This window comes from Mycobacterium sp. (genome assembly GCF_004298145.1).
Classification (GTDB): Bacteria; Actinomycetota; Actinomycetes; order Mycobacteriales; family Mycobacteriaceae; genus Mycobacterium.
The window spans coordinates 57,672-113,303 of record NZ_SCRH01000005.1 but is presented as its reverse complement, the minus strand read 5'-3'; the positions used below and the strand labels follow the sequence as shown (position 1 = coordinate 113,303).

59 protein-coding genes and 1 pseudogene (2 of these 60 running past the window's edge) are annotated in these 55,632 nt (G+C 69.0%); 38 read left to right on the top strand and 22 right to left on the bottom strand.

The genetic code is table 11. From position 1 onward, the window contains the following. The 3 genes from EPN51_RS01575 to EPN51_RS01565 all read right to left on the bottom strand — a co-directional run. Positions 1-558, bottom strand: the 5' portion of a protein-coding gene (locus tag EPN51_RS01575) for a DUF2993 domain-containing protein (RefSeq protein WP_293035269.1). It extends 501 nt beyond the left edge of the window; only the first 558 of its 1,059 coding nucleotides appear in the window; it begins with the start codon at positions 556-558; its stop codon lies off the left edge, out of view. Beyond that, on the bottom strand, positions 555-1,391 hold the full coding sequence (locus tag EPN51_RS01570) for a carbon-nitrogen hydrolase family protein (RefSeq protein ID WP_293035267.1): 837 nt from the start codon (positions 1,389-1,391) through the stop codon (positions 555-557). Before EPN51_RS01570 ends, EPN51_RS01575 begins: the two co-directional genes overlap by 4 nt. Before the next feature lie 154 nt (positions 1,392-1,545). Continuing rightward, complete coding sequence (locus tag EPN51_RS01565) at positions 1,546-2,070, bottom strand: DUF2505 domain-containing protein (protein WP_293035265.1); 525 nt, start codon at positions 2,068-2,070, stop codon at positions 1,546-1,548. 26 nt (positions 2,071-2,096) lie between these two features. Here EPN51_RS01565 and EPN51_RS01560 point away from each other — a divergent pair, with 26 nt between their 5' ends. Both EPN51_RS01560 and EPN51_RS01555 read left to right on the top strand, forming a co-directional pair. After that, positions 2,097-3,215: a UDP-N-acetylmuramate dehydrogenase gene (locus EPN51_RS01560; protein ID WP_293035263.1), complete on the top strand. Its 1,119-nt coding sequence runs from the start codon at positions 2,097-2,099 to the stop codon at positions 3,213-3,215. A gap of 32 nt (positions 3,216-3,247) precedes the next feature. Further along, positions 3,248-4,621: an Ig-like domain-containing protein gene (locus EPN51_RS01555; protein WP_293035437.1), complete on the top strand. Its 1,374-nt coding sequence runs from the start codon at positions 3,248-3,250 to the stop codon at positions 4,619-4,621. Here EPN51_RS01555 and EPN51_RS01550 read toward each other — a convergent pair. Beyond that, positions 4,605-5,354, bottom strand: coding sequence for an SDR family oxidoreductase (locus EPN51_RS01550; RefSeq protein WP_293035261.1), 750 nt, complete (start codon positions 5,352-5,354; stop codon positions 4,605-4,607). The two genes, EPN51_RS01555 and EPN51_RS01550, sit on opposite strands and share 17 nt — an antisense overlap. A gap of 262 nt (positions 5,355-5,616) precedes the next feature. On the opposite strand from EPN51_RS01550, the gene EPN51_RS01545 reads away from it, so the two are divergent. From EPN51_RS01545 to regX, 6 genes are all read left to right on the top strand, one after another. Beyond that, complete coding sequence (locus EPN51_RS01545) at positions 5,617-6,867, top strand: ROK family protein (protein WP_293035435.1); 1,251 nt, start codon at positions 5,617-5,619, stop codon at positions 6,865-6,867. A gap of 59 nt (positions 6,868-6,926) precedes the next feature. Then, a complete protein-coding gene (gene mshA, locus EPN51_RS01540; RefSeq protein ID WP_293035259.1) occupies positions 6,927-8,201 on the top strand; it encodes a D-inositol-3-phosphate glycosyltransferase in 1,275 nt (424 codons plus the stop codon). After that, positions 8,198-8,761, top strand: coding sequence for a YbjN domain-containing protein (locus EPN51_RS01535; protein ID WP_293035257.1), 564 nt, complete (start codon positions 8,198-8,200; stop codon positions 8,759-8,761). Before mshA ends, EPN51_RS01535 begins: the two co-directional genes overlap by 4 nt. 51 nt (positions 8,762-8,812) lie before the next feature. Continuing rightward, on the top strand, positions 8,813-9,562 hold the full coding sequence (locus EPN51_RS01530) for a phosphoglyceromutase (protein WP_293035255.1): 750 nt from the start codon (positions 8,813-8,815) through the stop codon (positions 9,560-9,562). 156 nt (positions 9,563-9,718) lie between these two features. Continuing rightward, complete coding sequence (locus EPN51_RS01525; RefSeq protein ID WP_293035253.1) at positions 9,719-10,948, top strand: ATP-binding protein; 1,230 nt, start codon at positions 9,719-9,721, stop codon at positions 10,946-10,948. A 49-nt stretch (positions 10,949-10,997) separates the two neighbouring features. Further along, on the top strand, positions 10,998-11,681 hold the full coding sequence (gene regX / locus EPN51_RS01520; RefSeq protein WP_293035251.1) for a two-component sensory transduction protein RegX: 684 nt from the start codon (positions 10,998-11,000) through the stop codon (positions 11,679-11,681). On the opposite strand, the gene EPN51_RS01515 is transcribed toward regX, so the two are convergent. Genes EPN51_RS01515 through EPN51_RS01505 form a run of 3 tightly spaced genes read right to left on the bottom strand, consistent with a single transcriptional unit; the run spans position 11,678 to position 14,840 of the window. Further along, the gene (locus EPN51_RS01515; RefSeq protein WP_293035249.1) at positions 11,678-13,561 is read right to left on the bottom strand and encodes a GMC family oxidoreductase; all 1,884 of its coding nucleotides are present in this window, start codon (positions 13,559-13,561) and stop codon (positions 11,678-11,680) included. The two genes, regX and EPN51_RS01515, sit on opposite strands and share 4 nt — an antisense overlap. Beyond that, a complete protein-coding gene (locus EPN51_RS01510; protein ID WP_293035247.1) occupies positions 13,558-13,887 on the bottom strand; it encodes a hypothetical protein in 330 nt (109 codons plus the stop codon). The genes EPN51_RS01515 and EPN51_RS01510 overlap by 4 nt, the downstream gene beginning before the upstream one ends. Next, on the bottom strand, positions 13,884-14,840 hold the full coding sequence (locus EPN51_RS01505; protein WP_293035245.1) for a hypothetical protein: 957 nt from the start codon (positions 14,838-14,840) through the stop codon (positions 13,884-13,886). Before EPN51_RS01505 ends, EPN51_RS01510 begins: the two co-directional genes overlap by 4 nt. A 42-nt stretch (positions 14,841-14,882) precedes the next feature. Between EPN51_RS01505 and EPN51_RS01500 the strand changes: the two genes are divergently transcribed. Next, positions 14,883-15,605 carry a FadR/GntR family transcriptional regulator gene (locus tag EPN51_RS01500; RefSeq protein ID WP_293035243.1) on the top strand — a complete coding sequence of 241 codons (723 nt, stop codon included), beginning with the start codon at positions 14,883-14,885 and terminating at the stop codon, positions 15,603-15,605. Positions 15,606-15,609: 4 nt separating this feature from the next. Here EPN51_RS01500 and EPN51_RS01495 read toward each other — a convergent pair whose 3' ends face one another. Beyond that, positions 15,610-16,413: a hypothetical protein gene (locus tag EPN51_RS01495; protein WP_293035241.1), complete on the bottom strand. Its 804-nt coding sequence runs from the start codon at positions 16,411-16,413 to the stop codon at positions 15,610-15,612. 119 nt (positions 16,414-16,532) lie between these two features. Here EPN51_RS01495 and EPN51_RS01490 point away from each other — a divergent pair, with 119 nt between their 5' ends. The 9 genes from EPN51_RS01490 (at position 16,533) to EPN51_RS01450 (ending at position 24,065) form a co-directional block, all read left to right on the top strand. Then, a complete protein-coding gene (locus EPN51_RS01490) occupies positions 16,533-17,549 on the top strand; it encodes a Ppx/GppA phosphatase family protein (protein ID WP_293035239.1) in 1,017 nt (338 codons plus the stop codon). Beyond that, a complete protein-coding gene (locus tag EPN51_RS01485) occupies positions 17,546-18,499 on the top strand; it encodes a hypothetical protein (RefSeq protein WP_293035237.1) in 954 nt (317 codons plus the stop codon). The genes EPN51_RS01490 and EPN51_RS01485 overlap by 4 nt, the downstream gene beginning before the upstream one ends. A gap of 15 nt (positions 18,500-18,514) precedes the next feature. After that, positions 18,515-19,357 (top strand): sugar phosphate isomerase/epimerase, encoded by an 843-nt coding sequence (locus EPN51_RS01480; RefSeq protein WP_293035235.1) that lies wholly within the window; start codon positions 18,515-18,517, stop codon positions 19,355-19,357. Positions 19,358-19,382: 25 nt separating this feature from the next. Then, positions 19,383-20,225: a thioesterase family protein gene (locus EPN51_RS01475; RefSeq protein WP_293035233.1), complete on the top strand. Its 843-nt coding sequence runs from the start codon at positions 19,383-19,385 to the stop codon at positions 20,223-20,225. 27 nt (positions 20,226-20,252) lie between these two features. Next, complete coding sequence (gene proC, locus EPN51_RS01470) at positions 20,253-21,128, top strand: pyrroline-5-carboxylate reductase (RefSeq protein ID WP_293035231.1); 876 nt, start codon at positions 20,253-20,255, stop codon at positions 21,126-21,128. A gap of 138 nt (positions 21,129-21,266) precedes the next feature. Further along, positions 21,267-21,524 (top strand): cell division/environmental response transcriptional regulator, encoded by a 258-nt coding sequence (locus EPN51_RS01465; RefSeq protein ID WP_293035229.1) that lies wholly within the window; start codon positions 21,267-21,269, stop codon positions 21,522-21,524. A 134-nt stretch (positions 21,525-21,658) separates the two neighbouring features. Beyond that, a complete protein-coding gene (locus EPN51_RS01460) occupies positions 21,659-21,760 on the top strand; it encodes an AURKAIP1/COX24 domain-containing protein (RefSeq protein ID WP_003402602.1) in 102 nt (33 codons plus the stop codon). A 107-nt stretch (positions 21,761-21,867) separates the two neighbouring features. Further along, a complete protein-coding gene (locus tag EPN51_RS01455; RefSeq protein WP_293035227.1) occupies positions 21,868-22,995 on the top strand; it encodes an SDR family oxidoreductase in 1,128 nt (375 codons plus the stop codon). Further along, entirely contained in the window at positions 22,977-24,065 is a 1,089-nt protein-coding gene (locus tag EPN51_RS01450) for a lysophospholipid acyltransferase family protein (RefSeq protein ID WP_293035225.1), read from the top strand. Before EPN51_RS01455 ends, EPN51_RS01450 begins: the two co-directional genes overlap by 19 nt. 129 nt (positions 24,066-24,194) lie before the next feature. Here the strand turns inward: EPN51_RS01450 and EPN51_RS01445 are convergent, their stop codons facing one another. From EPN51_RS01445 to EPN51_RS01425, 5 genes are all read right to left on the bottom strand, one after another. Further along, the gene (locus EPN51_RS01445; RefSeq protein ID WP_293035223.1) at positions 24,195-25,106 is read right to left on the bottom strand and encodes a cyclopropane mycolic acid synthase family methyltransferase; all 912 of its coding nucleotides are present in this window, start codon (positions 25,104-25,106) and stop codon (positions 24,195-24,197) included. 3 nt (positions 25,107-25,109) lie between these two features. Further along, positions 25,110-25,628: a MaoC family dehydratase N-terminal domain-containing protein gene (locus EPN51_RS01440; protein ID WP_293035221.1), complete on the bottom strand. Its 519-nt coding sequence runs from the start codon at positions 25,626-25,628 to the stop codon at positions 25,110-25,112. A gap of 45 nt (positions 25,629-25,673) precedes the next feature. Continuing rightward, the gene (locus EPN51_RS01435; RefSeq protein ID WP_293035219.1) at positions 25,674-26,582 is read right to left on the bottom strand and encodes an HAD-IB family hydrolase; all 909 of its coding nucleotides are present in this window, start codon (positions 26,580-26,582) and stop codon (positions 25,674-25,676) included. A 181-nt stretch (positions 26,583-26,763) separates the two neighbouring features. After that, a complete protein-coding gene (locus tag EPN51_RS01430; RefSeq protein ID WP_293035217.1) occupies positions 26,764-27,054 on the bottom strand; it encodes a WXG100 family type VII secretion target in 291 nt (96 codons plus the stop codon). Next, positions 27,047-27,355 (bottom strand): WXG100 family type VII secretion target, encoded by a 309-nt coding sequence (locus EPN51_RS01425; protein WP_293035215.1) that lies wholly within the window; start codon positions 27,353-27,355, stop codon positions 27,047-27,049. The genes EPN51_RS01430 and EPN51_RS01425 overlap by 8 nt, the downstream gene beginning before the upstream one ends. 58 nt (positions 27,356-27,413) lie before the next feature. Here EPN51_RS01425 and EPN51_RS01420 point away from each other — a divergent pair, with 58 nt between their 5' ends. The 7 genes from EPN51_RS01420 to EPN51_RS01390 all read left to right on the top strand — a co-directional run bounded on the left by EPN51_RS01420 (position 27,414) and on the right by EPN51_RS01390 (position 33,620). Further along, positions 27,414-27,683 (top strand): glutaredoxin family protein, encoded by a 270-nt coding sequence (locus EPN51_RS01420; protein WP_293035213.1) that lies wholly within the window; start codon positions 27,414-27,416, stop codon positions 27,681-27,683. 115 nt (positions 27,684-27,798) lie between these two features. Further along, entirely contained in the window at positions 27,799-29,169 is a 1,371-nt protein-coding gene (locus EPN51_RS01415) for a glutamyl-tRNA reductase (RefSeq protein ID WP_293035211.1), read from the top strand. A 13-nt stretch (positions 29,170-29,182) separates the two neighbouring features. Continuing rightward, positions 29,183-30,130 carry a hydroxymethylbilane synthase gene (gene hemC / locus EPN51_RS01410; RefSeq protein ID WP_293035433.1) on the top strand — a complete coding sequence of 316 codons (948 nt, stop codon included), beginning with the start codon at positions 29,183-29,185 and terminating at the stop codon, positions 30,128-30,130. A gap of 23 nt (positions 30,131-30,153) precedes the next feature. After that, positions 30,154-31,812, top strand: coding sequence for a uroporphyrinogen-III synthase (locus tag EPN51_RS01405; protein WP_293035209.1), 1,659 nt, complete (start codon positions 30,154-30,156; stop codon positions 31,810-31,812). Continuing rightward, positions 31,812-32,786 (top strand): porphobilinogen synthase, encoded by a 975-nt coding sequence (gene hemB, locus EPN51_RS01400; RefSeq protein WP_293035207.1) that lies wholly within the window; start codon positions 31,812-31,814, stop codon positions 32,784-32,786. The genes EPN51_RS01405 and hemB overlap by 1 nt, the downstream gene beginning before the upstream one ends. Positions 32,787-32,799: 13 nt before the next feature. Then, entirely contained in the window at positions 32,800-33,363 is a 564-nt protein-coding gene (locus tag EPN51_RS01395) for a DUF3093 family protein (protein ID WP_293035205.1), read from the top strand. Continuing rightward, positions 33,360-33,620, top strand: coding sequence for a hypothetical protein (locus EPN51_RS01390; RefSeq protein ID WP_293035203.1), 261 nt, complete (start codon positions 33,360-33,362; stop codon positions 33,618-33,620). The genes EPN51_RS01395 and EPN51_RS01390 overlap by 4 nt, the downstream gene beginning before the upstream one ends. Here EPN51_RS01390 and EPN51_RS01385 read toward each other — a convergent pair. Continuing rightward, the gene (locus tag EPN51_RS01385) at positions 33,604-34,044 is read right to left on the bottom strand and encodes an STAS domain-containing protein (RefSeq protein ID WP_293035201.1); all 441 of its coding nucleotides are present in this window, start codon (positions 34,042-34,044) and stop codon (positions 33,604-33,606) included. The genes EPN51_RS01390 and EPN51_RS01385 overlap by 17 nt on opposite strands. Positions 34,045-34,403: 359 nt before the next feature. On the opposite strand from EPN51_RS01385, the gene EPN51_RS01380 reads away from it, so the two are divergent. Together EPN51_RS01380 and EPN51_RS01375 are read left to right on the top strand one after the other, a co-directional pair. Then, positions 34,404-35,642 carry an acyltransferase gene (locus EPN51_RS01380; RefSeq protein WP_293035199.1) on the top strand — a complete coding sequence of 413 codons (1,239 nt, stop codon included), beginning with the start codon at positions 34,404-34,406 and terminating at the stop codon, positions 35,640-35,642. A 90-nt stretch (positions 35,643-35,732) separates the two neighbouring features. Then, positions 35,733-36,419: a GDSL lipase gene (locus tag EPN51_RS01375; RefSeq protein ID WP_293035197.1), complete on the top strand. Its 687-nt coding sequence runs from the start codon at positions 35,733-35,735 to the stop codon at positions 36,417-36,419. A 192-nt stretch (positions 36,420-36,611) separates the two neighbouring features. Here EPN51_RS01375 and EPN51_RS01370 read toward each other — a convergent pair whose 3' ends face one another. Both EPN51_RS01370 and EPN51_RS01365 read right to left on the bottom strand, forming a co-directional pair. Beyond that, positions 36,612-38,735, bottom strand: coding sequence for an SGNH hydrolase domain-containing protein (locus EPN51_RS01370; protein ID WP_293035431.1), 2,124 nt, complete (start codon positions 38,733-38,735; stop codon positions 36,612-36,614). A 51-nt stretch (positions 38,736-38,786) separates the two neighbouring features. Next, positions 38,787-39,650, bottom strand: coding sequence for an alpha/beta hydrolase-fold protein (locus EPN51_RS01365; RefSeq protein ID WP_293035195.1), 864 nt, complete (start codon positions 39,648-39,650; stop codon positions 38,787-38,789). Between the two features lie 393 nt (positions 39,651-40,043). On the opposite strand from EPN51_RS01365, the gene EPN51_RS01360 reads away from it, so the two are divergent. After that, positions 40,044-41,402: an amino acid permease gene (locus tag EPN51_RS01360; RefSeq protein WP_293035193.1), complete on the top strand. Its 1,359-nt coding sequence runs from the start codon at positions 40,044-40,046 to the stop codon at positions 41,400-41,402. Between the two features lie 120 nt (positions 41,403-41,522). Here EPN51_RS01360 and EPN51_RS01355 read toward each other — a convergent pair. Further along, positions 41,523-41,660: pseudogene (locus tag EPN51_RS01355) on the bottom strand (2-dehydropantoate 2-reductase); the annotation flags it as partial. A gap of 47 nt (positions 41,661-41,707) precedes the next feature. Then, positions 41,708-42,103: a nitroreductase family deazaflavin-dependent oxidoreductase gene (locus tag EPN51_RS01350; RefSeq protein ID WP_293035191.1), complete on the bottom strand. Its 396-nt coding sequence runs from the start codon at positions 42,101-42,103 to the stop codon at positions 41,708-41,710. Positions 42,104-42,204: 101 nt separating this feature from the next. Between EPN51_RS01350 and hemL the strand changes: the two genes are divergently transcribed. The 7 genes from hemL to EPN51_RS01315 all read left to right on the top strand — a co-directional run bounded on the left by hemL (position 42,205) and on the right by EPN51_RS01315 (position 49,575). Next, on the top strand, positions 42,205-43,554 hold the full coding sequence (hemL, locus tag EPN51_RS01345) for a glutamate-1-semialdehyde 2,1-aminomutase (protein ID WP_293035189.1): 1,350 nt from the start codon (positions 42,205-42,207) through the stop codon (positions 43,552-43,554). Beyond that, complete coding sequence (locus EPN51_RS01340; protein ID WP_293035187.1) at positions 43,554-44,162, top strand: histidine phosphatase family protein; 609 nt, start codon at positions 43,554-43,556, stop codon at positions 44,160-44,162. The genes hemL and EPN51_RS01340 overlap by 1 nt, the downstream gene beginning before the upstream one ends. A gap of 2 nt (positions 44,163-44,164) precedes the next feature. Next, positions 44,165-44,752, top strand: a complete 588-nt coding sequence (locus tag EPN51_RS01335; RefSeq protein ID WP_293035429.1) for a TlpA disulfide reductase family protein — start codon at positions 44,165-44,167, stop codon at positions 44,750-44,752. Beyond that, positions 44,749-45,540, top strand: a complete 792-nt coding sequence (locus EPN51_RS01330; protein ID WP_293035185.1) for a cytochrome c biogenesis CcdA family protein — start codon at positions 44,749-44,751, stop codon at positions 45,538-45,540. The genes EPN51_RS01335 and EPN51_RS01330 overlap by 4 nt, the downstream gene beginning before the upstream one ends. Positions 45,541-45,599: 59 nt before the next feature. Then, positions 45,600-47,213: a cytochrome c biogenesis protein ResB gene (locus tag EPN51_RS01325; RefSeq protein ID WP_293035427.1), complete on the top strand. Its 1,614-nt coding sequence runs from the start codon at positions 45,600-45,602 to the stop codon at positions 47,211-47,213. Continuing rightward, positions 47,210-48,187, top strand: a complete 978-nt coding sequence (ccsB, locus tag EPN51_RS01320) for a c-type cytochrome biogenesis protein CcsB (protein ID WP_293035183.1) — start codon at positions 47,210-47,212, stop codon at positions 48,185-48,187. The genes EPN51_RS01325 and ccsB overlap by 4 nt, the downstream gene beginning before the upstream one ends. Before the next feature lie 83 nt (positions 48,188-48,270). After that, on the top strand, positions 48,271-49,575 hold the full coding sequence (locus tag EPN51_RS01315) for an AAA family ATPase (protein WP_293035181.1): 1,305 nt from the start codon (positions 48,271-48,273) through the stop codon (positions 49,573-49,575). Between the two features lie 151 nt (positions 49,576-49,726). Here the strand turns inward: EPN51_RS01315 and EPN51_RS01310 are convergent, their stop codons facing one another. Further along, positions 49,727-49,888, bottom strand: coding sequence for a hypothetical protein (locus tag EPN51_RS01310; RefSeq protein ID WP_085977768.1), 162 nt, complete (start codon positions 49,886-49,888; stop codon positions 49,727-49,729). A 46-nt stretch (positions 49,889-49,934) separates the two neighbouring features. On the opposite strand from EPN51_RS01310, the gene EPN51_RS01305 reads away from it, so the two are divergent. Next, positions 49,935-50,309, top strand: a complete 375-nt coding sequence (locus EPN51_RS01305; RefSeq protein ID WP_293035178.1) for a DUF4229 domain-containing protein — start codon at positions 49,935-49,937, stop codon at positions 50,307-50,309. 4 nt (positions 50,310-50,313) lie between these two features. Here the strand turns inward: EPN51_RS01305 and EPN51_RS01300 are convergent, their stop codons facing one another. Beyond that, positions 50,314-51,321 carry a beta-ketoacyl-ACP synthase III gene (locus EPN51_RS01300; RefSeq protein WP_293035176.1) on the bottom strand — a complete coding sequence of 336 codons (1,008 nt, stop codon included), beginning with the start codon at positions 51,319-51,321 and terminating at the stop codon, positions 50,314-50,316. Positions 51,322-51,402: 81 nt separating this feature from the next. Next, entirely contained in the window at positions 51,403-52,275 is an 873-nt protein-coding gene (locus EPN51_RS01295) for a 1,4-dihydroxy-2-naphthoate polyprenyltransferase (protein ID WP_293035174.1), read from the bottom strand. 84 nt (positions 52,276-52,359) lie between these two features. Here EPN51_RS01295 and EPN51_RS01290 point away from each other — a divergent pair, with 84 nt between their 5' ends. Both EPN51_RS01290 and EPN51_RS01285 read left to right on the top strand, forming a co-directional pair. Next, positions 52,360-53,136, top strand: coding sequence for an S-methyl-5'-thioadenosine phosphorylase (locus EPN51_RS01290; protein ID WP_293035172.1), 777 nt, complete (start codon positions 52,360-52,362; stop codon positions 53,134-53,136). Then, positions 53,133-54,161, top strand: coding sequence for an NAD-dependent epimerase/dehydratase family protein (locus EPN51_RS01285; RefSeq protein WP_293035170.1), 1,029 nt, complete (start codon positions 53,133-53,135; stop codon positions 54,159-54,161). The genes EPN51_RS01290 and EPN51_RS01285 overlap by 4 nt, the downstream gene beginning before the upstream one ends. Before the next feature lie 4 nt (positions 54,162-54,165). On the opposite strand, the gene EPN51_RS01280 is transcribed toward EPN51_RS01285, so the two are convergent. Further along, positions 54,166-55,632, bottom strand: partial view of a hypothetical protein gene (locus EPN51_RS01280; protein ID WP_293035168.1) — the 3' portion only. 243 nt of this gene lie beyond the right edge of the window; only the last 1,467 of its 1,710 coding nucleotides appear in the window; the start codon falls outside the window, past its right edge — the gene reads right to left on this strand; the stop codon is at positions 54,166-54,168.

Below are 55,632 nucleotides of genomic sequence, written 5' to 3'. Positions count from 1 at the left end.
CTGGTTGCCGGCGGTCTGCACCGAAATGTTGGTGTAGTGCTTGGTCGCCTGCTGCCACAGCATGAGCGGCGTCACCCCGAAGGAGGCGGTGGCCTGGTCCTTGACCTCGCAGGCCACCGCCTCGGCGACCTTGGTGTCGGCGACGTGCCGCACATACAGCTCGGCCCCGATGAGCCCGGCGATGACCAGCGCGAACACGATGATGAAGATCAGCAGGATGGAGACCGGGTCGCGAAGGAAACGGCGCTTCTTTTTCGCCGGTGTCGCGTCATCGTGTGGGGGTGTGCCCAGGCGTTCCGTCGGACCTGCGGGCGGGGTCGGCGGGGGCGGGTAGCCGGGTTGCTGCATGTTCGGCTGGGGTGTCCCGAATCGCTCCGTATGACCCGGCAGGGGAGCCTGGGCGGGCGGGGGCGGCGGTGGTGGCGGCACGTGGCCTGGGCCGCCGGTGTTGATCCGCTCGGTCGGCCGCTCCGTGGGGGGCTGGCCGAACGGCCCCTGGTTGGACGGACGGGCCCACTTCGACGGGTCCTGGTTCGGGGGTCCTTGTGGGTTCGTCACCCGATCGATTCTGCCCTATCAACCTGAGCAAAGTCAGAGCGGTTATTCAGGACCGCGATGCTCTTGCGCGCCTCGGCGACGCTGTCGACATCGACGTCGGCCACCACTAGCTGCGGCTTCGAACCGGCCGACGCGATGATCTCGCCCAGCGGCGAGACGACCAGACTTCCCCCCGCCCCGGTCGGTGCGCCCGAACCGGATTCCGCCTGCGCGGCACCGGGGTCCGCCTGACCGGCGGCGGCGACGTAGCTCATCGAGTCGAGCGCGCGGGCGCGGGCCAGCAGCGTCCACTGGTCGAGTTTGCCCGGGCCCGCGCCCCACGACGCGCAGACGGCGATCACCTGCGCGCCGCGGCGGGCCAGCTCGGTGTAGAGCTCCGGGAAACGGATGTCGTAGCAAATGGTCAATCCGACCCGGACGCCGTCCACCGTGATCACCACCGGCTCCTGTCCCGGCGCGACCGTACGCGATTCGGTGAAGCCGAACGCGTCATAAAGGTGAATCTTGTCGTAGTGGGCGCCCGGCTGACTGGAATCGTCCGGACCGACCGCGATCAGCGTGTTTGTCACCCGCCCGTCACCGGCCGGGGTGAACATGCCGGCGACGACGGTGATCTCCGAATCGGTCGCGATATGCCGCACCCCGTCGGCCCAGGGGCCGTCGAGCGGCTCCGCGATCGGGCCCAGCGGCACACCGAACCGGCACATGGTGGCCTCCGGGAACACCACCAGCTTCGCGCCCGCATCGGCGGCCTGGCGGCTGTATTCGCGCACCAGCTGCAGATTTGCTGCAGGGTCGGTGCCGGTGAGGATCTGCGCCACTGCGATTCGCATGAGCGCCAGCTTAGGCCGAGCGACGATGCGCGCCGCCGCGGCGGCGTGAGGAGGAGCTGGGCGATCCGGCTTGGGCCGAGCGACGATGCGCGCCGCCGCGGCGGCGTGAGGAGGAGCTGGGCGATCCAGCTTAGGCCGAGCGACGATGCAGGGCTCAGGCCAATTTGGCGATCCACTCCGTGGTGAAGCGCTGCTCCGCGGCGATCAGTTCAGCCAGGCGGGTGCCGATGATGTTCTCCAACTTGCCCCCGATGATCGGGACACGCACCTGGACCGTGGCCTGGAACGTCAGCCGGGTGCCGCCCGTCCGTCCGATCGGCTCCAGGACGGTGGTGCCGGCGAGAGTCACCGGCGCGTCCACGATCGAGCCCACGACCGAACCCGTCGCGGCCCCACCGGTCACCGGCCCCCACGTCTCCTCGCGCCGGATGCGCAGGTCGCCGCTGTGCAACTGCGTGACCATCCCCGGCAGCTTGTCGCTGCGGATCACCTGCAGCGTGACGACCTCGACGGTGTCGTCGTCGCCGGGCCCCCCGCCGACCCGCATCGACTCGAGCGTGGCGACGTCAACCCCGGACCCGGCCAGCCTGGCCTGCCAGTAGTTCGCATCGGTGAAGGCCCGGTGAACCTCGTCAACACTGCCGTCGTAGTCGGCCGACAAGTCGAATGAGCGCGGCATAGCAGGTCAGGCTACCGTTACGGGCCATGAAATCCAGCGGTGCCGGTTCGGTGTTCGCCGGTGCGTCGGTGGCCGAATCGGCGCCCCTGGCGCCGCTGACGACCTTGCGGGTCGGACCGATCGCACGGCGCCTCGTCACCTGCACGAACAGCGACCAGGTGGTCGCCACGCTGCAGCACCTGGACGCCGAAAGGCGTGGCGGACGACATGGCCCGGTGCTGGTGTTCGCCGGCGGCTCCAACCTGGTGATCTCCGACACGTGCGCGGACCTGACCGCCGTGCGGCTGGCCAACGACGGCATCGCCGTCGACGGCGACGTGGTCCGCGCCCAGGCGGGTGCGGTGTGGGACGACGTCGTGGTCAAAGCCATCGAGCATGGCCTCGGCGGGCTGGAATGCCTGTCGGGCATTCCCGGCTCGGCCGGGGCCACCCCGGTGCAGAACGTCGGGGCCTACGGCGCGGAAGTCTCCGACACCATCACGCGGGTCCGGGTGCTGGATCGGGGCAGCGGTGAGGTGCGCTGGGTGCCGGGCAGCGAGCTGGGCTTCGGCTACCGCACCAGCGTGTTCAAACGTAGCGGTGCCAGTGGGTTCGAAATCCCTTCTGTCGTATTGGAAGTGGAGTTCGCGCTGGATGCGTCGGGGCGCAGCGCGCCGCTGCGCTACGGGGAGCTGGCGGCCGCGTTGAACGTGGCCAGCGGCGAGCGCGCCGACCCGCGGGCGGTCCGTGACGCGGTGCTGGCCCTGCGGGCCCGCAAGGGCATGGTGCTCGATCCGGCCGATCACGACACCTGGAGCGTGGGTTCGTTCTTCACCAACCCCGTCGTCGCCCCGGATGTCTACGAGCGGTTGGCCGCGACCGTCGCCGGGCCCGTCCCCAACTACCCGGCTCCCGACGGCGTCAAGCTGGCCGCGGGCTGGCTGGTGGAGCGGGCGGGCTTCGGCAAGGGCTATCCGGAGCCGGGCCCGGGCGGCCTCGAAGAGCCCTGCCGGCTGTCCACCAAGCACGCGTTGGCGCTGACCAACCGCGGTGGCGCCAGCGCCGAAGACGTGATCGCGCTGGCCCGCGTCATCCGGGACGGCGTTCGGGCTGTGTTTGGTGTCACACTGATCCCCGAGCCCGTCCTGTTGGGGTGCAGGCTGTAGCTGGAAAAATTGCCGACGCGTGCCGGACCCCCATTTGTCGCGGCCGGGTCCGCCGATTTTCCCCGGTATCTTTGATTTTCGTGAGCCCGTCCCATGCCCCGCGGCCGTTCAACCGGCGTGTGGCTTTGGCGACCCTTGGGCTCGGCGTGCTCGCCCCCAGCGTGTTGGCCGCATGCGGTGGCACATCCGCAAAACAAGCCGAGAAAAAGGAGCAGCCGGCGCTGCAGCTGAAGTACCAGCCCGCCGATACCACCCAGCACGTTGTGCCGATCGCCGCGGTCAGCGTCGAGGTGAGCGACGGCTGGCTGCAGCACGTCGCGCTGTCCAATTCGTCGGGCAAGGCCGTCACGGGCACGTTCAACCAGGACCGGACCGTCTACACGACCTCCGAACCGCTGGGCTACGACATGACCTACACGTGGAGCGGCTCGGCCGTCGGGCACGACGGCAAGGCGGTCCCCATCGCGGGCAAGTTCACCACGGTGTCGCCCAGCAAGAAGATCGGTGGGGCGTTCCAGCTGGGCGACGGCCAGACCGTCGGGGTCGCGGCGCCGATCATCATCCAGTTCGACGCGCCGATCAGCGACAAGGCCGCCGTCGAAAAGGCGCTCACCGTCACCACGAATCCGCCCGTCGAGGGCAGCTGGGCGTGGTTGCCCGACGAGGCGGCCGGCGCCCGCGCGCACTGGCGCACCCGCGAGTACTACCCGGCGGGCACCACGGTCAGCGTCGACGCCAAGCTCTACGGCCTGCCGTTCGGCGACAGCGCCTACGGCGCCGAGGACATCTCGCTGAACATCCAGATCGGCCGCCGGCAGGTGGTGCGGGCCGAAGTCTCGTCGCACCGCATCCAGGTGCTCCGGGACGAGGGCGTCATCATGGACTTCCCGTGCAGCTACGGCGAAGCCGACAAGGCGCGCAACGTCACCCGCAACGGCGTCCACGTCGTCAGCGAGAAGTACGCCGACTTCTACATGTCCAACCCGGCCGCCGGCTACAACCACATCCACGAGCGCTGGGCGGTGCGGATCTCCAACAACGGCGAGTTCATCCACGCCAACCCGGCGAGCTCCGGCGCCCAGGGCAACACCAACGTCACCAACGGCTGCATCAACCTGTCGACGAGCGACGCCGAGCAGTACTTCGAGTCGGCGATCTACGGCGACCCGGTCGAAGTGACCGGGAGTTCGATCCAGTTGTCCTACTCCGACGGCGACATCTGGGACTGGGCCGTGGACTGGGACACCTGGCTGGCGATGTCGGCCTTGCCGCCGCCCACCGCGCGTCCGCCGTCAACGCAGATCCCGGTCACCGCGCCGGTCACGCCGTCCAACGCGCCGACCCTGTCGGGCACGCCGACCACGACGACGCGGGCCACCACGGGTCCGGCTACCCCCGGCGGTTAAATCGGCTGGCCGAGGCCTGGTCGCGCGGCTTCATCACGATCAGGTCCAAATCGACGTGGGCCGGCCGCGACGCGACGAATCCGATCACCTCGGCCACATCGGCCGCCACCAACGGGGTGATGCCGGTGTAGACGGCGTCCGCGCGTTGCTGGTCGCCGTCGAAGCGCACCAGCGAGAATTCCGTCTCGACGGCCCCCGGGGCGATCTCGGTCAGCCGTACCGGCTTGCCCAATAGCTCGCCGCGCAGCGTGCGGTGCAGCGCCCCCTGGCCGTGTTTCGCCGCCGTATAGCCGGCACCACCGTCGTAAACCTCAAGCGCCGCAACGGAAGTGACAGTGACGATCAGCCCGTCGCCGGAATCGACCAGCTTGGGCAGTAACGCGCGGGTGACCCGCAGCGTGCCGATCACGTTGGTCTCCCACATCCACCGCCAGTGCTCGAGGTCGGAATCGGTGACGGGCTCCAGTCCCCGGGCGCCGCCGGCGTTGTTGACCAACACGTCGACGCGGCTCAACTTGCCCGCCAGCGCGTCGACGGCGGCGCCGTCTGTGACGTCGGCCACAATGGCGGTACCGCCGATCTCATCGGCCAGGGCGTGGATCCGGTCCGCCCTGCGCGCCACCGCGACGACGTGAAACCCCTGTGCAGCCAGGGTCCGGGCGGTTGCCGCGCCGATTCCCGAGCTGGCCCCCGTGATCACCGCGACGCGTTCATTCCTGCCAGTTTTAACCATCGAAACAACCTTAGTGAACGTGCTAAATTTTCCGTGTGCTTCATAGCGCCCTGTCCAACATCACCACCGCCGCGTGTCTGTGCGCGGCGGGTGCGTGTCGTTGCCGCGCACTTTGCCGCCCCTGACCCCATACCAGGTGTGGCCAAGCCGGCCAGCGAAAATCGGACAAAGGACGCTCGTGCGCAGCAATACCCTCAGCCATACCCATCTTTCGCCCAGTCGCGTCGCCGGCTATTCGCCCGGTCAAAAGGGTCACCGCCCGGTGCGCCGGCAGATCGTGCCGCCGGCGTTGCAGATCCCCGACTCCGCGGCGGCCTCGGTCTTCCGGGCCGTCCGGTTGCGCGGACCCGTCGGCCGTGACGTCATCGCCGGCGTCACCTCGCTGAGCATCGCGACGGTCAATCGTCAGGTCATCGCCCTGCTGGAGGCCGGCCTGCTGCGGGAGCGCGCCGATCTGGCCGTCTCCGGCGCGATCGGCCGCCCGCGCGTGCCGGTGGAGGTCAACCACGAGCCGTTCGTGACGCTGGGCATCCACATCGGTGCGCGCACCACCAGCATCGTGGCCACCGACCTGTTCGGGCGCACCCTCGACACCGTCGAGACCCCGACGCCGCGCAACCCGGCCGGGCCCGCGCTCGCGGCGCTGGCCGACAGCGCCCGGCGCTACCTGCGGCGTTGGCATCGGCGGCGGCCGCTGTGGGTCGGGGTTGCCATCGGTGGCATCGTCGACGGCGCCACCGGCCAGGTGGACCACCCGCGGCTGGGCTGGCGGCAGGCGCCGGTCGGACAGGTGCTGGCCGACGCGCTGGGCCTGCCGGTCTCGGTGGCCTCGCACGTGGACGCCATGGCCGGCGCCGAGCTGCTGCTGGGCATGCGGCGATTCCTGCCCAGCTCGCCGACCAGTCTGTACGTCTACGCCCGCGAGACCGTGGGCTACGCGCTGGTGATCGGCGGGCGGGTGCACTGCCCGTCCAGCGGCCCGGGCACGATCGCGAGCCTGCCCGCCCACTCCGAGCTGCTCGGCGGCACCGGACAGCTGGAATCCACCGTCAGCGACGAAGCCGTGGTGGGCGTCGCCCGCCAGCAGCGCATCCTGCCGTTCGCCCCCGCAGACCGTGTCAACGGGCCCGCCACCGGGATCGCCGACCTGTTGCGGGTGGCGCGAGCAGGCAACCAGGAGGCCAAGGGTCTGCTCGCCGAGCGGGGCCGGGTGCTCGGTGCGGCGGTGGCGTTGCTGCGCGACATGCTCAACCCCGACGAACTGGTGGTCGGCGGCCAGGCTTTCACCGAATACCCCGAGGCGATGGAGCAGGTCCAGGCGGCGTTCGCCGCCCGCTCGGTGCTGGGGCCACGCGACATCCGCCTCACCGCCTTCGGCAACCGGGTCCAGGAGGCCGGCGCGGGGACCGTGTCGCTGGCCGCGCTGTATGCCGACCCGCTGGGCGCGATGCGGCGGGCCGGGGCGCTGGACGCCCGGGTCCACGATGTCGCCCGGGACGAGCCGTCAGCCTGACACGACTCGTGTCCTCCACGCTTGCGCGGGGCGGTGAACCGTCCTGTAAAGATGACAGAGTGCGGCACGATGACGTTTTCCGGCTGAATGAACCGCGCCGGGTCGCAGTGTTGGCGGTCCACACCTCCCCGCTGGCCCAGCCCGGCACCGGCGACGCGGGCGGCATGAACGTCTACGTGCTGCAGACCGCGCTGCACCTGGCGCGGCGGGGCATCGAGGTGGAGATCTTCACGCGGGCGACCGCGTCCGCCGACCCGCCGGTCGCGCGAGTGGCGCCCGGGGTGCTGGTCCGTAACGTGGTGGCGGGGCCGTTCGAAGGGCTGGACAAATACGATCTGCCCACCCAGCTGTGCGCCTTCGCGGCCGGGGTGTTGCGCGCCGAGGCATCGCATGAGCCGGGCTACTACGACATCGTGCACTCGCATTATTGGCTGTCCGGGCAGGTTGGCTGGCTGGCGCGCGATCGCTGGGCGGTGCCGCTGGTGCACACCGCGCACACCCTCGCCGCGGTCAAGAATGCGGCCCTGGCCGAGGGAGACTCGCCCGAGCCGCCGCTGCGCACGGTGGGGGAGCAGCAAGTTGTCGACGAGGCGGATCGCCTGATCGTCAACACCGACGACGAGGCCAAGCAGCTGATCTCGATTCACCACGCCGACCCGGCGAGGATCGACGTCGTCCACCCCGGAGTGGACCTCGACGTATTCCGCCCCGGCGACCGCCGGGCCGCCCGGGCCGTGCTGGACCTGCCGCTCGACGAAGACATCGTGGCGTTCGTCGGCCGGATCCAGCCGCTGAAGGCACCCGACATCGTGTTGCGTGCCGCCGCGAAATTGCCGGGGGTGCGCATCGTCGTGGCGGGCGGGCCCTCCGGCAGCGGCCTGGCTTCTCCGGACGGATTGGCCCTGCTGGCCGACGAACTCGGCATCACCGCGCGCGTGACCTTTCTGCCCCCCCAGATCCGTCCGAATCTGGCCACGTTGTTCCAGGCCGCGGATGTGGTTGCGGTGCCGAGCTATTCGGAGTCGTTCGGCCTGGTCGCCCTCGAGGCGCAGGCCTGCGGCACCCCGGTGGCGGCGGCCGCGGTCGGCGGGCTGCCGGTGGCCGTGCGCGACGGCGCCACCGGGACGCTGGTCGCCGGGCACGACGTCGATCGGTGGGCGGCCGCCCTGGACGGCCTGCTGCGCCGGTCCGCGCCGCGGGCCGAGGAGATGGGCCGCGCGGCCGCCGCCCACGCGGCCACCTTCTCCTGGGATCACACCACCGATGCGCTGCTGGCCAGCTATCGCCGCGCGATCCGCGATTACACCGCCGAGCGTCGTGAGGTGGGCGCATGACTTCCGCCGGTGACGATGCAGAGCGAAGCGATGCTGAGGAGCGGCGCACGACTTCCGCGGTGACGCGGGTGATCGAGGACGCCCTGCAGGCCAGCGGGCTGAACTATTCGAAACAGGATGGCGCACATGGCGGTCTGTCCGGTTTGGTGGTGGAACTGCCGGGCGAGCGCAAGCTCAAGACCAACACCATCTTGAGCATCGGTGAGCATTCGGTGCGCGTCGAGGCGTTCGTGTGCCGCAAGCCGGACGAGAACCACCGTGGTGTCTACCGGTTCCTGCTCAAGCGCAATCGCCGCCTCTACGGCGTGGCCTACACGCTGGACAACGTCGGCGACATCTACCTGGTGGGTCGCATGTCGCTGCCGTCGGTCGACGCCGACGAGATCGACCGGGTGCTCGGGCAGGTGCTCGAAACGGTGGACTCGGACTTTAATACGTTGCTGGAGTTGGGTTTTCGCTCGTCGATTCAGAAAGAGTGGGAGTGGCGGGTGTCGCGCGGTGAGTCGCTGAAGAACCTGCAGGCCTTCGCCCATCTGATTGACGACGACGATGACGATTAGCCCGCGGTCACGCTCGGCGCGACTCGACGAGTGCGTGAGAGACTGACCGGCATGGGTGACTCTGCCACGCTGGTGCTGCTTCGCCACGGCGAAAGCGAATGGAACTCGCTGAATCTGTTTACCGGCTGGGTGGATATCGGGCTGACCGACAAGGGCCGCGCCGAGGCGGTGCGCAGCGGCGAGCTGCTGGCCGAACACAATTTGTTGCCCGACGTCCTGTACACGTCGCTGCTGCGCCGGGCCATCTCCACCGCGCACCTGGCGCTGGACGCCGCGGACCGGCTCTGGATTCCGGTGCGGCGCACCTGGCGGCTCAACGAACGTCATTACGGGGCGCTGCAGGGCCTGGACAAGGCCGAGACCAAGGCGCGCTACGGCGACGAGCAGTTCATGGCCTGGCGACGCAGCTACGACACGCCGCCCCCGCCGATCGAGAAGGGCAGCACCTACAGCCAGGACGCCGATCCGCGGTACGCCGACATCGGCGGCGGGCCGCTGACCGAGTGCCTCGCCGACGTCGTCGTCCGCTTCCTGCCGTATTTCACCGACGTCATCGTTCCAGACCTGCGCGCCGGCAAGACGGTGCTGATCGTCGCGCACGGCAACTCGCTGCGGGCCCTGGTCAAGCACCTCGACCGGATGTCCGACGACGACATCGTGGGACTGAATATCCCGACCGGCGTCCCGCTGCGCTACGAACTGGACGCCGACCTGCGGCCGGTGGTGCCCGGCGGCACCTATCTCGACCCCGAAGCGGCCGCCGCCGGTGCCGCCGCGGTCGCCGGCCAGGGGCGCGGGTGATGTTCGCGCGCCGGCACGATTTGGTGCGCGAAAGCCTCCCACTAGCCAAACTTCACGTGAACGGGAGCGGAACACCTGTGACGCAAGGTGTGACTTGTCCGATTTTGGCCGCGTTCTGCTAGGGCAGCGTTCAGGAAGATTTGTAGGATTTGCTATGTGACTGTGTTCTCGGCGCTGTTGCTGGCCGGGGTGTTGTCCCTGCTGGCACTGGCCGCAGGTGTGGCGTTCGGGGCCCGGCTGTCCCCGCGCGCGGTGCAGCACCGCCAGCGGGTGAGCACCGAATGGACCGGGATCACCATCGGGCAGATGCTGGAATGCATCGTGGCGCTCATGCCGGTGGGCGCGGCGGTGGTGGACGTCCATCGCGACGTCGTCTACCTCAACGACCGGGCCAAGGAGCTGGGCCTGGTGCGCGACCGCCAGCTCGATGACCAGGCGTGGGAGGCGGCGCAGCACGCGCTGACCGGCGTCGACGTCGAATTCGACCTGCAGCCGGCGAAACGGGCGGGCGGCCGGTCCGGGCTATCGGTGCACGGGCAGGCCCGGTTGCTCAGCGAAGAAGACCGCCGGTTCGCCGTGGTCTTCGCCCACGACCAGTCGGACTACGCGCGGATGGAAGCGACCAGGCGCGACTTCGTGGCCAACGTCAGCCACGAGCTCAAGACCCCGGTGGGTGCCATGGCCCTGCTCGCCGAGGCCCTGCTGGCTTCGGCCGACGACTCCGAAACCGTGCGGCGGTTCGCCGAGAAGGTGCTCGTCGAAGCCAACCGCCTGGGCGACATGGTCGCCGAGCTGATCGAGCTGTCCCGGTTGCAGGGCGCCGAGCCGCTGCCCAACGTCATCGAGGTCGACGTCGACAGGGTTGTGAGCGAAGCGATTTCGCGACACAAGGTGGCAGCCGACAACGCCAACATCGAGGTCCGTACCGACGCCCCCAACGGTTTGCGGGTGCTGGGCGACGAAACGCTGTTGATTACCGCGCTGGCCAACCTGGTGTCCAACGCGATCGCCTATTCGCCGCCGGGTTCGCCGGTGTCGATCAGCCGTCGCCGCCGGGGGGAGAACGTCGAGGTCGCCGTCACGGATCGCGGGATCGGCATCGCCCTGGAAGACCAGGAGCGGGTTTTCGAGCGGTTCTTCCGGGGCGACAAGGCTCGCTCACGCGCCACCGGTGGCAGCGGCCTGGGCCTGGCCATCGTCAAGCACGTCGCGGCTAACCACAACGGCACAATCGGCGTGTGGAGCAAGCCGGGAACCGGATCGACATTCACCCTGTCCATTCCGGCGGCCATGCCGTCCCATCGAGACGAGGACGAATCCGAGCAACCACAGGACCGCGAGGTGCGCCCCAACCGGTCCCAACGAGAGGAAGAACTAAGTCGATGACCCGCGCTAACGACGCTGCAGAGCGTCGCGATGAGAAGGAGTGGCGCGCATGACGAGTGTGCTGATCGTGGAGGACGAGGAATCGCTGGCCGACCCGCTGGCGTTCCTGTTGCGCAAGGAGGGCTTCGAGGCCACGGTCGTGACCGATGGACAAGCCGCGCTGGCCGAGTTCGATCGTGGCGGCGCGGACATCGTGTTGCTCGATCTGATGCTGCCCGGCATGTCGGGGACCGACGTGTGCAAGCAGTTGCGTGCTCGTTCCAGCGTGCCGGTGATCATGGTGACCGCGCGGGACAGCGAGATCGACAAGGTCGTCGGGTTGGAGCTCGGCGCCGACGACTATGTGACCAAGCCGTATTCGGCGCGCGAGTTGATCGCCCGGATCCGCGCGGTGCTGCGCCGTGGCGGGGACGACGATTCCGAGATCAGCGACGGGGTGCTCGAGTCCGGCCCGGTCCGGATGGATGTCGAGCGCCACGTCGTTTCGGTCAACGGTGACGCAATTACCTTGCCGCTCAAGGAATTCGACCTGCTTGAGTACCTGATGCGCAACAGCGGCCGGGTGCTGACCCGCGGGCAGTTGATCGATCGGGTGTGGGGCGCGGACTATGTCGGCGACACCAAGACGCTCGACGTTCACGTCAAGCGTCTGCGGTCCAAGATCGAAGCCGACCCGGCCAACCCGGTGCACCTGGTGACGGTGCGGGGCCTGGGCTACAAGCTCGAAGGCTAGCGCGTAGATCGGGCGCCGGTCACCGCGTCGGCAACGCCCAACGCCAGCGCCATGATCGACACCTGCGGATTGACCTCCGGGCAGCTCGGCAGGATCGAGGCGTCGGCGACCCACACCCCGTCCACACCGCGCAGCTGCCCGGTCCCATCGACCGGGCAGAGCTGATCGTCGGCGCCGGCGGCCGCCGTGCCCGTCGGATGGAAAGCGGCCAGGTGCAAGCCTCTCGGGTCGCTGCGCCGCAACACGTCCTGCAGGGCGGGCAGCGACGTCACCGTCCTCGCGCCGGGCAAACCGGTGAGCACCTCGGTCGCCCCCGCGGCGAACAACAGCCGGCCCATGGCCTCGATCGCGACGACGAGCTTGGCGACGTCGGCGGGGGCGATGTTGTAGCGCACCAGCGTCTCGCCGCGCACCGTGGAAACCGACCCGGCACCGCGATCGGCCACCATGGCGCCGAAGGTCGCCACCCGCTCCGCCCGGTCCAGCCAGCCGAGCAGCTCCGCGCCGTAGCCCGGAAACACCATCGAACCCATCCCGGGCGGGGTGGAGGTCGCTTCGATGAGCACCCCGTGTGATTCGTGCAGCTCGTGAACCGCTGCACTTTGCAGCACCCCGTGCCAGGCGACGACGTCGTCCTCGAAGCGCCCCGCGAGCATCGTCGCCGGATGCAGTGCCAGATTGCGGCCGAGCCGCGGGTGCGTGCCAAAGCCGCTGCGCCGCAACAGCCCCGGCGTCTCGGTGGCGCCGGCCGCCACGATGACCGTGTCGGCCAGGACGTCCAGCGCCGTGCCGTCGGGCCGGCGGGCCCGCACACCCACCGCGCGCCCGCGCCGGTGTAGCACCCGTTCGGCGCGGGCCTGGGAGATGATTCGTGCGCCCGCCGTGCACGCCTGGGGCAGCGCGTTGAGGTGCACGCCGAACTTGGCGTTGCGGGGGCAGCCGATCGCGCACTGGCAACAGCCTTCGCAGCCCGGCGCATTGCGCGGAATGGGCGCCGCGGCCCAACCCAGCGCCGCGGCGGCGTCCAGCAGCAGCCGTCCGTTGTGGCCCATGACCTCCAGCGGCACCGGGGCGACCCGCAGCGTGCGTTCGACGTCGTCGAGGTGTTCGGCCAGCCGGTCGGGATCGGCCAGCGCTAGCCCGAAGTCGTCGCGCCAGCGCCGCTGCACGGCCGGCGGCGGGCGATAGCAGGTGCCGGAGTTCACCACCGTGGTGCCGCCGACCGCCCGGCCGATGGGCAACACCACCGGGGGGCGTCCCAGGGCGACGGTGGCCCCGGCGCCGCGGTACAACCCGGCATAGCGGTCGATCGGATGGGTGGTGCGGAATTCCTCGACCGTCCACCGGCGCCCCTCCTCGAGAACCACGACGTCCAGCCCGGCCCGCGCCAGGCTGCGGGCCACCATCGCGCCGCCGGCACCCGACCCCACGATCACCGCGTCGGCGGTGACGACGGATTGGTGATCGGCCGAGGAGATGAGATTCAACACCGCGTCGGGGCGGGCCGTCTCCTGCTTCATGGCATGCGAAAGTAGTTCCGGCGCATAGTTTTCCGCGCCGTTGGCAAGCAACACGATCGCCTTCATGGCCTCGACGGCCGCACCGGCGTCCGGGCTCAGCGCGGCGACCCGCCGCAGCACCTGCTCGCGCCGGTCGGGTCCCAGCCGCGGCAGTGACCGGCCGGTGGTGACGTAGCTCGCCGCTGCCAGCGTGAGCAACCCGGCGCGCATGGCCACACGTGATGTGGTCGGCAGCTGGCGCAGGTAGCGCTCGACGCGATTCGCCAACTCGGCCGCGGGCGGGCCGCCGTGCTCCTCGGGCAGCAGCGCGGTTCCGAAAGACGTCAACGACGCCCTGGCTCGCTCGGCGACCAGGCTCATGTCCGCCGCGCGAGCCGACGGCCCAACTTGATGAAGAACGGATAGCTGGCGAAGATGGCGCCCGCCGCGGCGTGCAGAGGCCAGTCCGCTTTCGCGGTATTCACCCGGAAAACCCCGCTGTTCCACATGAAGTCGCGTCCATTGCGGGCGCGGAAGGGCCGCCAGAGCACTCCCAGTCCGGGGACGTTGTTGTACAACCCGAATGACCCGCCGAAGAAGACGCCCAGGGTGGCGGCCTCGGCGACATCGCGACGGTCGGCGGGCAACCGCCGCTCGATGAGCACGCCGGAGGCGAACAGCAGTGGTGGGTCGAGCAGAAAGCTCACGTCGGAATCCTTTCGTTGACGCCGGGTGCCGCGCGGCCGCGCAGGCCCACTTCGGCATGCCCGGTGCCCAGCACCGACCATTGCCGGTCGTCGATCTCGATGTAGATGTCGGCTTGTTCGGTGTTGGTGCACACCGCGCGGCCGCCGTCGGGATCGGTGTATTGCAGGCTCACGCACTTCTCGGCCGGCTGGTCGATCCGGATGAGCACCCGGCGACCGCCGATGCGCCCTTCCAGCTGCCAGTGCGCCACGCCGAGTGTCGTGCGCATCCGCAGCGACGGCAACGGGCTTGTGGGCCAATCCCTTCCGTCGATCCGAAACCGAATGAACGCCATCGGTGCCAGCCTGCGCAGCCCGGGCTTGTGCGAGACGGCGGTGACCGCCTCCAGGACGTCGCCGTCGCCGAGGTCGGCATGGACCCAGCCCCAGCGTTTGGCGTTGCCGTGCCCGTAGATGTGGGCGACGGCGCCGCGCCAGCCATCGATCGGGAATGCGGTGCCCGCGATGGTCAGCGAACCGGTGAAGTCGGCGGTGGGGGCGAGGACGACTTGGGCACCCGGCAACAGCTCGCGGTTCCAGGCCGTGCGGGGAAACGTCCAGAGCGGTGCGCCGGTGTCAGTCCAGGACAGATCCCAGGCCAGTGACCCGGCGCCTCCGCTGAGCTGTTTGTCGCCCACCCGTACGCCCTCGGCGTCGAACCAGCAGGAGCCGGTCGCGGCCCGGGTGGGCACGGGCCCGAATCGCTCGGTGCGGGGCGGACCGTCGGGGGCGAACCAGGTGGCCCAGCCGTGCGCGTAGGGGCCGTCGGCGCCGGTCAGCGGGGCCACCGTCTCGCAGTGCAGCCACAGCCCGGCGCGCGTCGCCGGATTCGACAGGGTGGCGTACCAGACTTCCATCCGGCCGGCCTTGCCGCGCCAGCGTGGCATCGCTGCCGAGCGCGTGTCGCCGTCCATTGCTCACCTTTCGTGGGTTCGTCCACTATATTGGTTGAGCCAATGAACCAGTCAAGTCCGCTGCGTCCACCGGATCGTCAACGTATCGATGAACAGATCGCCGCGTCGATCGCCGACGCCATCCTCGACGGCGCATTTCCCCCGGGCTCGGCCTTGCCGCCCGAGCGCGAACTCGCCGAACAGCTCGGCGTCAACCGCACCTCGCTACGCCAGGGTCTGGCCCGGCTGCAGCAGATGGGTCTGATCGAAGCCCGGCACGGCAGCGGCAACCTGGTCGCGGACCCGCAGGCGCTCACCCACCCGGCGGTGGTCGAGGCGCTGGTTCGCAAGCTGGGGCCCGAGTTCCTGGTGGAGCTGTTCGAGGTCCGGGCCGCCCTCGGCCCGTTGATCGGCCGGCTCGCGGCGCAATGCGGCGGGCCCGAGGACGCCGAGCCGCTGCGCGCCGCGTTGGCCACCGTCCGCGAGGCCGACAGCGCGCAGGCGCGCCAGGCCGCCGACCTGGCCTACTTCCGGGTCCTCATCCACCACACCCGCAACCGCGCACTGGGGTTGCTGTACCGCTGGGTCGAGCACGCCTTCGGCGGCCGCGAGCACGAGCTCACCGCTGCCTATGACGACGCCGCACCCGTGGTGGCCGGCCTGACCGCGATTACCGATGCTGTGCTGGCCGGCGATGTGGCCGCGGCCGCCACCGCGGTCGAGGACTATCTGAACGCCAGCGCACAGCGAATGGTCTTGTCGTACAACAAGACTCAAGCGCCCTAACGGTCTACTCGGCGATGCGAGTCGCCGGGTGCACCGCGATCAGCCCTAACTTGTTGCGGCGCTTGCACATTGAGGCCAGCTCCGCGTAGGCCTTGGTGCCCAGCAGCTCGGTGAGTTCGTCGGCCAGGCTTTCCCACACCTGCTTGGCGCCGACATGAGCGGCCGGATCGCCGGTGCAGTACCAGTGCAGGTCGGCGCCGCCGGAACCCCAGCCGCGGCGGTCGTATTCGGTGACCCAGGTCTTGAGGATCTCGGTGCCGTCGGGCCGGGTCACCCACTCCTGGCTGCGACGGATCGGCAACTGCCAGCAGACATCCGGTTTCATGGTCAGCGGTGGCACACCGAGCTTGAGGGCCTTGCTGTGCAGCGCGCAACCGGCTCCGCCCGCAAAACCGGGCCGGTTCAGGAAAATGCACGCATCCTTGTGCCTGCGGGTCCGGTACTGCGGTTCGCCGTCATGCTCGTCGAGCTCCAGGTATCCCTTGCGGCCCAAGCCCTTTTCTCGAAATTGCCAGTCGGCGTCGGTCAGCTTTTTCACCGCGTCGTCCAGGCGGGCGCGGTCGTCGTCGTCGGACAGGAACGCACCGTGCGAACAACACCCGTCATCCGGGCGGCCCAGGACCGTGCCCCGGCAGGCCGGAGTGCCGAACACGCACGTCCACCGGGAGAGCAGCCAGGTCAGGTCGGCGGCGATCAGGTGCTCGGGGTTGTCGGGGTCGTAGAACTCCACCCATTCGCGGGCGAAATCCAGTTCGACCTCTTGCCCCGGCTGTCCCGGTTCTGGGTGCGAATTCGCCACGGAGTCCACGTTAGACCACACTTCGCCCCGGCTGAGCCGCCGACACTCGCGGCCCGTATGACAGCGATCACGGCGGGTTAACCGGGTCGCGCAAAACTCTGCCATCGACGCCCGGTTAGGTTATCTACGTGCGATTGGGCGTTCTCGACGTGGGTAGCAACACGGTGCATCTCCTGGTGGTCGATGCCCACCGGGGCGGACACCCGACGCCGATGAGTTCGACGAAGGCCACCCTGCGGCTGGCCGAGGCCACCGACAGCGCCGGCAAGATCACCAAACGCGGTGCCGAGAAGCTGATCTCCACGATCGACGAATTCGCCAGGATCGCCGACAGTTCGGGCTGCAAGGAGCTGATGGCCTTCGCCACCTCGGCGGTCCGGGAGGCCGGCAACTCCGACGACGTGCTGAGCCGGGTGCGCAAGGAGACCGGCGTCGAGTTGCGCGTGCTGACCGGGGTCGACGAGTCGCGGCTGACCTTCCTGGCGGTGCGCCGGTGGTACGGGTGGAGCGCGGGCCGCATCATCAACCTCGACATCGGTGGCGGCTCGCTGGAGATGTCCAGCGGCCTGGACGAGGAGCCCGAGGTCGCGATGTCGCTGCCGCTGGGCGCCGGCCGGTTGACCCGCGAATGGCTGCCCGACGACCCGCCCGGCCGGCGCCGGGTGGCGATGCTGCGGGATTGGCTGGACGCCGAACTCTCGGAGGCCAGGGCGACGATCCTCGATCCCGGCGGTCCCGACCTCGCGGTGGCGTCGTCGAAGACTTTTCGCTCGCTGGCGCGGCTCACCGGCGCGGCTCCGTCGGGCGCCGGGCCGCGGGTCAAAAGGACGCTTACCGCAAACGGCCTCAGGCAACTCATATCTTTCATCTCTAGGATGACGACCGCTGACCGGGCGGAACTGGAAGGAGTGAGCGCCGAGCGGGCCCCGCAGATTGTCGCGGGCGCGCTGGTGGCGGAGGCAAGCATGCGAGCGCTGTCGATTGAATCGGTGGATATTTGCCCGTGGGCATTACGGGAAGGTCTCATCTTGCGCAAACTCGACAGTGAAGCCGACGGAACCGCCCTCGTGGGGCCGTCCGTGCGTAATGCTGGAGGTCAGGTAGTTGATCGGAATCAGAACCGATCGAGAGGCGACAAACCATGACCGGACCGCACTCCGAGACCGAGAGCCCCGGCACTCGGCCGATCTCGGTTGCCGAATTGCTGGCCAGAAACGGAACCATCGGCGCCCCGGCGGTGACCCGGCGTCGCCGTCGCCGGCGCGGCGACAGCGACGCGGTGACCGTCGCCGAGCTGACCGGCGAAATCCCGGTGATCCGTGACGATGACGACGCCCAACACGGCACTACCGACACGATCGAGGTCGCCGAACCCGCCCCGCCCGCCGAGGACGCCGTCTCCGAGCGGATAACCGAAGGTGAGGCCCGGCCCGCCTACTGGTCCGAGCCCGAGCAGCGCTGGCCCAAGTCGCCGCCGCAGCCCGAGCGGGTGTCGGGCCCCGAGCGCAGCGCCTATCCGCGGCCGTTGGCCAACGGGACCGCCAAGCCCGCGGAACCCTCCGGCGCCGAGGACATGAGTCCGGACCCGATGGACCATTACGCCGACATTCCCGTGGACGTGATGGACTCCGAGGTGCGCGAAGCCGAACCCGCGCTGGAGGACTCCGCCTACGTGCGGTCCTACCTGCGGTCGTCGGAGTCGCTCGAGGATGACGAGGGCGCCGCCGGCACGGGGTCGCTGACCGCCGGAATGCTCGGCGACGAGGAGCACCTCGATGGCGAGGACGCGCACGTCCGGGGCTCGGACGCTCACCGGGGGCGGGGCAGGCTCGACGCGCTGTGGCGCGGCAGTGTCGTTGTGCTGCAGTCGATCCTGGCCGTCGCGTTCGGCGGCGGGCTATTCGTGGCCTTCGACCAACTGTGGCGGTGGAACAGCATCGTGGCGTTGGTGCTCTCGGTGCTGGTCATCCTCGGCCTGGTGGTCGGGGTGCGGGTGGTTCGCAAAACCGAGGACATCGCCAGCACATTGATCGCGGTCGCGGTGGGTGCGCTGATCACCCTGGGGCCCCTGGCGCTGTCGTTGCAGTCGGGCTAGCGGCGCCCACATACAGTGCGCCCAGCCATCAAAGTCGGCCTTTCCACGGCTTCGGTGTATCCGTTGCGGGCCGAGGCCGCGTTCGAGTACGCGGCCCGGCTCGGCTACGACGGTGTCGAGCTGATGGTGTGGGCGGAGTCGGTGAGCCAGGACGTCGCGGCCGTCAAGAAGCTGTCCCGGCGCTATCGCGTCCCGGTGTTGTCCGTACACGCACCGTGCCTGCTGATCTCGCAGCGCGTGTGGGGGCCCAACCCGATCCCCAAGCTGAACCGCAGCGTGCAGGTCGCCGAACAGCTCGGCGCGCAGACCGTCGTCGTGCACCCGCCGTTTCGCTGGCAGCGGCGCTACGCGGAGGGGTTCAGCGAGCAAGTGGCGGCGCTGGAAGCGTCGAGCGACGTGATGATCGCCGTGGAGAACATGTTCCCGTTCCGGGCGGACCGGCTTTTCGGGTCGGGTCAGTCGCTGGAACGGATGCGCCGCCGTGGCGGCGGCCCCGGTCCGGCGATTTCGGCGTTCGCGCCCTCCTACGACCCGCTCGACGGCGCCCACACCCACTACACGCTGGACCTGTCCCACACCGCGACCGCGGGCACCGACTCGCTGGACATGGCGCAGCGGATGGGAGCGGGGCTAGTCCATCTGCACCTGTGCGACGGCAACGGGCTGCCCGCCGACGAGCATCTGGTGCCGGGGCGCGGCACGCAACCCACCGTCGAGGTGTGCCAGATGCTGGCCGGCAGTCATTTCGCCGGGCACGTCATCCTGGAGGTGTCGACGTCCAGCGCGCGTTCAGCCAATGAGCGCGAAGCCATGCTCACCGAATCGCTCCAGTTCGCCCGCACGCATCTGCTGCGCTGATCACTCAGGAGACCCGCGAAAGTCCATGAACGCGTTATTCAGCACCGCAATGTCCTTGCGGGAGACCGGTTCAGGTGTTTACGAAGGAGAACTCGACAAGCGCTGGACCATCGGTCCCAAGGTGCACGGCGGCGCGATGCTGGCGCTGTGCGCCAACGCCGCCCGCACCGCCTGCGGCGGACAGTCGGCCGGGCCCGAGCCGATCCAGCAGCCCGTCGCGGTGTCGGCGAGCTTCCTGTGGGCGCCCGATCCGGGGCCGATGCGGCTGGTCACGTCCATCCGCAAGCGCGGCCGCCGGATCAGCGTCGTCGACGTCGAACTCACCCAGGGCGACCGCACCGCGGTGCACGCCGTGGTCAACCTCGGTGAGCCGGAGCACTTTCCTCCCGACGGTGCGGCCAAGCCGCTGCTGTCGGCCAACCCGGTGCTGGATCTCATGGCGCCCGAACCGCCCGACGACCTCGAGCCGATCGGCCCCGGGCACCCGCTGGCCGGCCTGGTCCACCTCGGCGAGGGCTGCGACGTGCGGCCGGTGCTGTCGACGATGCAGGCCCGTTCCGACGGGCACCCGCCGGTGATCCAGATGTGGGCGCGCCCCCGCGGCGTCGCCCCGGACGCGCTGTTTGCGCTCATGTGCGGCGATATGTCGGCACCGGTGACCTTCGCCGTCGACCGCACCGGCTGGGCGCCCACAATCCAGCTCACCGCCTACCTGCGGGGCTTGCCCGCCGATGGCTGGCTGCGCATCATCGCGACCTGCACCGAGATCGGGCACGACTGGTTCGACGAGGACCACACCGTCGTCGACAGCCTGGGGCGCCTGGTGGTGCAGGCCCGCCAGCTGGCATTGGTCCCTGCCGCTCGCTAGCGGGCGGTGTCTGCGATGCTGTCCGGCATGGCAAGAATCGCGATCATCGGTGGCGGCAGCATCGGGGAGGCACTGCTGTCGGGTCTGCTGCGTGCGGGCCGCCAGGTCAAAGACCTGGCGGTGGTCGAGCGGGTTCCCGAGCGCGCCAAGTATCTGGCCGACACCTACTCGGTGTTGATCACCTCGGTGCCCGAGGCGGTCGAAAACGCGTCGATCGTCGTGGTCGCGGTGAAGCCCGCCGACGTCGAGTCGGTGATGTCGGAGGTCGCGCGGGTGGCCGCGGCGGCCGAGAGCGATACCGCCGAGCAGGTGTTCGTCACGGTCGCGGCCGGCGTCACCATCACCTACTTCGAGTCCAAACTTCCGGCCGGAACGCCGGTGGTGCGGGCGATGCCGAACACGGCGGCGCTGGTCGGCGCGGGGGTCACGGCCCTGGCCAAGGGCAGGTTCGTCACGCCGCCGCAACTCGAGGGTGTCTCGGCCCTGTTCGACTCCGTCGGCGGGGTCTTGAGCGTTCCCGAAGGCCAAATGGACGCCGTCACCGCCCTGTCGGGCTCCGGTCCGGCGTATTTCTTCCTGATGGTCGAGGCCCTCATCGACGCGGGCGTCGCAGCGGGTCTGAGCCGCGAGGTGGCCGCCGACCTGACCGCGCAGACCATGGCCGGCTCGGCGGCCATGCTGCTGGAACGGATGGACGCCGATCGCCGGCTGGGGGAGGCCGAGGCCCCCGGAATGCGGGTGGACGCCACCGCGACGCAGCTGCGGGCGACGGTGACCTCGCCCGGCGGCACCACCGCGGCCGCCCTGCGCGAGCTGGAACGAGGCGGCCTGCGAGCGGTCGTGGACGCGGCGGTTCAGGCCGCCAAAATGCGCTCTGAGCAGCTAAGAATTACATCGGAATAATTCAGGAATTTTGAACTGATTATCCCCCACCAGTACCAGTAACCCCATCAGTCCCGCTATTCTCCTCTTGTAAGCACGTGTGGGTGCCAGCGGAGGGGAAGCCGCTGGCATGCGCGTGCCTGACACGATTGGGTTGCGATGACGTCTACGAACGGACCATCAGCGCGAGATTCTGCAGGTAAGGCGCGGGACACCAGTTCCGTCGATAGCCAGCAGGGCAGGACGCAATTTCTCACCGTCGCCGAGGTGGCGGCGTTGATGCGGGTCTCCAAGATGACGGTCTACCGGTTGGTGCACAACGGCGAACTACCCGCGGTGCGGGTGGGGCGGTCCTTCCGGGTGCACGCCAAGGCCGTCCACGACATGCTGGAGACGTCCTACTTCGACGCCGGCTGATCTGACCGGCGGCCGCTTCCGGGCGGCACCTGGCTTCGCGGTCGGGCGACGCCGGTTTGGCGTTGGGTGCGTCCGGCTGGGTAAAGTGACCGGGTCCAATCTTTGAAGCAGGTCTCGGTCAGATAGCGGAGTTCATGGGTTCAGTAATCAAGAAGCGGCGCAAGCGTATGTCGAAGAAGAAGCACCGCAAGCTGCTGCGTCGCACCCGGGTGCAGCGCAGAAAACTCGGCAAGTAACCCCCGCGGCGGCCTTCCTAAGGCCGTCATAAGGCCACAGTAAAAAGGCTGTAACTGGTCGCAACGCGCCATGGTGCGGCCGTCTCGCTGACCGCTAGGCTGTTCGGGTGGATGCGTCGAAGGGGGAGAACACCGGGCCGGACGACACCGCCGGCAACGCGGCGCATTACCCGAAAATCGTGCTGGTCACCGGTGCCTGCCGATTCCTGGGCGGCTACCTGACGGCTCGGCTCGCGCAGAACCCGATGATCAAAGGGGTCATCGCGGTGGACGCGACCGCCCCCAGCAAGGACATGCTGCGCCGGATGGGGCGCGCCGAGTTCGTTCGCGCCGATATCCGTAATCCCTTCATTGCCAAGGTGATTCGGAACGGCGACGTCGACACGGTGGTGCATGCGGCGGCCGCCTCGTACGCGCCGCGATCCGGCGGCACCGCGGCGTTGAAAGAGATCAACGTGATGGGCGCGATGCAATTGTTCGCGGCCTGTCAAAAGGCGCCCTTGGTGCGCCGCGTGGTGCTCAAGTCGACGTCGGAGGTATACGGCTCGAGCGCCCACGATCCGGTGATGTTCACCGAGGACAGCACCAGCCGTCGGCCCTTCCGCGCCGGTTTCGCCAAGGACAGCCTCGACATCGAAGCCTATGCGCGCGGATTGGGACGGCGCCGGCCCGACATCGCCGTGACGATCTTGCGGCTGGCCAACATGATCGGCCCGGCGATGGACACCACGCTGTCGCGTTATCTCGCCGGGCCTTTGGTGCCGACGATGTTCGGCCGCGACGCCCGATTACAGCTGCTGCACGAGCAGGATGCCCTGGGCGCGCTGGAGCGCGCGGCCATGGCCGGCAAGGCGGGAACGTTCAACATCGGCGCCGACGGCATCATCATGCTGTCGCAGGCGATCCGTCGGGCCGGCCGGATCCCTTTGCCCGTACCGGGTTTTGGCGTCTGGGCCCTGGATTCGTTGCGCCGCGCCAACCGCTACAACGAGATCAGTCGCGATCAATTTGATTATTTAAGTTATGGCCGTGTCATGGACATCAGCCGGATGCGTTCAGAACTCAACTACCAGCCGAAATGGGCGACGGCGGAGGCCTTCGACGACTACGTTCGCGGCCGCGGCCTGACTCCCATAATCGACCCACATCGGGTACGCTCCTTGGAGGGTCGCGCCATATCCTTAGCCCAGCGCTGGGGTAGCCGAAATCCAATTCCGTGGGGTGGGGTCAGGTAGGTATCGTGGCGGGTGAAACCAGAGCGAATGTCATTCCACTGCATACTAATCGGGGTCGGGTAGCGGCGCGCCGGAGAGCCGATCAAAGGGCGGAGTCAGCTCGCCAGCACCCCTCGGTGCTGTCCGATCCGCGCGGCCGCGCGTCGGCGGAGCAGATCGCCGCGGTGGTTCGCGAAATCGACGAGCACCGGCGTGCCACGGGGGCGTCATCCGCCGAGGCGCCGCTGAACGAGCTGGCGCAGCGCGTCGCGTCGGTTGCCGGATTCCTGCGCCAGCGGGTGACCGGCGACTACAGCGTCGACGAGTTCGGGTTCGATCCGCACTTCAACAGCGCAATCGTCCGGCCGTTGCTGCGCCTTTTCTTCCGGTCCTGGTTCCGGGTCGAGGTGAGCGGGATCGAGAACCTGCCCGGCGACGGCGCCGCCCTGGTGGTCGCCAATCACGCCGGGGTATTGCCGTTCGACGGGTTGATGCTGTCGGTGGCCGTGCACGACGAGCACCCCGCGCATCGTGAGCTACGGCTGCTCGCCGCAGACATGGTGTTCGACCTGCCCGTGGTGGGCGAAGCGGCCCGGAAGGCCGGCCACACCATGGCCTGCACGACGGACGCGCACCGGTTGCTCGCCGCCGGCGAGCTCACCGCCGTGTTCCCCGAGGGCTACAAGGGGCTGGGTAAGCGCTTCGAAGACCGCTACCGGCTGCAGCGGTTCGGCCGCGGCGGATTCGTCACGGCCGCGCTGCGGACGAAGGCGCCGATCATCCCCTGCTCGATCATCGGTTCCGAAGAGATCTACCCGATGCTGACCGACGTCAAGCTGCTGGCACGGCTGTTCGGGCTGCCGTACTTCCCGATCACGCCGCTGTTCCCGTTGGCCGGGCCGATGGGCCTGGTGCCGCTGCCGTCCAAGTGGCACATCGCGTTTGGTGAGCCGATTTGCACCGACGATTACGCGGCCTCCGACGCCGACGACCCGATGGTCACCTTCGAGCTGACCGACCAGGTGCGAGAGACCATCCAGCAGACGCTGTACCGGTTGCTCGCCGGGCGTCGCAACATCTTCTTCGGCTGATCGCGGCCGCCCGCCGCGGGTACTGATCGCGGTCGCCGGCCGCGGGTAGGGCCCAACGTCGACTTGTGGGGCGCTTTCCGCGGGCTTTCGGCGCAACAACCCGACGCTCGGTGTGTAGCCGGCAAGCGGCTACTTGACCATGGTGAACTGGCAGACGTTCGTGTAGCCGTCGCGGAACAGATCCGCGCAGCCCCGCAGGTACTTCAGGTAGATGTCGTAGGTCTCCTGCCCCTTGAGGGCGATCGCCTCATCCCTGTGAGCCTCGAGCGCATCCCCCCACGCGGTCAACGTCGGCACGTAGTTCTTCCCGATCTTGTGGTGGCGCTCGATCTTGAAACCCGCGTCGGTCGCATACTTGTCGACCAGGTCGATCTGGGGCAACTTTCCGCCGGGATAGATCTCCTTCAGGATGAAACGGATGAAACGCAGCAGGGTCATGTTCACCTGCAAGCCGAGTTCTCTGCCCTCCTCGGCGGTGGGCACCACGATCGAGTGCAGCAGCATGCGGCCGTCGTCGGGCAGCAGGTCGTAGTACTTCTTGAAGAAGGTGGCGTAACGCTCGTACCCGGCGTCACCCGCGCCGTCGGCGAAGTGCTCGAACGCACCCAGCGACACGATCCGGTCGATGGGCCCGCCGTCGTATTCCTCCCAGCCCTGGACGCGCACCTCTTTCCGGCGGGGGCTGTCCATCTTGTCGAACTCGGCCACGCAATGGGCGTACTGGTTCTCGCTCAGCGTCAGGCCGATCACGTTGACGTCGTACTCGGCCACCGCGTGCCGCATCGTCGAGCCCCAGCCGCTGCCGATGTCGAGAAGCGTCATGCCGGGCTCGAGGTCCAACTTGTCCAGGGCGAGCTTGCGCTTGGCGTACTGCGCCTCTTCCAGCGTCATGTTGGGACGCTCTTCCCAGTAGCCGCAGCTGTAGGTCATCGAGGGGTCAAGCCACAGCTTGAAGAACTCGTTCGACTTGTCGTAGTGGGATCGCACGGCCTCCACCGGCGGCTTGAGCTGCGTGCCTCCCGTTTCCCCCTGTGCGGACATCGACTACGCCCCTAACTTTCCTCCAGATATGGATGCAACTGCCGCGGCGGTTGCTGCCACCTCGGCTTCGTTTGTGGATTCGCCCAACATTGTGACGACGCTGGTGACGACCGGATTTCCATCGGCGTCGGTCACTTCGCTGCGGATCTCCGCGAGTACGGTGCCGTGGGACTCGATCACCGAGTCGAGATAAGTGTCGAAGTAGAGCCTATCGTGCGCCAGGATCGGCCGGTGGAACTTGAATTTCTGGTCGCGGTGAATGACCCTGGCGATGTTGATGGGGATGCTGAATTTGGTGAAGATCTCCAGCTGCACGCGGCGCCCAGCGATCGCGAGGAATGTCAGCGGCGCCACCATCGCGGGGTACCCCGCTGCGGTGGATTCATGCTCGCCGAAGTGGGCCGGGTGGTCGTCCTTGATCGCCAGGGCGAACTCACGGATCTTTTCGCGACCGACCTCGAAGTAGTCCGGTGCGCGGTAATGGCTGCCGATGAGTCCTTCGGCTTCTTTGGGGACTGTCATGCCGCTGTGCTCTCCGCTCGAAAGATATCTGCGCGGCGCAGCTTATCAGCGTGATTGCCGTCGAGAGGCCACCGCGGCCAGCGCACCACCGGCCGCGCCCAGCGCCAACGCCGACGGCACCCCGATCCGGGCCGCCTTGCGGGCGGTGCGGAAATCGCGAATCTCCCATCCGCGCTCCCGGGCCAGCGCGCGCAGGCGGGCGTCGGGATTGATGGCGACCGCGGTGCCCACCAGCGACAGCATGGGCACATCGTTGTAGCTGTCGGAGTAGGCGGTGCAGCGTTTCAGGTTGAGCCCCTCGCGAATTGCCAGCGACCGCACCGCGTGCGCCTTGCCGGTGCCGTGCAGGATGTCGCCGACCAGCCTGCCGGTGAAGACACCGTCGACCGATTCCGCGACCGTGCCCAGCGCGCCGGTCAGGCCGAGTCGTCGCGCGATGGTCGCGGCGAGTTCGTAGGGGGTGGCGGTGATCAGCCACACCTGCTGGCCGGCGTCCAGATGCATCTGGGTGAGCTCGCGAGTGCCGGGCCAGATCTTGTCGGCGATGATCTCGTCGTAGATCTCCTCGCCGAGGGCCACCAGCTGCTCGACCGATCGGCCCTCGATGAAGGCGAGCGCCTTGCGCCGGCCCGCGGCGACGTCGTTGCTGTTTTCCTTCCCGAGGACCTGGAATTTGGCCTGGGCGACGATGAATCCGAGCACGTCGCGATAGGTGAAGTAGTTGCGCGTGGCCAGCCCGCGGCCGAAATGCACCGCCGAGGAACCCTGCACCAGCGTGTTGTCCACGTCGAAGAAGGCGGCCGCGGTCAGGTCGATCGGCGGCTGCGGGCGATCCTGCGTGGCGGCGGCTTCCCGCATGCCCTCGATCGCGCGGGCCGCGCTGGCGTCCGCGGCCAGCGACTCCAAGTCAACGTCACCGGTGTGGTCCGAGTTGACCGGGTCAGAGGAAGTCATCGCCCAACCTCCTAGATCGCTGTGCTGCCTGGTGACCCAGCGGGTGTCCCGACACCCAACCCTATCGGGCAGATGGCGTGGGGGCGTTGGCATGTCCCGGGCTGCCGAGTGTGACGCTGGCGGCACGTTCGACCCCGACTGTGACGCCAGCGTCACACTCGTCGCCGGCGGTGCGATCCGCTCACGACCACATACCGAGATTCGTCGACATCGCCCCGGTGTAGTTGCCGTGCGCAATCGTGGCCGCCTTCTCGAGCTGCGCCAGCGCCTCGCGCATCATCGCCTCGCCGCGCACCCAGTGCCGATGCGCCTCGGCGTGGGCCGCGGCGGCCTCACCCGTCCACGTGGTGTGCAAACGCGTTACGCGAGAATCGATTTCGGTGATCATGTCTTCGGCATAGCGTTGAAACGCCGTCATCCGCTGCACCGCGTCGGCCAGCGCTTGCGGATCCACCCGAAACGCCTCAGCCACCACGCACCGCCCGCTCCGCTTGGGCGGACCCGGCCTCGTTGCCCCGATAGCCCTCGCCGGCCCGGCCCACCAGATGCGCCAACATCGACAACCCCAGCTGTACCTCGTGAGCGCCCCGATGCCACTGTTCCCACGCCGAGGCGTAGGCGCTCCCCGACGCGCCCTGCCACCCGCCCAACATCTCACCGATCTGATCGTTGAGCTGGGACAGCTGAGCCGAAAGATGCTCGGCCGCACCGCTCAGCGAGACGGCGGCCCCCTGCATCACCACAGGGTCGACCCGGATCGTCTCGTCGGCCATAGCCGGAACATAACTCCTGGTAGGCGGCCCCACAAGTCGCTGATGACACACTGAGTCCATGACCCAGGTGCCCGGCAGACCGCAGGTGGAGTTGCTGACTCGCGACGGGTGCACCATCTGCGAGCGCGTCCTCGCCCGGCTGGCCGAGTTGGCCGGTGAACTGGTTTTCGACCTGTCGACGATCGACGTCGACGCCGCGGCCGCGGCCGGCAACCCCGCGCTGCGGGCCGAGTTCGGCGACCGGTTGCCGGTGGTCCTGCTCGACGGCCGCGAACACAGCTACTGGGAGATCGACGAGGCCCGGCTGCGCGCGGATCTCGCCCGCTGACGAGGCGGTCGGGTGGGCACCGGGCAATTATTTGGTAGCCCAGCTGATAAACGTTTACCGTGGACAGCAGTTCAGTCACTGGAGGATGCAAGGGAGCTGGCCAGGTGATGCTGCCGTGAGCGTCTTGCTCTTCGGGGTTTCGCACCGTAGTGCGCCGGTCTCCGTCCTGGAACAACTCAGCATCGACGAATCCGACCAGGGCAAGATCGTCGACCGGGTGCTGCAGTCGCCGCTGGTGACCGAGGCGATGGTGCTGTCGACATGCAACCGGGTCGAGGTCTACGCGGTGGTGGATGCGTTCCACGGCGGGCTGGCGGTGATCGGGCAGGTGCTGTCGGAACACTCCGGGATGTCGATGACCGATATCACCAAATACGCGTACGTCCGGTACAGCGAGGCCGCCGTCGAGCATCTGTTCGCGGTGGCCAGCGGCCTGGATTCGGCGGTGATCGGCGAGCAGCAGGTGCTCGGTCAGGTGCGTCGCGCGTATGCCGCCGCCGAGACCAATCGCACCGTCGGCCGTGTCCTGCACGAGCTGGCCCAGCGCGCGCTGTCGGTCGGCAAGCGGGTACATTCCGAAACCGCCATCGACGCCGCCGGCGCCTCCGTGGTGTCGGTCGCCCTGAACATGGCCGAACGCCGGCTGGATGGGCTGTCGGGCAGGACGGCCGTTCTGGTCGGCGCCGGAGCGATGGGCGCCCTGGCCGCAGGACACCTGTCTCGTGCCGGCATCGCGCAGGTCCACGTACTCAACCGGTCGCAGTCGCGGGCGCAGCGCCTGGTCCGCAAGATCCGCGAAACCGGTGTGCGGGCCGACGCGCTGGCACTGGAGCAGCTGGCCGACGTGCTCGCGGGTGCCGACGTCGTGGTCAGTTGTACGGGGGCGGTGAGCCCGGTGGTCTCACTGGCCGACGTGCACCACGCGCTCGCCGCCGCCACCCGCGATGAGGCGGCCCACCCCTTGGTGATCTGCGACCTGGGCATGCCGCGCGACGTTGACCCCGCGGTGGCCGGATTGCCGGGCGTCTGGGTCGTCGACGTGGACCGCGTGCAGCATGAGCCCTCGGCCCACGCCACGGCCGCCGACGTCGACGCCGCCCGCACGATCGTGGCCACCGAAGTTACCGCCTACCTGGCCGGCCAGCGGATGGCCGAGGTCACGCCGACGGTGACGGCGCTGCGTCAGCGCGCCGCCGATGTGGTCGAAGCGGAGCTCCTGCGCCTGGACAACCGGCTCCCCGGGCTTGCCAGCGCCCAGCGCGAAGAGGTGGCACGCACCGTGCGACGGGTGGTGGACAAGCTGCTGCATGCGCCGACGGTGCGGATCAAGCAGCTCGCCAGCGCCCCCGGCGGTGACAGCTACGCGGAGGCATTGCGCGAGCTTTTCGAACTCGACCAGACCGCCGTCGATGCCGTCGCTGCGGGTGAATTACCAGTCATATCAAGCGGATTCGACGCGGGCACCCCGCAGCAACCCGCCGAGTAGCCGATTGGCGAACGTGATCCGGATAGGCACTCGGGGCAGCCTGTTGGCCACCACCCAGGCCGGGCTCGTCAGAGACGCCCTGATCGCTCTGGGGCATCCAGCGGAGCTGGTGACCATCACCACCGTCGGGGACCGGTCGTCGGGGCCCATTGAATCCCTCGGGGTCGGTGTCTTCACCACGGCGCTGCGCGAGGCCATGGACGAGGGCCGGGTGGACGCCGCCGTGCACTCCCACAAGGACCTGCCGACGGCTGACGATCCAAGGTTTGCTGTAGCGGCCATACCCGTGCGCAACGATCCCCGTGACGCGCTGGTAGCACGTGATGGACTGGTGCTCGGGGAGCTGCCGTCCGGTTCGCTGGTGGGAACCTCGTCGCCGCGTCGGGCCGCGCAGCTTAGAGCATTGGGTCTCGGTTTGGAAATCCGCCCCCTACGAGGCAACCTAGACACCAGGTTGAACAGGGTAAGCAGTGGTGATCTTGACGCGATCGTGGTGGCCCGGGCGGGTTTGGCCCGACTTGGTCGTCTCGATGACGTCACCGAGACGCTAGAGCCGGTGCAGATGTTGCCAGCACCGGCTCAGGGCGCGCTCGCCGTCGAATGCCGTGCTGGTGACAGCCGGTTGATGGCAGTGCTGGCGGAGCTGGACGACGCCGACACGCGTGCGTCGGTCACCGCGGAGCGAGCCCTGTTGGCCGAACTGGAGGCCGGTTGCTCCGCACCGGTGGGCGCGATCGCAGACGTGGTCGAGTCCATCGATGAGGAAGGCCGGATCTTCGAAGAGCTGTCGCTGCGTGGCTGCGTGGCGGCACTGGACGGGTCCGACGTGATCCGCGCGTCCGGCATCGGCACTCCCGGTCGGGCACGAGAGCTTGGGCTTTCGGTCGCCGCGGAGCTGTTCGAGCTTGGCGCCCGAGAGCTGATGCGCGGAGCGCGGCAAGACCCGACGCGAGGAAATTAAGTGCGAGTTACGTGGGAGCGACAATGACGACGCGAGGGCGTAAGCCGACACCCGGGCGCATCACGTACGTGGGCGCCGGCCCCGGTGACCCAGGACTGTTGACGACCCGGGCCGCCACGGTGCTGACGAACGCCGCTCTGGTGTTCACCGACCCTGACGTGCCCGAGCCGGTGCTGGCCCTGATCGGCAAAGACCTGCCGCCGGTGTCGGGACCGGCCCCGGCCGACCCGGCCGCCTCCGACGGCGACGGTTCCGACCAGGGCCAGGCGCAGCCGGCGGTGATCTCCGGCGGTCCCGATGTCCGCCCGGCGCTGGGCGATCCGGCCGAGGTCGCCAAGACACTGACCCACGAGGCGCGGGCGGGCGTCGACGTGGTGCGGCTGGTGGCCGGTGACCCGCTGACGGTCGACGCCGTCATCACCGAGGTCAACGCCATCGCGCGGAGCCACCTGCACATCGAGATCGTGCCGGGCCTGGCTTCCACCAACGCGGTCCCGACGTACGCGGGGCTGCCGCTGTGCTCCTCGCACACGGTGGCCGACGTGCGCGACCCACATGTCGACTGGGAGGCTTTGGCGGCGGCGCCCGGTCCGCTGATTCTGCAGGCCACGTCGTCGCATCTGGCCGACGCGGCGCGCACCCTGATCGAGCATCAGCTCGCCGAGAACACTCCGTGCGTGGTGACCGCGCACGGCACCACCTGCCAGCAGCGTTCGATCGAGACGACGCTGCACGGCTTGACCGACTCGGCGGTGCTGGGCGGTACAGACCCGGCCGGCCCGCTGACCGGTCCGCTGGTGGTGACCATCGGCAAGACGGTGTCCAGCCGGGCGAAGCTGAACTGGTGGGAGAGCCGCGCACTGTACGGCTGGACCGTGTTGGTGCCCCGCACCAAGGACCAGGCCGGCGAGATGAGCGAGCGCCTGACGTCCTACGGCGCGCTGCCGATCGAGGTGCCGACCATCGCCGTCGAGCCACCGCGCAGCCCCGCGCAAATGGAGCGGGCCGTCAAGGGATTGGTCGACGGCCGGTTCCAGTGGGTGGTGTTCACCTCCACCAACGCGGTGCGCGCGGTGTGGGAGAAGTTCGGCGAGTTCGGTCTGGACGCGCGCGCGTTCTCCGGGGTGAAGATCGCCTGTGTGGGCGAGTCGACCGCCGACCGGGTCCGGGCGTTCGGGATCAGCCCCGAGCTGGTTCCGGCCGGCGAACAGTCCTCGCTGGGTCTGCTTGACGACTTCCCGCCCTACGACAGCGTTTTCGATCCGGTCAACCGGGTGTTGCTGCCGCGGGCCGACATCGCCACCGAGACCCTGGCCGAGGGCCTGCGCGAACGTGGTTGGGAGATCGAGGATGTCACCGCCTATCGGACGGTGCGGGCCGCTCCGCCGCCGGCGGAGACGCGGGAAATGATCAAGACCGGCGGGTTCGACGCGGTGTGTTTCACGTCCAGCTCCACGGTGCGGAACCTGGTCGGTATCGCCGGTAAGCCGCACGCGCGGACGATCATCGCCTGCATCGGTCCCAAGACCGCCGAGACCGCCGCCGAGTTCGGTCTGCGGGTCGATGTGCAGCCCGAGACCGCCGCGGTTGGTCCGCTGGTCGATGCTTTGGCCGAACACGCCGCGCGGTTGCGCGCCGAGGGTGCGCTGCCACCGCCGCGCAAAAAGAGCCGCAGGCGCTAGTGCCGCGGCACCGCCCCCGTCGGCTCCGTTCAACCCCGGCGTTGCGCCGTTTGGTCGCGCAAACGTCCTTGGAGCCAAGACATTTGGTGCTGCCGATGTTCGTCGCCGACGGCATCGACCAACCACGGCCGATCGCCTCCATGCCGGGGGTGGTGCAACACACCCGCGACTCGCTGCGTGGCGCCGCCGCCAGTGCCGTCGCCGCCGGGGTGGGTGGGTTGATGCTGTTCGGTGTGCCCCGTGACGAGGCCAAGGACTCGGTGGGCTCTGCCGGCACCGATCCCGATGGCATCCTCAATGCCGCCCTGCGCGACCTGGCCAAGGACCTCGGCGAGGCCACCGTGCTGATGGCCGACACCTGCCTGGACGAGTTCACCGACCACGGCCACTGCGGCGTCCTCGACGACCGGGGTCGGGTGGACAACGATGCCACCGTGGCCCGTTATGTGAAACTTGCTGTGGCGCAAGCTGAGTCGGGTACTCACGTGGTAGGTCCGAGCGGGATGATGGACGGCCAGGTGGGTGCTATCCGCGACGGACTGGACGCCGCCGGCTATACCGACGTGGCGATCATGGCCTACGCCGCCAAGTTCGCGTCGGCGTTCTACGGCCCGTTCCGGGAGGCGGTCAGTTCCAGCCTGTCCGGCGACCGGCGCACCTATCAGCAGGAGACGGGTAATTCCCGGGAAGCGCTCCGCGAAATCCAGCTCGATCTGGACGAGGGCGCCGACATTGTGATGGTCAAGCCGGCGATGAGTTATCTCGACGTGGTGGCCGCCGCGGCGGACATCTCGCCGGTCCCGGTGGCCGCGTATCAGGTGTCGGGGGAGTACGCGATGATTTGCGCTGCGGCCGCGAACAATTGGATCGACGAGCGCGCCGCGGCGCTGGAGTCATTGACAAGCATCCGGCGCGCCGGAGCCGATATCGTTCTCACCTATTGGGCCGCGGATGCGGCGGCGTGGCTTTCGTGAGATGGGGCTTGGAATGACTATCAGCAGCGACAGCGAACCCCAGTCGTTGTTCTACGAACCCGGTAGCAGCTGGTGGTGGGTGGCATCCGGCCCGGCAGCGGCGGCGGCCATGATCCTGATCGAAATCTGGAGCGGCGCCAAGGTGTCGCTCGTGGTCCCCGCGATCTTCTTGGTGGTGGTGTCGATGTTCGTGGGGTTGCAGGTGAAGGCGGCACGGATCCACGTCTCGGTCGAGCTCACCGAGGACGCACTGCGCCAAGGCACCGAGACCATCTTGGTGCGCGAAATCATCAGGGTGTATCCCGAGGCCGAGAACCACGAGGCCTCCGGCAAGGAGCTGGCACGCTGGCAGTCGGCCCGGGCGCTCGGCGAATTGGCCGGGGTGCCGCGCGGGCGGATCGGCATCGGCCTCAAGCTCACCAATGGGCGTACCGCCCAGGCGTGGGCGGTACGTCACCGTCGGCTGCGCGCGGCCCTGACCCCACTGGTCCAGGAGCGGGTCGAGCCCCCCCGATCCGACGTCATCGACGGTGACCGGGACGACCCCCCCGGTAACCACGCCGGCCCGGCGCAATGATCGCCAGTTACCGGGCGGTGGTCGAGCTCGTCGTGGCGGTGGCCGCGCTGGTGGGTTCGGGAGTGAGCTGGACGCGCTCGCATCACACGGTGAGGGTCGCGCCCATCGCGGACGGGCAGCCCTTCACCACGTCGCTGGTTTACGATCCGCAGCTGTTGCTGCTGACGTTGGTGCTGTTGACGAGCGCCGGGGTGCTGGCGGTCGCGGGAGCGGCCAGGCTGCGGCGTGCGCGCTCTGGCGCTACGACGTCTTCCTGACCAGCCCCAACGCCATCCGGCGGCGGACCACGATGGCGTCGGCCCGATCGCGCAGCGCCTCGTGGACCGAGCGCATCAGCGGAAAACTGGCGTCATGACCGGTGTCTTCGAGCAGCTTGGTGGCCGCTGAGCTGGCTACCAGTGTCCAATCCACCCCGGCGGCGCGACAATCCGCGTCGAACGCGTACAACAGCGAGATGGCGGCCTCAGCAAATTGGCTGACATCGGCGACGTCGAGCACCAGGGGGTTTTCCCCGAGCATGAAACGCCGAATGTGGTGACTGATGCGGCCGACATTGGCGTCATTGATGTCGCCGCGGATATGGACCACGGTCGCCAGGTGGCGATAGTGCGCGCGGACCTGGGCGCCATCGCACTCAAAGACATAGTTGTCGTGGCGACTCTCGGAGCCTGCGATCGCCATGAGGACCCCTCACTCTCCGTGCCGCTCGCGCTGGCTTTGGGGGCCGCCTGCCCGCTCACCAAAGCCGCATTCAACGCTAGGCCGCAAGCCTAAGGAGACCGGTAGCCGCGCCTAACTCTTTGTTAAGAAGCGAATGTGGTTTCCGGGGCGGAGCAAACCTCCGCAATGGGCGTCGAGCATTCCGGGCGGCCCTGAATACCGTCTGCCACACCACAACCGTCCCCGCATGTCGGTCATTGCGCTGCTAGGCTGCCATGGCTGCCGGTTGCTGGTCCGGGGGGCTTGCGAAATGGCGAGATCGCCCGATCAGCCGAGCTGGCAGGAGAACGAAACAGCAGGATCCAGACGGGAAGAGCAGCGTGCGGGGCGGAGAGATCCGGGGCGAAATCAAGGCCCTGACGGGACTCCGTATCGTCGCCGCGGTCTGGGTGGTGCTGTTTCATTTCCGGCCGATGCTCGGCGATGCGTCGCCCGATTTGCGGGATGCCCTCGCACCCGTGCTCAACTGCGGCGCCCAGGGCGTCGACCTCTTCTTCATTCTCAGCGGGTTCGTGCTGACGTACAACTACCTCGACCGCATGGGCCGGTCCTGGTCCGCCCGCGCCACCCTGCATTTCCTGTGGCTGCGGCTGGCCCGGGTGTGGCCGGTGTATCTGGTCACGTTGCACCTGGCCGCCCTGTGGGTGATCTTCACCCTGCACGTCGGTCATGTGCCGTCGCCGGACGCCGCTTCGCTCACCGCGATCAGCTATGTGCGCCAGATCCTGTTGGTGCAGTTGTGGTTTGTCCCTTTCTTCGATGACTCGAGTTGGGATGGGCCGGCCTGGTCGATCAGTGCGGAATGGCTGGCCTACGTGCTCTTCGCCCCGCTGGTGTTGGTGCTGCTGCGGATGAAGCAGGCGACACGGGCGCGCAGCCTGATGGCGCTGGCGTTCGCGGCGTCGTTGCCGCCGGTGGTGATGCTGTTGGCCAGTGGCCACTTCTACACGCCGTGGAGCTGGCTGCCGCGGATCGTCACGCAGTTCACCGCCGGCGCCCTGGCGTGTGTCGCGGTGCGCAGATTGCGGTTGACGGACCGTGGCCGCCGTGTCGCGGGATACATCTCCCTGCTTCTTTTGGCCGCCATGGTGGGCGTCCTGTATTGGTTTGGCGCGCACCCGATATCGGGAGTGGTGGAGAACGACAGCGGCGGCGTCGTCGACGTGTTGTTCGTCCCGCTGGTGATATCGCTGGCCGTCGGCCTGGGAAGCCTGCCGAGGGTGCTGTCGACCCGGGTGATGGTGTACGGCGGCCAGATCTCGTTCTGCCTGTACATGGTGCATGAATTGGTGCACACGTCCTGGGGTTGGGCCGTGGAACAATTCGAGCTCACAACGCAGGACAACCCGTGGAAATGGAACGTCATCGGACTGCTCGCGATTGCCGTGGTCCTCTCGATCGTGTTGTATCACGCCGTCGAAGAGCCGGCCCGACGTTGGATGCGCAAGATGGTCGATGTCAGGGCCGTGACCGCGAGAAGTGATCCCGGCGAATCAACCAACGGCAAGCCGCATCCGATCGACCGTCCGCTGGAAGCGATTTCGGTCCGCGCGGTGTAATGGCTGCTTTTGCGCCCGGCCGCGAATCACGGGCAATATTCGGTGAGAACACGGCGGCACCAGACCATGCCGTTGACAGTGGAGGTAAGAGTGAGTCGTCTGGCCACCTTTCTCATTGGGTTGAGTTTTTTGGGGGGCGTGGGCATCGCATACCCGACGCAGGTGCGCACCTACGAGACGCTGACGCTGGACTTCCGGCTGAATCACCTGGCAGTCATCGGGGATTCGTACACCACCGGCACCGATGAGGGCGGCCTGGGCGCGCGGTCGTGGCCGTCCCGCGCGTGGCAGGCGCTCGGCGCGCGCGGTTCGCGGGTCTCGGCCGACGTGGCGGCCGAGGGCCGCGCCGGTTACGGCGTGCCCGGCGACCACGGCAGTATCTTCGAGGACCTGACCGCCCGGGCGGTCCAGCCCGACGACGCGTTGGTGGTGTTCTTCGGCTCCCGCAACGATCAGGGTGTCGATCCCCTGTTCCTGACCGAAAAGACCCACGCCGCTTTGGATCTGGCGCACCGACTTGCGCCGGCCGCGCGCTTGCTGGTGATCGGCCCGCCGTGGCCGACGGCCGACGTCCCGCCATCGATGTTCCTGATTCGCGACATCCTCGGCGGTGCGGCCGGGGCCGCCGGAGCGACGTTCATCGACCCGATCGCCGAACGCTGGTTCGTCGGCAGGCCCGACCTGATCGGTGCCGACGGTGTACACCCGAACGATGCGGGGCATCAGTACATGGCGGACAAGATCGCACCGCTCATCCGTACGCAGCTGTCGACCTGACCCGCGATCTCAGTCTTCCGCGTGCCGCTGGTAGTCCCATCGCTCCAGGCGATCTTGCAGGTGTAGCAGGCCGACCCCGGCGAGGGGTGCGGCGACTGCGATGCAGACCAGCAGCAGTGGAGACATGACTTAAAACCTCCAAAAACCTTTCACTGATCTGACGTTCGTTCGCCGCAAGAAGTTCATCGCCGTTCACCCGTCCGCCAGGGCGCGATCCGCCAGCGCACCCATCAGCGGTGCCACCAACTGCGCATACTCGGTCGTCACGTGGTTGTCGTCCCGGAACACGAGGGTGTTGCCGACGATCAGCGGGCAGCGGTCGGGAGAGCAGAACAGGTCGGTCAGGTCGGCGTAGTGCCCGCCATTGCCGGTCACCGCCGCCTGCTCGGCGGCGATCCCGTCACCGTTCACCGCCGCGGATCTCGTTGGCGCACAAGCGGTTGCGTCGTCGAGGTGGGCCGACAGACAGGTCGGCGCGGACGAATGCGGGTCGGCGGCGGGCCCCAGCACCAGGACGGTTGCGCCGGTGCCGCGCAATTGCGCCACGGTACGGCCCAAGGTGTCGATCCACGCCGGGTCATAGGAGGTGAAACCGAAGTCCCCGCCGTAGCGCCGGCTCATGTCCAGCACCACCAGCCGCGGGCGCTCGGCGTTCATCCGGGCCATGATCTGGGCGCGCCACTGCGCGCATTCGGTGTACTCGCGGCCCAGATACGGGCTCACGATGTGCAGTTCCTGCAGCGGGCAGGTCACTTTGGCCAGCGTCTGAAGCCGCCAGTGCCGCTGCTCGGCGAGCTGCTCGAACGCCGGGTTCCACATGGCGGCGTGCGAGTCGCCGATCAGGGCGACGGTCGTCGGCGAGGCGGTGTCGCCGGTCGCGCACTCGCTTTGTCCGACGTCGCGCCAGGACCGCACACAGCCGTTGACGAACACCGCGGCCTTGTCGGCCGGCGCCTCGGCAAGCGGCGGGTCCAGGTTCGACGGGACCGCTCGCAGGCCGGCGGCCGCCGCGAGCACGACGCGCGCCTGTTCGAACGCCTGACGAACCGCGGCTTCCCGGGGGCTGAGCGCGGGGACGCCGGCCGGGGGTGCCGCGACGATGTTGGCCCGTGGTGCGGCAACCCCATGACCCACCGGCGCGGGGATCACGTTGAGCAGCAGCATGCATGCGCAGGCGGTGGCGGCGCTGGCGCCGCCCGCCACGGCCAGGCTGACTTTCGCCGATCGGCGCAGGGCCGCGGCGAAGCGGCCGGGGTTCTCGACCAGATGCAGGGTGATGACGGCGAGTCCGGCGGAGACGGCCGTCGCGCTCAGCCTGGCCGGCAGCCCCGCGGGCTCGCCGAGCAGCGCCGGCATCAGCAGCAGCACCGGCCAGTGCCACAGGTACCACGAGTAGGAGATCCGGCCGATGGCGCGCATCGCCGGGCGGCACAGCAGCCGACCGGGTCCGAGTCCGCCGGTGACGGCGCCACCGCCGATGATCAGCGCGGTGCCCAGCACGGGCAGCAGCGCCTCGGTGCCGGGGTACGGGGTGTGGGCGCCCAGCTGGGTGCAGGTCAGCAGGATCAACGCCAGGCCACCCCAGCCGGCGATCGACGCGGTCAGCAGCGACAGCCGGCGCCACTGCCGGATCGACAGGGCGACCAGGCCGCCGGCCGCCAGTTCCCAGGCCCGGGTGGGCAGTGAGAAGAACGCCCACGACGGCGACGTGTGGGTCCACAGCGCGCCGGCCGCCAACGACGCGGCGGCGACCACGGCGAGGACCACCGCGTAAGGCGCGGGGCGCTGCGCGGCGCCGCGCAGGAGCGGGATGCGCCGCGCTGACCAGGCGACGGCGATGATCAGCACCGGCCACACGAGGTAGAACTGTTCCTCCACGCCCAGCGACCAGTAGTGCTGAAACGGTGACGGCGCGTCGGTGGTCAGGTAGTCGGTGCCGTGCAGGGCGAACCGGTAGTTGCCGACGTACAGGGCGCTGGCGATGCCGTCGAGGAACACGCCGCGGGCCTGCAGCGGCGGCAGCACCGCGGCGGCACCGATCGCGGTGATGGCGCCGACGATGGCCGCCGCCGGCAGCAGCCGTCGGGCGCGCGCACCGTAAAAACGGCCCAGTGCAACGGTATTCGTGGTGGTCACTTCCCGGAAGAGCAGCCCGGTGATGAGAAAGCCGGAGATGACGAAGAAGACGTCCACCCCGATGTAACCGCCGCTGACGCCCGGGATGCCGGCGTGGTAGAGCACGACGGCGATCACCGCGACGGCGCGCAGTCCTTCGATGTCGGGCCGGAATCCCCGTCGGGAAGTCCGCCGCTCCACGTGGCGCGGGCTGCCGGCGACTGATTCCTCGCGAAGTGTCATCTGCGTGGGCTAGGTCGCCATCCAGGACAGTTCGCCGGGTAATTGGGTGCGCCAGTAGGCGACGTCGTGGCCGCCGAGCGAGAAGCTGCCTGCCGGTGGAGTTTTCAACTGGTAGACGAATTGCTTGGTGGCGAAATAGAAGCGGTCGAAGTTGCCGCAGTCCACCCGCAGCGGAATCGAATTCAGCGCCGGCAGACCGTGCACGCTGTTCTGCACAAAGTCCTCGTTGCTGTCGAACGCCCCGGGGGCACTTGTCGCGTATGAGGTGTACAACGCCGGGCTGATCGCGCAGATACCGGCGGTCCGTGACGGCCCCAGCTTGGCACCCAGATGAAGCGCCCCGTATCCGCCCATCGACCAGCCCATGAAACCGACCCGGGAGGTGTCGAAACCCATCGTGGACAGCATCGGCAGCAGCTCGTCGAGCACCATCGCGCCGGAGTCCTCGCCGGAAGTCCTTTTGTGCCAGTAGGTGTTGCCACCGTCGACGCCCACCACCGCGAACGGCGGCTTGCCCTCCTTGGCCAGCCGGGTCAGCCCGTCCGGGACGCCCAGGTCGATCATCTGGTTGGCATCGCCGTCCACGCCGTGCAGCGCGATCACGGGACGCAGCTTCCCGGTCTGGCCGGGCGGCATGGCGATCACATAGTTGGTCTTGATGCCCCCGCGGGCGGCCGACACGAACGATCCGGTGAGCCTGGTCGGCAGGGTGCTGCCCGCGGTCGGCGGCTCGAACGGGGCGGGAGCTTGCGGCAGCGTCGCGGCGTGCGACTTGTCCGGAGCCAGCAGCGAGCTGAAGGTGAACACGCCGGCGGTTCCGAGGCTGGCACCGGCGCCCATCCGGAGCACCGCCCGGCGTGTGAGGTCAGGCATGATCGCAATGATGCCGCGCTGAGCGGGTATTACCCGCCGAGCCACGCCGTATTGGAAGCATTGTGTGATCTGGCGTGACCTTTCGGTCACGAAGCGGTGATCTATTTCAGCGTTCGGCGACGGGATCGCTACACATCGTAGCGGCGGCGGCGATGGTTGCCACCACCCACAACATTGCGATCGGATTGCCTTCTGGCGCAGCGGGAGACCTGGCACCGCGGGATGCGGTCTCGAAGGTTTTCCAACCCCGCTTGTGGGCAGCAGATTCAGGCGCGGCGTCAACGGCATCCCTGAACGCGTCCCCGGCTGGTGTCCCGGCGCCCGATGTGTTGTGGTTGATGACCGACACCGGTCGCGGAGATCGCCGGGGATGCGCTCAGGAGGTGGCTGGTCATGGCTGGCACTTCGCAACTGCGCCAAGGGTTGTCGCAGCGACAACTCAGCATGATCGCGCTCGGCGGGGTAATCGGCGCCGGATTGTTCGTCGGATCCGGGGTGGTGATCAAAGACACCGGTCCGGCCGCATTCCTCACGTACGCCCTCTGCGGCCTGCTCATCGTCCTGGTGATGCGGATGCTGGGGGAGATGGCGGCCGCGAACCCGTCGACCGGATCGTTCGCCGACTACGCGGCCACGGCGCTCGGCGGCTGGGCGGGGTTTTCGGTCGCCTGGCTGTATTGGTATTTCTGGGTGATCGTGGTGGGCTTCGAGGCGGTCGCCGGCGGAAAAGTACTCACCTACTGGTTCCACGCCCCGCTGTGGTTGCTGTCGCTGGGCCTGATGCTGTTGATGACCGCGACCAACCTGTTCTCCGTGTCGTCCTTCGGCGAGTTCGAATTCTGGTTCGCCGGAATCAAAGTCGCGACCATCGCGATCTTTCTCGCCGTGGGTACGGCGTATGTCCTGGGATTGATGCCGGGCCATCATGGAGGTCTGGACAACCTGCACTCACACGGCGGTTTCTTTCCGCACGGTGTGGGCGCGGTGTTCGCCGCCATCGTGGTGGTGATCTTCTCCATGGTGGGTGCCGAGATCGTCACCGTCGCCGCGGCGGAAAGTCGCGATCCCGAGCTCGCGGTGCAAAAGGCGACCCGGTCGGTGGTGGCGCGCATCGGCATCTTCTTCGTCGGTTCGGTTTTCCTGCTCGTTGCGGTCCTGCCCTGGGACTCCGTGGAACTCGGCGCTTCGCCGTATGTGGCCGCGCTCAAGCACATGGGGCTGCCCGGGGCGGATCAGGTGATGAACGCGGTCGTGGTCACCGCGGTGCTCTCCTGTTTGAACTCGGGGCTTTACACGGCGTCGCGCATGTTGTTCGTGCTCGCCGACCGGGGCGAGGCACCGATGCGGTTGGTCGAGCTGAGCGGCCGCGGCGTTCCCTACATCGCGATCTTGTGCTCGTCGGCGGTCGGATTCGCGTGCGTCATCCTGGCGCGGGTCGCGCCCAACACGGTGTTTCTGTTCCTGCTCAACTCGTCGGGCGCCGTTATCTTGTTTGTTTACTTGCTGATCGCGTTGTCGCAGATCATCTTGCGCCGCCGGACGCCCGCGGAAAAGCTGACGGTGAAGATGTGGTTCTTCCCGGTGCTGTCGATTCTCACTCTGGCCGCAATCACCGCGGTGTTGGTGCGGATGGCGTTCGATCACGCGGCGCGCAGTCAACTGTGGCTCAGCCTGCTGTCCTGGGCGGTGGTGCTGGGGCTCTACTCCGTGGCCCGGTTCCGCGCCCGGAGCCGGGCGGCCACCGAGGGATGATGTCTTTTCCAACGCGCTATCGGATTCCGTACTCACATGACGGCCGGGTTCTCGATGCCAATGTGGCAGGTGTGACCGAAAAGCCAAGCCCGCGAACCCTTCTGACCGCACCCAGTCAGCCTGCCGTTCGATCGGCGTGATCGAGGCGGTCGGCGTCGCGTTCACCGGGGCCGCCACGCCAACCCGTGCACCCTGGCGTGGCTGCGCGACGTCGATCTCGCTGACCCGGTGCGCCTCGTGGTCCAGCAGCGCATTGGGGACGCGGCCAGGACCCGCGGGATCCGCGATCCGCGTCACCCGGGTTTTCAGGAAGTCCGGGTGAGCAACACCGCCTGCTCGAACGGCAGCCTGGCGAAAACCCGTCGCATCCCGCGCGTGACGTGCGCCGCCGCCTCGTCCCTGGAGACCACGCGCGGATCGGCGATGCCAAAGGTTTTGCCCTTGCTGCGCAGGCGCCCGCCACCCGCCGCGGTCAGATTCTTCAGCCAGTCCCGGTCCGGGCCGTAGGTCAGCACGATCGCCACCCCGGGTTTGCCATCGACGTCGGTGTTGAACACGTTCACCGGTGTGCGGTACGGCTTGCCCGAGCGCCGCCCCACGTGCTCCACGATCCCGAACGACGGGAGCCAACCGGCCCACATCCGCTGAATCGGGTTGGTGACGTGACGGTTGAACCGGGCAAGTCCTTGCGGGAATCGCATACGCCCATCCAACTCGCAGACGCCGGGCCAGGACAACCCCGATACACCTTCTGCTACACCCTGTAGTTGGATGGGTCGCGAAGGCTGGGACACTAGTCGTCATGGGAAGCAGTGACCAGGCGACGGCGCACGCCGCCGGAACCCCCCGGGCAACGGCGGCGTCGGCGCGGTTGTTCGAGGATGCCTGCGCCGTCATTCCCGGCGGGGTGAACTCTCCCGTTCGAGCGTTCACCGCGGTGGGCGGGACGCCACCGTTCATCACGCAGGCACGCGGATGCTGGCTGACCGACGCCGACGGCAACCGGTACGTGGACCTGGTCTGTTCGTGGGGCCCGATGATCCTGGGGCACGCCCACCCCGCCGTGGTCGACGCCGTCGCCAGAGCTGCCGCCTCGGGTCTGTCGTTCGGGGCGCCCACCCCGGCGGAGAGCGAGCTGGCCGCCGAGATGATCGGGCGGGTGGCGCCGGTCGAGCGGATCCGGCTGGTCAACTCCGGCACCGAGGCCACCATGAGCGCGGTGCGGCTGGCCCGCGGCTTCACCGGCCGCGCCAAGGTCATCAAGTTCTCCGGCTGCTACCACGGCCATGTCGACGCGTTGCTCGCCGACGCCGGCTCCGGGGTGGCGACGCTGGGCCTGCCGTCCTCACCCGGGGTCACCGGGGCGACGGCGGCCGACACCATCGTGTTGCCCTACAACGACATCGACGCCGTGCACCAGACCTTCGCCCGGTTCGGCGACCAGATCGCCGCGGTGATCACCGAAGCCAGCCCCGGCAACATGGGGGTCGTTCCCCCCGCGGCCGGCTACAACGCGGCGCTGCGCGCGCTGGCCGTCGAACACGGCGCCCTGCTGATCGTCGACGAGGTGATGACGGGCTTCCGGGTCAGCCGAAGCGGTTGGTACGGAATCGATCCGGTCGACGCCGACCTGTTCACCTTCGGCAAGGTGATGAGCGGCGGCTTGCCGGCCGCCGCCTTCGGTGGGCGGGCCGAGGTGATGGAGCGGCTGGCGCCGCTGGGCCCGGTGTATCAGGCCGGCACCTTGTCGGGAAACCCGGTCGCCATGGCGGCCGGGCTGGCGACGCTGCGCAACGCCGACGCCGACGCCTACGCCGCGCTGGATGCCAACGCGGACCGCCTGGCCGGGCTCTTCTCCGAAGCCCTGACGAATGCCGGTGTGCCACACCAGATTCCGCGTGCCGGCAATATGCTCAGCGTGTTCTTCTCGGACACGCCAGTGACGGACTTCGCGTCCGCACGGGCCACCGAGACCTGGCGTTATCCGCCGTTCTTTCACGCGCTGCTGGACGCGGGCGTTTACCCGCCGTGCAGCGCCTTCGAGGCGTGGTTCGTCTCGACCGCGCTGGACGACGGCGCGTTCGACCGCATCGCCGACGCCCTGCCGGCCGCGGCCCGGGCGGCCGCGGAAGCCGAGGAGGGGAAATCCTGATGGCCGAGCAAACCCGCGTGCACGTCGTGCGGCACGGCGAGGTGTACAACCCGAGCGGCATCCTCTATGGGCGGCTGCCCGGGTTTCACCTGTCCGAGGCGGGCCGGGCGCAGGCGGCCGCGGTGGCCGACACGCTCGCCGACCGCGACATCGTCGCGGTCATCGCCTCGCCCCTGCAACGGGCCCAGGAAACCGCCGCGCCCATCGCCGCCAAGCACAGCCTTCCCGTCGACAGCGACCCGGACCTGATCGAGTCCGCCAACTTCTTCCAGGGCCGCCGCGTCAGCCCCGGCGACGGCGCCTGGCGCGACCCGCGGGTGTGGTGGCAGCTGCGCAACCCTTTCCGGCCGTCCTGGGGTGAGCCCTACGCCGAGATCGCGGCCCGGATGGAGACGGCGGTCGACAAGGCCCGCGCCCGCGGCACCGGCCACGAGGTGTTGTGCGTCAGCCACCAGCTGCCGGTGTGGACGCTGCGCCTGCACCTCACCGGTCAGCGGCTGTGGCACGACCCGCGGCGACGGCAATGCGGCCTCGCGTCGGTGACGACCCTCGTCTACGACGGCGACCGGCTGGTCGACGTCGAGTACTGCCAGCCGGCGGCGCCGTGATCATCTGGCGACAGGCGCTGGCCGGGGTGCTGCTGACGAGCCTGCTCGCCGGCTGTTCCGCCGGCCATGACGCGGTCGCCCAGGGCGGCACCTTCGAATTCGTGTCGCCCGGCGGCAAGACCGACATCTACTACAACCCGCCGTCCAGCCGTGGCCGCCCCGGCCCACTGTCCGGCCCCGACCTGGCCGACCCCGGGCACACGCTGTCGCTGGACGATCCGATCTTCGCCGGCCGGGTCGTGGTCATCAACGTCTGGGGGCAGTGGTGCGGACCGTGCCGGGCCGAGGTCAGCCAGCTCCAGCAGGTGTATGACGCCACCCGCGGCGCCGGGGTGTCCTTTCTGGGCATCGACGTCCGCGACAACAACCGGCAAGCGGCGCTGGACTTCGTGAACGATCGGCACGTCACGTTCCCGTCGATCTACGACCCGGCCATGCGCACCCTGATCGCGTTCGGTGGCCGCTACCCCACCACCGTGATCCCGTCCACGCTGATCCTGGACCGCCAGCACCGCGTCGCGGCGGTCTTCCTGCGCGAAATGCTGGCGGCCGACCTGCAGCCCGTGGTGCAGCGAATGGCGCAAGAATGACCGGCTTCACCCAGATCGCCGCCGCCGGGCCGCTTGTGGTGGCGCTCGGCGTGTGCCTGCTGGCCGGGCTGGTGTCGTTCGCCTCACCCTGCGTGGTGCCATTGGTGCCCGGTTATCTCTCGTACCTGGCCGCGGTCGTCGGCGTTGACGAACAGCCGCCCCCGGGAACGAACTCCACCTTGTGGCGCCCCCCGAGTTCTGCCCGGTGGCGGGTCGCCGGCTCGGCGGCACTGTTCGTCGCCGGGTTCACCACGGTGTTCGTGCTCGGCACCGTCGCCGTCCTCGGCATGACGACCACGCTGATCACCAACCAGCTGCTGCTGCAGCGGGCCGGCGGCGTGCTGACCATCGTGATGGGGCTGGTGTTCGTCGGGCTCGTCCCGGCCCTGCAACGCCAGGCCCGGTTCAGCCCGCGGCAGCTGACCACGGTCGCCGGGGCGCCGGTGCTGGGCGCGGTGTTCGCCTTGGGCTGGACGCCGTGCCTGGGGCCGACGCTGGCCGGCGTGATCACCGTCGCCTCGGCCACCGACGGCGCCAGCGTGGCGCGCGGAACCGTGTTGGTGATCGCGTACTGCCTGGGCCTGGGCATCCCGTTCGTGCTGCTGGCACTCGGCTCGGCGGGCGCGGTGGCGGGAATGGGCTGGCTGCGCCGGCACACCCGGGCCATCCAGGTGTTCGGCGGCGCGCTGCTGATCACGGTCGGTGCCCTGCTGGTCACCGGCGTGTGGAACGACTTCGTCTCCTGGCTGCGCGACGCGTTCGTGTCCGACGTGAGGCTGCCGATTTGAGGCAACTCCTCGTGGGGCTCGTTCAAAAGGGTCGCAATACCTGGCGCGCGTTGACGTCCATGGGCACCGCGCTCGTGCTGTTGTTCCTGCTCGCGCTCGGCGCGATACCCGGGGCGCTGGCGCCGCAGCGCAGCCTCAACGCCGGCAAGGTCGACGACTACCTGAAAGCCCACCCGGTGATCGGGCCGTGGCTGGATCGGTTGCAGGCCTTCAATGTGTTCTCCAGCTTCTGGTTCACCGCCATCTACGTGCTGCTGTTCGTGTCGCTGGTCGGCTGCGTCACCCCGCGAATGATCGAGCATGTCCGCGGCCTGCGGTCCACCCCGGTCGCCGCCCCGCGCAACCTGGTCCGGCTGCCCAAGTACTCCAGTCAGCACATCCAGGCCAGCGCCGAAGAGCTGAACACCCTGGCCAACGCGATCACCGGCCGGCTGCGCGGCTGGCGCACCGCCATCCGGCACCGCGACGGCGCCGACCCAGCGGGTGCGGAAGTCGTGGAGGTGTCCGCCGAGAAGGGCTACCTGCGCGAATTCGGCAACATCCTCTTCCACTTCTCCCTGCTGGGCCTGCTGGCCGCGGTGGCGGCCGGCAAGCTGTTCGGCTACGAAGGCAACGTGATCGTCATCGCCGACGGCGGCCCGGGCTTCTGCTCCGCGTCACCCGCCGCGTTCGACTCGTTCCGGGCCGGCAACACCGTCGACGGCACCTCGCTGCACCCGCTGTGCATCCGGGTCGACGACTTCGTGGCGCACTACCTGCCGTCCGGGCAGGCCACCTCGTTCGCCGCGCACATCGACTATCAGTCCGGCGAGGACCTGACCGCCAACACCTGGCGGCACTACGAGCTGGAGGTCAACCACCCGCTGCGGCTCGGCGGTGATCGCGTGTACCTGCAGGGGCACGGCTACGCGCCCACCTTCAGCGTCACTTTCCCGGACGGGCAGATCCGCACGTCGACCATGCAGTGGCGACCGGACAATCCGCAAACCCTGCTCTCGTCGGGCGTGGCGCGGATCGATCCGCCGGCCGGCAGCTACCCCAATCCCGCGGAGCGCCGCAAGCATCAGATCGCCATCCAGGGCCTGCTGGCGCCGACCGAACAGCTGGACGGCGCGCTCCTGTCGTCGCGCTTCCCGGCACTGAACGCCCCCGCGGTGGCCGTCGACATCTACCGCGGCGACACCGGCCTGGACACCGGGCGGCCGCAGTCGCTGTTCACCCTGGATCCCCGGCTGATCGAGCAGGGCCGGCTGATCAAGGAGAAGCGGGTCAACCTGCGCGCGGGCCAGGCGGTGCGGATCGACCAGGGGCCGGCGGCCGGCACCGTGGTCCGCTTCGACGGCGCCGTGCCGTTCGTCAACTTGCAGGTCTCCCATGACCCGGGCCAGACGTGGGTGCTCGTCTTCGCGATCACGATGATGGGCGGTCTGCTGGTGTCGCTGCTGGTGCGCCGCCGCCGGGTGTGGGTCCGTCTGACGCCGGACGCCGGCGGGGCACCCGGTACGGTGAACGTCGAGCTGGGCGGCCTCGCGCGAACCGACAACTCCGGGTGGGGCGACGAGTTCGAGCGATTGACCGAGCGGTTGCTGGACGGACTGGGCGTGCCCGGCGCGGAGGGTCGCGCCGAGACGCCCCCGGTGTCCCAAAGGAGTTCTCAGGTGGACGTCACATGAACACACTGCACGTCGACATCGAGCTGGCGCGCTACTCGGACTGGGCGTTCACGTCGGCCGTCGTCACCCTGGTCATCGCCCTGCTGCTGTTGGCCATCGAGCTGGCGTACGCGGGCGGGCGTCGCGCGGATCAGCGCGACCGGGTGCTGGCCGGTTCGGTCAGCTCCGACTCCACCACCCCCGGCGTGGTCGAAGAGGCAGCCCAGCGCCCGATCGACGAGCGCGTCGGCCGTGCCGGGTTGTCCGTGGTTTACCTGGGCACCGGCCTGCTGCTGGCGTGCCTGGTGCTGCGCGGCCTGGCCACGGTGCGGGTGCCGTGGGGCAACATGTACGAATTCATCAACCTGACCTGCCTGTGCGGGTTGATCGCCGGGGCGGTGGTGCTGCGCCGCCCCCAATACCGCCCGCTGTGGGTTTTTCTGCTGCTGCCGGTGCTGATCCTGCTCACGGTGTCGGGACGCTGGCTTTACACCAATGCCGCACCGGTGATGCCCGCGCTGCAGTCCTACTGGCTGCCCATCCACGTGTCGGTGGTCAGCCTGGGATCCGGGGTGTTCCTGGTCGCCGGGATCGCCAGCATCCTGTTCCTGCTGCGCACCTCGCGGCTGGGCGATCCCGATGACGACAGCGCGCCGGCCCGGCTGCTGCGGCGCTTCCCCGACGCGGAGACCCTGGACCGCATCGCCTACCGCACCACGATCTTCGCGTTCCCGGTGTTCGGTTTCGGGGTCATTTTCGGGGCCATCTGGGCGGAAGAAGCCTGGGGCAGATATTGGGGCTGGGACCCCAAAGAGACCGTGTCCTTCGTCGCGTGGGTGATCTACGCCGCCTACCTGCACGCCAGGTCGACCGCCGGCTGGCGGGACAGGAAAGCCGCCTGGATCAATGTCGCAGGGTTTGTAGCCATGATCTTCAATTTGTTCTTCGTTAACCTGGTCACTGTCGGCCTGCATTCTTACGCGGGCGTGGGGTGAGGGTGAACTAGGTGAACAACCGCCCCGAATAAGGCACAAAAGGGAATAGCGCACACCGAGGCCGCACAACAAGGGGGAATGCAGTGTCCGAGCATCCAACGACGGGCGTGGGGCCGCCCGAACAACCGACCACGCAAATTCCCCCACAGACGTCATCGGCGACCGGCCAGCAGGAGAGCGGCGAAGGGCAGTCGGATTCGGGCGGCGACGCCCCAACTCGCGTCTTCGCCGGATTCCGCACCGAACGCCGCGTCCCCGGACCCGAGCACCAGGAGCCGGCCCCGCCCACGGCACCCCGACCCGGCATGCCGCCGTGGGACTCCACACCGGTCACCGGTATCCCGCGCGTCGACCCCACCGCCTACGGCGCCTACTACGCCGGGCCGGACGCGCCGCCCACGCAGATGCGGGGGGTGCCGCAGCGTCCCGAGCACCTGCCACACACGCCGTATCCGGAACTGTCCACCGGCATGCTGTTGCGGCCGGTTCAGCCGCCGCCGTCCGACGGGTGGCGCCTGCTGCTGTACAAGATGTCGGGCGGGCTCATCAACCTGGGTGAAAGCCCCCGCGCGAGCCGGTACAACAACCTGGTCGCCCAGGTGAACCGTCCGTTGCGGGGCTCGTATCGGGTGGCGTTCCTGTCGTTGAAGGGCGGGGTCGGCAAGACGACGATCGCCGCGACGCTGGGCGCCACCTTTGCGTCCATCCGCGGTGACCGGGTGGTGGCCGTGGACGCCAACCCCGACCGCGGCACGCTGAGCCAGAAGATCCCGCTGGAGACAGCGGCGACGGTGCGTCAGCTGCTGCACGACGCCGGAACCATCGAGCGCTACAGCGATGTGCGCCGCTACACCTCGAAGGGGCCCAGCGGCCTGGAGGTGCTCGCGTCGGAGACGGACCCCGCCATCTCGGAGGCGTTCAGCGCCGAGGACTACGCGCGGATCCTGGAAATCCTGGAACGGTTCTACGGCCTGGTGCTCACCGACTGCGGCCCCGGGTTGCTGCACTCGGTGATGACGTCGGTGCTGGACAAGGCCGACGCCCTGGTGGTGGTCAGCTCGGCGTCCATCGACGGCGCGCGCAGCGCGTCGGCGACGCTGGACTGGCTGGACGCCCATGGCCACGAAGACCTGGTCCGCAATGCGATCGCCGTCATCAACGGGGTGCGCCCACGCCCGGGCAAGGTCGACATGAACAAGGTGATCGACCACTTCTCCCGGCGCTGCCGCGCGGTCCAGCTGGTGCCGTTCGACCCGCACCTCGAGGAGGGCGCCGAGATCGACCTCGACCGGTTGCGGCGCGAGACCCGCGAAGCGCTCACCGAGCTGGCCGCCATCGTCGCCGACGGTTTCCCCGGTGACCAGCGCAACCCGGGCGTCCTGGGCTAGCGGCGGTCGCAAGGGCGGCGAAGCCGGGTGCGGCGGGCCGCCGCCATGAAGCTAGCGGCGGTCGCAAGGGCGGCGAAGCCGGGTGCGGCGGGCCGCCGCCATGAAGCTAGCGGCGGTCGCAAGGGCGGCGAAGCCGGGTGCGGCGGGCCGCCTAGCGCGGGTTGTTGTCGCCGTGGCCCAACCGCCGCAAGAAATCCGGGTCGTCGTCGGGCCCGATGACACGCGTCTTCGGTCGGTGGGCCTGCGACCGCGCCGCACGCCAGCCGACGTAGATCAGCGTTCCTAAAATCACGACGAGCAGCAGGTAGAGCACGCAACACCTCCTTCGGGCGAATATACCCGCGCCGTAGGCTCTGGCTGTGTCACAACAAGGTAGCGACAACAGCACCGGGAGCCCGCGGAACGACGCCGGCGGCGAGGGCGTTGCGGAAAGCCACGTCCTCCTCCATGTCTTGGTCTACTCGGCGGCGCGGTTGCTGCTGGCGGTCGTGCTCACCGCCGTGATCTACGGTGTCGCGCGCTTGGCGGGCATCGCCCAGTTCCCGCTCGTGGTGGCCGCGCTGTTCGGTCTGGTCATCGCGATGCCGCTGGGCATCTGGGTGTTCGGCCCGCTGCGCCGGCGCGCCACCGCCGCGCTGGCGATCGCCGGAGAACGGCGCCGCCGGGAGCGCGAGGTGCTACAGGCCCGGCTGCGTGGGGACGCGACACCCGACGAGCCCCGCGACGACGAGTGACGGCTCAGCCGTGCGGCAGCCGCACGACCTGGGCGGCATAGCTCAGGCCGGCGCCGTAACCGATCAGCAGGGCCAGGTCGCCGGCCTTGGCGGCACCCGTCGCCAGCACCTCGGCCATGGCCAACGGGATGGACGCCGCCGACGTGTTGCCGGTGTGCTCGATGTCGTTGGCGAGCACCGCGTCCGGCCGCAGCTCGAGGCTCCTGGCCAGGAGCTCGTTGATTCGGCTGTTGGCTTGGTGCGGCACAAAGACGTCGATCTCGTCGGGCCGGATTCCCGCCGCGTCCATGGCCTGCTGGCCGACTTTGCCCATCTCGAATGCCGCCCACCGGAAGACCGCGCTGCCCTCGAGCCGCAGGTACGGGCGCGGACCGGTCGGATTCTCCAGGTAGTCGAGCCAGTCGATGTCCTGGCGGATCGCCCCGGCCTGGTTGCCGTCGCTGCCCCAGACGGTCGGCCCGATGCCTTGGTCGGGCGTCTCGCCCACCACCATTCCGGCCGCGCCGTCGGCGAAGATGAAGCAGTTGCTGCGGTCTTGCATGTCGATGGTGGGTGACAGCTTCTCCGAGCCCAGGACCAACACCTTGGCGGCGGTCCCGCCGCGAATCATGTCGGCCGCGACGCCGAGCGCGTAGCCGAATCCGGCGCATCCGGCCGAGATGTCGAAGGCGGGCACGCCGGCGGCACCCAGTGCCGCCGCGACCGCCGGGGCGCACGCAGGCGTCTGCAGCAGGTGGGTGCTGGTGGCGACGATGACGCAGTCGATGTCGGACGCCTCGAGGGAGGCCTTGGCGATGGCCTCCCGCCCGGCCTCGGTCGCCATGGAGGCGGCGGATTCGTCGCGCGCCGCGAATCGGCGCGTCTTGATTCCGGTCCGCGAATAGATCCACTCGTCGGACGAGTCGATGTTTTCGCATAGTTCGTCGTTGGTCACCACCCGTGCGGGGCGGTATGACCCGACGCTGAGCAAGCCGATGTTGGTGGGCCCGCTGGTCGCGGCAATCTGCTTCATTGCGGTCCTTCGCTATCCCCGAGCAGACGCAAAAGTACCCCAGAAGCGGGGCGCTCGGGGGCCTTTGCGTCTGCCTGCACTCTAGGCGCCCATCGCCAGCGCCGCGGCCACCGCGATCGCCCATACGACCATCGCCAGGCCGGTATCGCGCAGCACCGGGATCAGCTCCGGGCCGCCGCGGCCGGATCGCACCGGGGTCACGGCGCGCAGGGCCAGCGGCGTGGCCACCAGTCCCGCGGCGCACCATGGCGTGGCCACCATCAGCACCAGGGTGAGCGCTCCGGCGGTCCCCAGCAGCGCCTGATACAGAATGCGGGTGCGCGCATCGCCCAACCGCACCGCGAGGGTGATCTTGCCCGACCGCGCGTCGGTGGGGATGTCGCGCAGGTTGTTGGCCACCAGCACCGACGAGGACAGCGCCCCGATCGACACCGCCAGCACCAGGCCCACCCAGTCCACCCGCAACGCCTGGGTGTACTCGGTGCCGAGCACCGCGACCAGGCCGAAGAACAGGAACACCGCGACCTCGCCAAAACCGGCGTACCCGTACGGTTTCGACCCGCCGGTGTACAGCCACGCCCCGGCGATGCAGGCCGCGCCCACCGCGATCAGCCACGGGGCGCTGAACAGCGCCAGCACGCACCCGGCCAGCGCGCCGATCGTCAGGCTCGCCACGGCGGCGCTCAGCACCGCGCGCGGCGCCGCCAGCCGCGAGCCGACCAGGCGCACCGGGCCGGCCCGGTCGTCGTCGGTGCCGCGGATGCCGTCGGAGTAGTCGTTGGCGTAGTTGACGCCGACGGTCAACGCGAGCGCGACGGCCAGTGCCAGCAGCGCCTTCCACCACACCGCGGATCCCAGCCAGGCCGCGGCGCCGGTGCCGGCCACGACCGGCGCCACCGCGTTGGGCAACGTCCGCGGCCGTGCACCGGAAATCCACTGCCCGAGATTGGCCACAGCGCCATCCTGCCAGGATGCGGGCCGCGGATCCGCGGGCCCCGCACGCGCGGCCACACCCGGGTCATGCACGACAATGGTCGGATGCTCGGAGTCATCGGCGGCAGCGGTTTCTACACCTTCTTCGGGTCCGACGCCGACGACGTCACGGTCGACACCCCCTACGGACAGCCCAGCGCCCCGGTCACCGTGGGCGCCGTCGGGGGACACGAGGTCGCGTTCCTGCCCCGCCACGGCGCCAAGCACGAATTCTCCGCGCACACCGTGCCGTACCGGGCCAACATGTGGGCCCTGCGCAAACTCGGCGTGCGGCGGGTGCTCGCGCCGTGCGCGGTCGGCAGCCTCAAGCCTGAACTCGGGCCGGGCGCCATCGTGGTGCCCGATCAGCTGGTCGACCGCACCCGGGGCCGCGCCGACACCTATTTCGACTCCGGCGGGATCCACGTCGACTTCGCCGACCCGTACTGCCCGACGCTGCGCGCCGCGGTCACCGACCTCCCCGATGTGGTCGACGGCGGCACCATCGTGGTGATCCAGGGGCCGCGCTTTTCCACCCGCGCTGAGAGCCAATGGTTCGCCGCCGCCGGGTTTTCACTGGTGAACATGACCGGATATCCGGAGGCGGTGCTCGCTCGGGAACTCGAAATCTGTTATGCGACAATTGCTTTGGTGACCGATCTGGATGCCGGCGTGAGCGAGGGGGAGGGCGTGCGGACCGTCGACGTGTTCGCCGAATTCGAACGGAACATCGGAGCGTTCAAGGCCCTGGTGCGCGCGGCCATCGGCCAACTCGGCGCCGATCGCACCTGCACGCACTGCCTGCCGCACACCGGCGTGACGCTGCCCGTCGAGCTGCCATGAGGGTGCTGTTGACCGGGGCGGCCGGTTTCATCGGTTCGCGGGTGGGCGCCGCGCTGCGGGCCGCGGGGCACGACGTCGTCGCCGTCGATGTCCTGCTGCCCGCCGCGCACGGCCCAAACGCGGTGTTGCCGAAGGGATGTCACCGGGTCGACGTGCGCGACGCCGACGCGCTGGCCCCGCTTCTGGCCGGCGTGGACGTGGTGTGTCATCAGGCGGCGATGGTGGGTGCGGGTGTGGACGCCGCCGACGCGCCCGCCTACGGCGGCCACAACGATCTGGCCACCACGGTGTTGCTGGCGCAGATGTTCGCCGCCGGGGTGCGGCGCCTGGTGCTGGCGTCGTCGATGGTGGTGTACGGGCAGGGAAGCTACCACTGCCAACGGCACGGACGCGTCGACCCGCTGCCGCGGCGGCGCGCGGACCTCGACGCCGGGATCTTCGAGCACCGGTGCCCGGCGGGCGGGGAGGAGCTGGCCTGGCGGCTCGTCGACGAGGACGCTTGTCTGGCGCCGCGCAGCCTGTACGCGGCCAGCAAGACCGCGCAGGAGCATTACGCGCTGGCCTGGTCGGAGGCCACCGGCGGCTCGGTGGTGGCGCTGCGCTACCACAACGTCTACGGTCCCGGCATGCCGCGCGACACCCCCTATTCGGGCGTGGCGGCCATCTTCCGGTCATCGCTGGAAAAGGGCGATCCGCCAAGGGTTTTCGAAGACGGCGGGCAGATGCGCGACTTCGTGCATGTCGATGACGTGGCTGCCGCCAATGTCGCGGCGTTACCACACGACGAGGGTTTCCTCGCGGTCAATATCTGTTCGGGACAACCCATTTCGATATTGGAGGTGGCCGCAGCGCTGTGCGACGCACGCGGCGGTTCGCTGTCCCCGGTCGTCACCGGCCAGTACCGCAGCGGCGACGTGCGCCATATCGTCGCCGACCCGTCGCGGGCCGCCGAGGTGTTGGGGTTTCGCGCGGTGATCCCACCGGCCGACGGGTTGCGCGAATTCGCGTTCGCGTCGCTGCGGTGAGCCTCTAGGTCTGCGGCGGGCGGTAGATCTGGGGCCCCCGAACCGGTATCTGCCCCGTTCCGGAGTCGTCGCCGCGGAAGATCCTGGGTGCGCCGGCGAGTGGGGGTATCTCCGCGGTGGGTGGGTCGTCCTCCGTGCCGGGGCCCCCGGCAGGGATACGGGTGGTTGCCGCGGCCGACGGCACGGCGGCCTGGCCCACTCGAACCCGGGTCGTCGGTGCCGCCGCGTTCGCGTCGGCCGCGCGTTTGTGCGCGGCGCGACGAGCCAGGCGTCGCCCGCTCAGCTGCCCGGCAACCATGGCGGCGACCAGGATGCCCAGGGCCAGCCCGCACAGCGTCACATCGAAGGTGCTGGTGATCTGCTGGGCGAGATCGTTGCCGTAGACCGGGTGTCGCGCAGGCGAATTGGGCGATTCCGCGAACCGCGGCGCCAGCACGACGCCGACGACCACGCGGGCGACGCTGAGGGCGGCGACCAGTCCGCACAGCGATGTGACCAGTCGCGCGGAGAGGTTGGCCAGGCTGCGGCGCAGCCAGATCGCCAGAACGGCGGTCACCAGATCGAACGCGGCCAGCACGAGGCTGTCGTACCGGGAGAACGGATAGTCCAGGGTGATGCCGACGGCAAGGTCGGTGATCCTCATCGCGATCGACCCCACGGCCCAAACGGCGATGAGCAGCAAGCCATTTCGGATCATGGCCCGCCAAGCGGATTCCTCCGCCGGCGACGGGTTCCGGTGACCGAACAGGGCTCGCGGCGCGAAGATGGCCGCCCCGGCCGCCCACGCCAGGTAGCCCTCGAACCCGACCCCGGCGGTCGAGGTGTTCTGTGCGATGCCATGGAACGCGTCGATGTCGCGACCCGCGGGCAGGATCCACACCAGGATCCCCGCGACCACCGTCGACGCGCCGAGCGCGACGGTGGTCAGCCGGCTCGCCCTGCTGCGCTGCAGCAGCCACCGGGAGGCGACCACGACCGCGACCAGCGCGACCGCCCCGTACACCACCGCGGTGGCGATCACCGCGATGTTCTGCTTGCCGAATTCCGCGGCGCCGCCGGTGCTTTGCAGCGCGTAGCGCACCCGCCAGTACAGGTTGAAACCGAAGCTGAGCACCGCCGCGAGCATCGACACCGAGCCGATGATCCGGGCGGATCGATGCCAACCGGTGTACTCATCGCCCGCCGGCACCGGCCCGGCCGGTACCGCCTGGGCGCTCAGCAGCGCGCCGGCGATGCCGGCCCAGGCCCCCGGCCCCACACCGCCCGGCACGGTGACCGTGCCGCCGAACCGGACGGTCTCGTACGCGTCGAACCCGACGAAGGCGAGCACCAGCAGTAGGTAGGGGACGTTGAGCGCCAACCGAAGCCGGGCCGCGGAGGCCGGGTTGAACCGCGCGCCGGCCGACCTCCAGGAACCGGCCACGGCGACGGCGGCGACGGCCAGCACCGTCACCGCGAGCAGCACCGCGAA

Coding starts and splice junctions, on each gene's coding strand:
- EPN51_RS01570 (WP_293035267.1), bottom strand. CDS start 1,391: ATGCGAATCGCAGTGGCGCAGATCCTCACCGGCACCGACCCTGCAGCA.
- EPN51_RS01565 (WP_293035265.1), bottom strand. CDS start 2,070: ATGCCGCGCTCATTCGACTTGTCGGCCGACTACGACGGCAGTGTTGAC.
- EPN51_RS01560 (WP_293035263.1), top strand. CDS start 2,097: ATGAAATCCAGCGGTGCCGGTTCGGTGTTCGCCGGTGCGTCGGTGGCC.
- EPN51_RS01550 (WP_293035261.1), bottom strand. CDS start 5,354: ATGGTTAAAACTGGCAGGAATGAACGCGTCGCGGTGATCACGGGGGCC.
- EPN51_RS01535 (WP_293035257.1), top strand. CDS start 8,198: ATGACTTCCGCCGGTGACGATGCAGAGCGAAGCGATGCTGAGGAGCGG.
- EPN51_RS01530 (WP_293035255.1), top strand. CDS start 8,813: ATGGGTGACTCTGCCACGCTGGTGCTGCTTCGCCACGGCGAAAGCGAA.
- regX (WP_293035251.1), top strand. CDS start 10,998: ATGACGAGTGTGCTGATCGTGGAGGACGAGGAATCGCTGGCCGACCCG.
- EPN51_RS01515 (WP_293035249.1), bottom strand. CDS start 13,561: ATGAGCCTGGTCGCCGAGCGAGCCAGGGCGTCGTTGACGTCTTTCGGA.
- EPN51_RS01505 (WP_293035245.1), bottom strand. CDS start 14,840: ATGGACGGCGACACGCGCTCGGCAGCGATGCCACGCTGGCGCGGCAAG.
- EPN51_RS01500 (WP_293035243.1), top strand. CDS start 14,883: ATGAACCAGTCAAGTCCGCTGCGTCCACCGGATCGTCAACGTATCGAT.
- EPN51_RS01485 (WP_293035237.1), top strand. CDS start 17,546: ATGACCGGACCGCACTCCGAGACCGAGAGCCCCGGCACTCGGCCGATC.
- EPN51_RS01475 (WP_293035233.1), top strand. CDS start 19,383: ATGAACGCGTTATTCAGCACCGCAATGTCCTTGCGGGAGACCGGTTCA.
- proC (WP_293035231.1), top strand. CDS start 20,253: ATGGCAAGAATCGCGATCATCGGTGGCGGCAGCATCGGGGAGGCACTG.
- EPN51_RS01465 (WP_293035229.1), top strand. CDS start 21,267: ATGACGTCTACGAACGGACCATCAGCGCGAGATTCTGCAGGTAAGGCG.
- EPN51_RS01460 (WP_003402602.1), top strand. CDS start 21,659: ATGGGTTCAGTAATCAAGAAGCGGCGCAAGCGTATGTCGAAGAAGAAG.
- EPN51_RS01445 (WP_293035223.1), bottom strand. CDS start 25,106: ATGTCCGCACAGGGGGAAACGGGAGGCACGCAGCTCAAGCCGCCGGTG.
- EPN51_RS01440 (WP_293035221.1), bottom strand. CDS start 25,628: ATGACAGTCCCCAAAGAAGCCGAAGGACTCATCGGCAGCCATTACCGC.
- EPN51_RS01435 (WP_293035219.1), bottom strand. CDS start 26,582: ATGACTTCCTCTGACCCGGTCAACTCGGACCACACCGGTGACGTTGAC.
- EPN51_RS01425 (WP_293035215.1), bottom strand. CDS start 27,355: ATGGCCGACGAGACGATCCGGGTCGACCCTGTGGTGATGCAGGGGGCC.
- EPN51_RS01420 (WP_293035213.1), top strand. CDS start 27,414: ATGACCCAGGTGCCCGGCAGACCGCAGGTGGAGTTGCTGACTCGCGAC.
- EPN51_RS01405 (WP_293035209.1), top strand. CDS start 30,154: ATGACGACGCGAGGGCGTAAGCCGACACCCGGGCGCATCACGTACGTG.
- EPN51_RS01395 (WP_293035205.1), top strand. CDS start 32,800: ATGACTATCAGCAGCGACAGCGAACCCCAGTCGTTGTTCTACGAACCC.
- EPN51_RS01390 (WP_293035203.1), top strand. CDS start 33,360: ATGATCGCCAGTTACCGGGCGGTGGTCGAGCTCGTCGTGGCGGTGGCC.
- EPN51_RS01385 (WP_293035201.1), bottom strand. CDS start 34,044: ATGGCGATCGCAGGCTCCGAGAGTCGCCACGACAACTATGTCTTTGAG.
- EPN51_RS01365 (WP_293035195.1), bottom strand. CDS start 39,650: ATGCCTGACCTCACACGCCGGGCGGTGCTCCGGATGGGCGCCGGTGCC.
- EPN51_RS01360 (WP_293035193.1), top strand. CDS start 40,044: ATGGCTGGCACTTCGCAACTGCGCCAAGGGTTGTCGCAGCGACAACTC.
- EPN51_RS01350 (WP_293035191.1), bottom strand. CDS start 42,103: ATGCGATTCCCGCAAGGACTTGCCCGGTTCAACCGTCACGTCACCAAC.
- hemL (WP_293035189.1), top strand. CDS start 42,205: ATGGGAAGCAGTGACCAGGCGACGGCGCACGCCGCCGGAACCCCCCGG.
- EPN51_RS01340 (WP_293035187.1), top strand. CDS start 43,554: ATGGCCGAGCAAACCCGCGTGCACGTCGTGCGGCACGGCGAGGTGTAC.
- EPN51_RS01330 (WP_293035185.1), top strand. CDS start 44,749: ATGACCGGCTTCACCCAGATCGCCGCCGCCGGGCCGCTTGTGGTGGCG.
- EPN51_RS01325 (WP_293035427.1), top strand. CDS start 45,600: ATGGGCACCGCGCTCGTGCTGTTGTTCCTGCTCGCGCTCGGCGCGATA.
- ccsB (WP_293035183.1), top strand. CDS start 47,210: ATGAACACACTGCACGTCGACATCGAGCTGGCGCGCTACTCGGACTGG.
- EPN51_RS01300 (WP_293035176.1), bottom strand. CDS start 51,321: ATGAAGCAGATTGCCGCGACCAGCGGGCCCACCAACATCGGCTTGCTC.
- EPN51_RS01290 (WP_293035172.1), top strand. CDS start 52,360: ATGCTCGGAGTCATCGGCGGCAGCGGTTTCTACACCTTCTTCGGGTCC.
- EPN51_RS01285 (WP_293035170.1), top strand. CDS start 53,133: ATGAGGGTGCTGTTGACCGGGGCGGCCGGTTTCATCGGTTCGCGGGTG.